The following is a 57,671-nucleotide window of genomic DNA, read 5'->3' on the forward strand; positions in this document are numbered from 1 at the left end:
CCCCGGCAGTGGCGATACCGCGCGAGCCCTCACCCGGTTATCCGGGCACAGGGCAGGGCGGTGCACTTCCACCGGGCGGCTCCGCAGTGCGAGCGATAGAGCACTGAACGTAGCCGTCGCCCTACTCGGGATTCAAGGGTACGGGGAAGATATTCCCCGTATGGGGGATGGGTGGCAGTCGTGGGCCGGGTGACTGGCAAACTGCTGACGACCCGGTGGGGCAATCAGGAGGGTGAAATGGCGACGTCTGCGGGCCGGATGAGCGGTAACCGTGTTTCCACCGTGCTCGGCCGCAAGTTGGGTGGTGAGCTGCACAAGTTGCGTGTCGAGGTCGGGAAGACACAGCAGGAGGCGGCCGTAGCGCTGAGTGCTACGCCGACCAAGGTGGTCAAGATGGAAAGCGGCTGGGTGCCCATGCGGGATCCGGACATCAAGTCGTTGTGCGAGCTGTACGCAGTGGACGCCGAGATTCTTGGCCAGTTGCTGGAACTGGCCAGGAAGGACCGGGAGCGACGCAAGGTGAAGGGGTGGTGGGATGACAGCCAAACCATCGCCACGCAAGTCGAGTACATCTCGACAGAAGACGCGGCCCTGAGTGTCCGGCAGTGGCAAATGGCGCTCGTTCCGGGCCTGTTCCAGACTCCTGAATACACTCGTTCCTTGGGCGTGGCTGACCTGGCCTGGGACGAGATCGACCGGATCGAGGACGTTGTCGCGACGCGAGCGAAGCGACAGGCTCGGTTGCACGATGACAACCCGCTCCGCATCCATGCGGTGATCTGGGAGGCCGCACTACGACAGCTGATGGGCGGGCCACAGGTGATGAGCCGACAACTCGCGCATCTGTGTGAACTGGCGGAGCTTCCCAATATCCGGATTCAGGTGCTGCCCTTCCGCGCGGGCGCTCACCCGTCCATCGGGGGACCCTTCACCATCCTGTCTTTTGGCGAGGATGGCGCGGTGGACGTGGTGCACATGGAGACCGCGCGGTCTATCATCTGGTTCGAAAACGCTGCTGAGAGCGCTGATTTCGCGATCCTCTTCGACCGGGCTGCCGGAGTGAGTCTCTCGCCCTACGACTCGGTCCGGTTCATCGCCAGCGTGAGCAAGGAAATGAGAGATTGATGCTGTTCCAGTTCCGCAAGTCCAGCTACAGCGCTGGAGGCAACGACTGCGTAGAGGTAGCCCTCAACGTCCCCCACACCGTCGCTCTCCGCGACTCCAAGCACCCCACCGGCCCGGTCCTCCGCCTCGCCCCCGCTGCCTGGACACCCTTCGCCATGGCCATCCGGGCAGCGGAGCCGCAGGACTGAGCTACCGCAAGGGCAGCTTCCAGAAGAGGACGTGGCCAGGCAGGCGCTGGGCAGACAGCCGGAGAGGGAGGAAACGCCCCCTCCGGCGGAACGGGCTCAGTCGTCTTGCGCTGCCCGTTGCGACGCGAGCAATAAGCACGCCATGCATCTCCGAACACTCAACCACCCTTCTCTCAGGGCGTCTGACCCGGTCCGCCGACGATGCCGTTCCGCAGGACGGCGGCAGAGGTCACCGTCTCACCGGCCCCCGCCAGGCTTCGAGGCCGGAGCGGGAGGCGCCGTACGTACGCAGGTCGGGGCACCCCGGTAGGCAGACTCAGCGCCGCACCTCCGCCGCGAAGGGCACCCCGGCGGAGGCGCCGGTTGCCGGGGGGCCCGCCGGGTGGGTCCATAGGCCCGCTGCCGCCAGTTTCGGGAGGACGCCCTCGCCGAACCAGTACGCCTCCTCCACATGCGGGTGGCCCGACATGATGAACTCGTCGATTCCCAGGGCGTGGTACTCCCTGATCCGTTCCGCGACCTCCGTGTGGCTGCCTACCAGCGCCGTGCCCGCGCCGCCGCGTACCAGGCCGATGCCGGCCCACAGGTTCGGGGAGATCTCCAGGCCGTCCGTGGATCCGTTGTGCAGCGCGAGCATCCGGCGCTGGCCCTCGGACTCGCTGCGCGCCAGGCCCGCCTGTACGGCGGCGATCGCGTCCGCGTCGAAACCGGCCAGCAGCCGGTGTGCCTCGGCCCATGCCTGGTCGGCGGTGTCGCGGGTGATCACATGGAGCCGGATGCCGAACCGTACGGTCCGGCCCTCCTCGGCCGCCAGTTCGCGTATCCACCGGATCTTCTCCGCGACCTGCGCGGGCGGCTCGCCCCAGGTCAGGTAGACGTCGCTGTGCCGGGCCGCGACCTCGCCCGCCGCCGGTGAGGAGCCGCCGAAGTAGACGGGCGGGACCGGATCGGGGACGCGGGCCAGCCTCGCGCCCTCGACCGGGAGGTGTTCGCCGTGCCGGGTCACGGTCTCGCCGCGCCACAACGCCCTTACGATCTCCAGGAATTCGCCGGTACGGGCGTAACGGGCCTCCTTGTCGAGGAAGTCGCCGTACGCGCGCTGCTCATGGCTCTCCCCGCCCGTCACCACATTGAGCAACAGCCTTCCCGGCGCGTGGCGTTGGAAGGTCGCGGCCATCTGCGCGGCGAGCGTGGGGGCCACGAAGCCGGGCCGGAAGGCGACCAGGAACTTCAGCCGTTCCGTCTCGCGCGCCAGCATCGCCGTGGTCAGCCAGGCGTCCTCGCACCAGGCGCCGGTGGGCGTCAACGCGCCCTCGAAGCCGAGCTGTTCGGCCGCTCTGCCGATCTGGGCGAGGTAGCCGAGATCGGCGGGTCGCTGCCCGCCCGCCGCTCCGGCCGCCCCGGCGGGCACGCCGTGGCCACCGCCGATGACATGGCGGCTGTCGCCGTAGGTGGGCAGGAACCAGTGGAAGGTGAGGCTCACGGAACTCTCCAGGACAGGGGAAAGGATGGGGGCGGTCGGGATCAGGTCAGAGCAGGCCGTGGCGCGGCGGGCGCGTCCCGCTCAGCACGTACCGGCCGATGTGCTGCACCTTCCAGCGGACCGGATCGTGCAGTGTGTGCGTGCGCGCGTCGCGCCAGTACCGGTGCAGGTTGAGGCTGTCCAGGGCCGCGCGTGTCCCCGCCACCTCGAACAGCGCGCTGCCCGTCTCCACCGCCGCGTTCGCCGCGTGCGCCTTCGCGGCGGCGACCGCGATCGACGCCTCGGCCGCGCTGTCGTCGGTCAGTTCCGCGTTCGCCGCGTCGACGGCGGTGGCCGCCGCGACGAGCAGCGCGTCCGACGCCCGTACGAGCAGGCCGAGTTCGCCGAATCGCTGGATCAGCAGCGGGTCCTCGGCCGCCGTGCCGTACCCCTCGCCGACCGCCTCCGCCCATGGTCTGCTCTTCGTACGGACGAACTCCGCCGCCTCCGCCAACGCACCGGACGCGATCCCCGCGTCGATGGCCGCGTGCAGCAACTGCGCTACAGCGCCGTGCAGTTGAGGACCCTCGAAGGTGAGGTGATGCGGTACGACCTGATCCGCGCCCACCGCCACCTCCGCCAGCCGCACCGTCCCGCTGGCGGTGGTGCGCTGGCCCATGCCGTCCCAGTCGTCGACGACGGTGACACCGGGCGCGTCCCGTCGTACGTACGCCACGTGCAGCGGCGCGTCCGGTGTGGCACCGAGCCGGGCCAGCACCGGGATCCAGTCCGCGAAGAGCGCGCCGGTCGAGTAGTGCTTCTCGCCGGTCAGCAGGTACGAGCCGCCCGGAACCGGCACCAGCCGGGTCCGGATGTCCTGCACATGCTTCGTCCCCTTCTCCGACTGCGCGTTGCCGAACCGCCGCCCCGCCAGCACCTCCCCGAAGAAGAACTCCCGCTGCTGATCGGTCCCTTGGCGCCGCAGCACGTTCACGTACACGAAGTGGCTCTGCGGGATCTGCGCCAGGCTCGGATCGCCCGCCGCCAGCAGCCGGAAGATCTCCGCGAGGGTACGGGCGGAGGCTTCGGCACCTCCGTACGCACGCGGTACGGAGACGGCGAGCAGCCCGGAGGCCGACAGCCGGTCGAGTTCGGCCCGTGGCAGCGCGCGCTCGGTGTCCCGGCGCGCGGCCCCCGCCCGGAAGGCGTCGGCCAGTTCGGCGGCGACCGCGAGCGCCTCGGCCTCGTCCGCGATCACATGGGCGCGTTCGGTCGGTTCGGCAGCCATCTCAGGCCGCCACCGCGGACAGTGGCGCCGCGCCCAGCGCCCGCGAGAACTGGTCGACGACCTGGTCCAGCGCGTCCCGCGACGCCGGATCGACCGCGACGCCGCCGTCCTCCCGTACGGTGATGTGCTTGTCCAGCACGAACCAGCCCTGCACGATGTGCGCCGCCCCCATCGACGAGAGCACCGGCCGCAGCGCGTAGTCGATGGCCAGCACATGCGCGGTCGACCCACCGGTCGCCAGCGGCAGCACGGTCTTGCCCGCCAGCGCGTACTGCGGCAGCAGGTCCAGCAGGGACTTCAACAGCCCCGAGTAGGCGGCCTTGTAGACCGGTGTGCCGATCACCACCCCGTCGGCCTCCTCGAACAGCCGCTTCGCCGCGACGATCGCGGGATGCCCGAAGTCGGCCCCGAGCAGGGCCTCCGGTGGCAGTGTGCGTACATCGAACGGAACCACCCGGTGGCCCTGGTCCGCGAGCCGGCCGTCCAGATGCCGGAGCAGCCTGGCCGTACGGGACGTGGGGGACGGACTGCCGGAGACGGAAAGGATCGTGGCCATACGAATCACCTCGGGGCGCGACGGAAACGAACGGGACAGTTGATGTGCGGTGTACGGGAGACCTATGCCGGTACGGAGACGGTGGGCGCGGCCCCTTCCCCGCCCGCGCTCTCCTCGGTCTCCGGCAGCTGCGCCTCCAGCTCGCGCACCAGCGGCAGCACGCGCCTGCCGAAGTACTCGACCTCCTCCAGGTAGTGCAGGAAGCCGAGGAGCAGCAGGTCCACCCCGAGCCGCTTGTACGCGACGATGCGCTCGGCGATCTGCTCGGGCGTCCCGATCAGTCCCGTACGGAAGCCGTCGTTGTACTGGACGAGGTCCTCGAAGGACGAGTCCTGCCACATGCCCTTGCCGTCGGCGGCGGACCGGCCCGCCTGCTTCACCGCGGCGCCGAAGCCGTGCACCGCCTCGGTGTCGGCCTTCGCGACGATCTCCCGCAGCACCTCGCGCGCCTCGGCCTCGGTGTCCCGGGCGATGAGGAAGCCGTTGAGCCCGAACCGGACCCGGCGGCCGGCCGCGTCGGCGGAGGCCCGTACGTCCTGGATCTGCTCGGTGACCCCGTCGAAGTCCTTGCCGTTGGAGAAGTACCAGTCGGAGACCCGGCCGGCCATCGCGCGGGCGGCGGTGGAGTTGCCGCCCTGGAAGATCTCCGGGTGCGGGCGCTCGGGGGTGTTGAGGGGCTTGGGCTTGAGCGAGAAGTCCCTGATCCGGTAGAAGTCCCCGGCCAGTTCGGCGTGGTCCTCGGTCCAGACCGAGCGCAGCGCGCGGATGAACTCCTCCGAGCGCCGGTAGCGCTCGTCGTGCTCCAGCCAGGGTTCGCCGAGTGCGGTGAACTCGTCCTTGAACCAGCCGCTGACGACGTTCACCGCGAAGCGGCCCTTGGACAAGTGGTCGGCGGTGGCGCCGAGTTTGGCCAGTACGCCCGGGTGCCAGAGCCCCGGGTGGACGGCGGCGATGACCTTGAGGCGCTCGGTGGCGAGGAGGAGGGCGAGGCTGAAGCTGGTCGACTCGTGCTGGTACTCGGCGCCGTAGCTGGCCATGTAGCGGACCTGGCTGAGCGCGTAGTCGAAGCCGCTGTTCTCGGCGAGGACGGCGAGTTCGCGGTTGTAGTCGTACCCCCAGTCGGTGCGCTGTTCGATCTTGCTGGTGACCAGGCCGCCGCTGACGTTGGGCACCCAATAGGCGAAGCGGAGAGAGGACATCGGGAACTCCAGATGGAGGCAGGGCGGAGCAGGAAGAATGCGTGAAACCCGGCCGCGGCTCGGGGAAGCCCGGACGGAAATCAGGCCGGAGAATCGATCGGCGGAAAACGGGCCGGGGAAATCAGGCCGGGAAAACAGGCCCCGCGGGCTCGGACCGGAAATAAATCCGGAAACCCGAACCCGGACAGGAAAGGGCGCCGAAAAGGCCCTGCCGTACCAGGAGAATCAGGGGTTTCCGGCGCTCAGGCCGTACGCCGACAGAGGGCGCTGGAGACGCGGACAAGATCGACGTGGCGTCGCCGGGTAAGCCCCTGGAGATCCTGAAGATCCTTGAACGAGCCCCTCATCGGATCCTTCACCGCCATGTCACCCACTCTCCGCGTATTTCGACAGCACCATCGGTGATGAGCGTACCGCCGGGGCGGCGAACGGTCGATTCGGTATCCACGACCCAGTGATAGGGTTTCCCTTTCACCGAGTCCGTCAGCTCAATCCGGCGAGTTCCACGAGTGCCGATCCGGCCGAAAGGCGATAACGCGCATGCGAATAGAGCAGCTCGAATACATCGCGGCCGTGACCCGGCTGGGTTCCCTGCGCCGGGCCGCCGAGGCCCTCCATGTCTCCCAGCCCGCGCTGAGCGAGACCGTCCGCAATCTGGAGCGCGAGCTGGGCGTGGACATCCTGGACCGGCGCCGTTCGGGGGCCAGGATCAGCGCGGCGGGCCGGGAGCTGCTGCCGCACATCATCGGCGTACTCGACGCGGTCGACGTCCTGCGCCGGGCCGCCGACGACCAGCACCTCACCACCCGCATGATCCGGCTGGGCACGGTCAACGCGGCCACGGTGCCGCTGCTGGTCCCGACCATCCAGGCGTTCCGCGCCGCCCACCCCGAGACCCAGATCGAGGTCATCGGAGCCCAGCAGGCGGACATCCACCGCGAGCTGCTGGAGGGCGGCCTCGACCTCGGCCTGGTCAACTACCTCCAGGGCGATGACAAACCCACCGGTTTCCACACCACCGAGCTGCTCCGGGGCCACCCCGTCGTCTGCGTACGCTCCGACAGCCGCCTCGCGTCCCTGCGTACCGTCTCGGTCACCGACCTCCTCGGCGAGCCGCTGATCGTGATGCGCGCGGGCTACGTCATGCACCGCTACGTACACCGGCTCCTGGAGGGCCGCAGCCCCACCTTCTCGTACTCCACGGACGGCGCCGAGATGGGCAAGCTCATGGTCGCCGAGGGGCTCGGCGCCACCGTCCTGCCCGACTTCAGCGTCATCGGCGACCCGCTGGAACGTTCCGGCATGATCACCACCCGCCCCCTCGACTGCGCCACCCCCGCCGTCCTGATGGTGATCCAGCGCCCCTTGTCCGCCGCCATCACCCTGGCGGCCCGCGACCTGCACGCGATGTTCGTACAGAGCGCGGAAACCTACGCCCGCACCACCCACGACACGGACACGGGCACGGGCACCGACACCGACGCCCCGCCGGGCACCGTCTAGGCCACGTCCCCGGCCGGGACCTGAGCGTCCGTGTCCGCGCCCCGCACCGCCATGTCCGCCGCTCCGCCCGCGCCGACCAGGGGGGAAGTGGAGGCGGTGGCGCGGGATTCGAGGGTGGGGAGGAAGCGGGGGGCGTGCTGGGACGTTACGGAGGGGAGCGCGCCGCGGGCGAACTGGGCTGCGCGGAGCCAGGGTTGGGCGTAGATGTGGCGGGAGCGGCGTTGGATGCCGGTGGCCAGGCGGCGGGCGGCGGGGGCCGGCGGGTGGGTGCGCCGGGCGGGCCAGGGCATGTGGGCGCGGAGTTCGCGCAGGACGGGTTCCTGTTGGGCGCCGCGCACCATGTCGGTGTCGGTCCAGCTCAGGTAGCCGATGCCGACACCCACTCCGTGGTGGGCCACCTCGGTGCGCAGGCTGTGGGCGAACGCCTCGACCCCTGATTTCGACGCGCAGTAGGCCGTCATCAGCGGGGTGGGCGCGAGCGCGGCGAGCGAGGCGATCTGGAGGTAGTAGCCGCGGCTCCGCAGCAGGGCCGGGAGGAAGGCGCGGGCGGTGTTGGCGCTGCCGATGATGTTGACCTCGATGACGCGCCGCCACGCGTCGGGGTCGGAGTGCCGGAAGAATCCGCCCGCCGCGACCCCCGCGTTGGCGACGACCGCGTCGATGTCGCCGAAGCGGTCCTCGACGCTCCGTGCCGTACGGGACATCGCGTCGGTGTCGGTGACATCGGTGTGCCAGTGGTCCGCCTCGCCGGGCAACGCGTCGGCTACGCGCGCCAGTTCGGACTGTTCCAGTCCGACGAGGGCGAGCCGGGCGCCGCGCGCCGAGAGCGTACGGGCGAGTTGTTCGCCGAGGCCGCGCGCGGCGCCGGTGATGACGACGGTACGGCCGCGGAGCGGCAGGCTCCGGTCCATGGGGCGTGGCCTCCAGAGAGAGATGGGGAAACGTGTTCCCGGGCTCGGGAACGTTCGCGAACGGTCAGGCGCGTTCCAGCGCCAGCACCGCGTTGTGTCCGCCGAAGCCGAACGAGTGGCTGACGGCCCGGTCCATCGGCTGCCGCAGCGGCTGCTTCGTCACACAGTCGATGTCGAACTCGACGGCGGGCGCGTCCAGATTGGCGATCGGCGGTACGACACCGTGCTGGAGCGTGAGCACGGTCAGCCCCGCCTCGATCGCCCCGGACGCCCCCATGCAGTGCCCCAGCACCCCCTTGGGGGCGGTGACCGGTGGCCGGTGCGGGAAGACGCGGCTGATCAGGGTGGCCTCCGTCGCGTCGTTGAGCGGTGTCGAGGTGCCGTGCGCGTTGACGTGCTGGACGTCGTACGCGCTCCAGCCCGCGTCCCGCAACGCCGCCTCCACCGCCCGCCGCGCCACCGCGCCCGAGGGGTGCGGGCTCGTGGGGTGGTACGCGTCGGTGGTGGCGCCGACGCCCGCGAGCAGCGCCCGGGGCCGCGCCCCGCGCGCCCGCGCGTCGGCGGCGCGCTCCAGCACCATGATCGCGGCGCCCTCGCCCATGACCAGCCCGGCGCGGTCCGCCGCGAAGGGCCGGGACAGGGTCGCCGGGTCGACGCCGGGACCGGCCGTCGCGGCGGCGCCCGAGCGGGCGAACCCGGCCATCACGACCGGGTAGACGATCGCCTCCGTCGCCCCCGCCACCGCGATGTCGCACTGCCCGGTGGCCAGCAGATCGCGCGCCACGTGCAGCGCGGTGGCCCCCGAGGAGCAGGCCGTGCAGGGCGCCAGGCTCGGCCCGGTGGCCCGCATCCGGATGGCGATCTCGGCGGCCGGCATGTTGGGGATCGTCAGCAGGATGGACGAAGGCGAGGTCGCCTCGGCGCCGCGCCGGTCCAGCACGAGGGCCTGTTCCGTCAGGCTCGCCGTGCCCCCGCTGCTGGTCCCGACCACGACGGCGACCCGCGTCCCGTCCCAGCTCTCCGGGTCGAGTCCGGCGTCGGCGACCGCCTCGCACGCGGCGAGCAGGGCGAATTTCACGTACCGGCCCATCCGGAACGCCGCCCGCCCGCCGATCGCCGTGTCCAGGTCGATGCCGTCGACCATGCAGGCGAAGTCGACGGCACAGCCGCTGAGTTCGGGGACGGTACGGGCGGACGAGACCCCGGCGCACACCCCGTCCCAGGTGGAGTCGGTGTCGTTGCCGGCCGGGGTGACCATGCCCAGGCCGGTGATCGCGACGGTGGGTCCGGTCATCGGCCGACGCCCACCGCTGTCTCGTCGAGGTACGCGGTGATCTCGGCCAGCGTCGCGCCCTTGAGGAGCCGGTCGGAGTCGGCGTCGACCCCGAGCGTCTCCTTGATGATCACGGCGAACTCGGCGACGGCCAGCGAGTCCATCTCCAGGCTGTCCATCGTGGCCTCGGGGACGATCTCCTCGGCGGGCACCTTGAAGGTGCCCGCCAGTACCTCGGTGATCTTCGGGTGGATCCGGCTGTCGCTGTGGCTCATGGTCAAGTCCTTTCAGGAGGTACGGCAGGTACGGGCGATACGGCAGGTACGGGCGATACAGCAGGTACAGCAGGTACAGCAGGTACAGCAGGTACGGGCGGTGCGGTGGGCACGGACGGTGCCGGTGGTGCCGAGCGGGACGCCGAGGTCGTACGAACGGCACCACCGGGCCTCGGACACGCGCCGAAGTAGAGCGGGCCGCGCGGGAGCTGTCTTCGGGGCTTGCGCGACGACCCGGACCGCACCCGGCGACGTACAAGAACCGCCGGCACGGAAGTCCGGAGAGCCCCAGGGACCCGGAGAGCCCTAGGGACCCCAAGAGCCCCAGGGACTCCAGCGGCCCGGGAAGCCCCCACGGCCCCGGCGGCCCCCACGGCCCCCGGGAGCCGCCCCCTGCCGAGCCGCCCCAGTCGACCCAGCCGCCCCAGCAACCTCCGCCCCAGCCACTTCCGCCACACCCCGGGCGCCCGCTTCCGCTCCGGGCGCCGGCACTCCGCCCGCCACGGCCCGCGCGGATCGTCGTACGCCTCCAGATACCCCGCCCCGGCGATCGGCGAGTCCGCGAGCAGCTCCTCCGGCAGGGCGAACGCCTCGACCAGCGTGAGGGCGTGACCGGCCAGCTCGGCGACCAACCGCTCGACGGCCTCGGGCAGTTCGTCGAGGTGGCGTGTCTCCAGCCGCCCGCGCGCCAGCAGATCGCCGCTGTTCCGGTCGATCCAGCGCAGCGCGAACAGCCGGTGCAACGAGCCCAGCAGGTCATACGCGGCGGAGCCGGTCTCCAGCCCCTCCACGGCGGTACGGAACGCCGCGTCCGCCTGCCGGTACGCGTGCGCCTCGACCGCCCGGGACGCGGCTCCCGAGGCCGCGTTCCACCGGGCCAGCCGGTCGCCGTGCGGGACGCGGCTCATGCGGCGGCGCGCCCTGCGGATCCACAACTCCTCGATGGAGAAGAGCAGTTCACCGAGATAGCGCGGATCGGCGAGGTCCCGCCCGTGTGCGGGCGGCCCGTAGGGACCGGCCTTCCCCGCGCCCGCCGCCTCCGCCGAGAACAGCAGCTCCGCCGCCGCCTTCGCGTGGATCGCGACATTGTCGCCCTCCGCCGTGATGGCGCCCTCGATCCCGGTCAGCAGCTCGGTCATGCCGTTGTTCTCCAGCAGCCCCTGCGCCCCGCACCGCTCCCGCGACTCCACGATCACCTCGCGCGCCCGCCAGGTGATCCACCCCTTGGCGATCGCCACCAGCCGCTCGGCCCCGGCCTCGTCCCCAGGGGTACGGGACTCCCACGCGTCCAGCGCCGTACGGTGCAGCAGGCTCATCGCGTACACCGTCGCCAACGCCCCCACCAGCGGCCCGTGATGGGTCCGGTGGGCGAACACCGGCACCGGGTCGGCCACGCCCCCGGGCCCCGAGACGATCCGGTGGCCTCCGTACCGTACGGCCAGGGCCAGCGTCAGCCGGGCCGAGCCGACCGCGGACGCGCTCATCGAGAGCTTGCCCGGGGTCACCCGGCCGATGGAGATCAGGAAGCGGCGTCGCCGGTTGCGCTGGCCGCTGCGGAACACACCGTCCGCGCCGATCCGCCCCTGGGCCCCGCCCAGCAGCGCGCCGCGTCCGACGAAGACCCGGTCGAAGGAGGTCACGCAGTGGTCCACCGGGCTGCCGAGCCGCGCGGGGAGCCGCCGTACGCGTACCCCGGGCAGCGCGGCCGAGGCATCGGTCAGTGGCGTCAGGAAGAGGAAGACGCCGTGGTCCACGCCCTCCACCAGCAAACGCGCCGCCACCACACCGGACTTGGGGCCGCCGACCGGGCTGGTGTTGGGCATGAACTTCTGCGCTCCGGCGTGCGGGGTGTGCAGGACGAAGCCGTCCCGCTCCCGGTCGTACGTCGCCGTCGTCTCGACGGCCACCGCGTCGTTGCCGTGCGCCACCTCCGTACAGAGGAAGGTGCCCACGCTCCGCAACGCCAGAAAATCCGCCAGATCCAGGCCGCCGCTGTCCCGGCCGCCGCCGCCCCGGCCGCCGCTGTCACGGCCGTCGCCGTCGCCGGATCCGTGGTCCAGCAGGCTGCCGAGGAACAGGTTGTAGTGGATGCCCGCGACCGTGGTGAAGGCCGGATCGACCGGGCCCAGCCACTCGTGCAGCGCCGCGAGCGCGCGCGGATCGGCGGCCAGCGCCGCGGGGCTGTCGAGCGTGCCGTTGACGAACCGCAGTCGCTCGTACGCCAGGGAGAGCCGCGCCTCGGCCGGGGCGCCGGTCCTGCGGCGGAACGGTTCGGCCGCGGCGAGTGCGCGCCAGGGGCCGTGCTCGCGCTGGAAGTCGGGACCGAACAGCACCCGCGCCAGCCGGCCCGCGGTCGGCTCCCCGGCGCCCGAAGTGCTCGGAGCCGCCGCCGGAGATGACGGGGGAGAGGCCGGGAGGACCGCCGGCGGAACGGCATCGCCGCCGATCCCAACGGCATTCTCAACGGCATCGCTGTCGATCAATACGGTCACGGAGATAGAACGATCAAGCGATGGCGAAGAAACGACTCTGTCGCACGCAGGACCACTAAACATCCATTCGAGGAGCCCCTCGCACCGCCCGCCACCTGCGCGCCACCCATCGCCACCCTCATCCGCCACCCCTCTTCCCCATCTCTCCTCGGTCAACCAGCTGTTGACGTTCGTTGGAACACCAGTGCCACGTTGTGTCCGCCGAAGCCGAAGGAGTGGCTGACCGCCGTCTCCACCACCTGGCTCCTCGGCGTCTTCGTCACGCAGTCGAGGTCGAACTCGACTGCGGGCGCGTCCAGATTGGCGATCGGCGGGATGATCCCGCGCTCCAGCGTCAGCACCGTGGCCACCGCCTCGATCGCCCCCGCCGCCGCCAGCGTGTGCCCCAGCACGCCCTTCGGCGCGGTGACCGGCGGCCGGTGCGGAAAGACCCGCTCGATCAGCGTGGCCTCCATCGCGTCGTTGAGCACCGTCGAGGTGCCGTGCGCGTTGACGTGCTCGATGTCGTACGGACTCCACCCCGCGTCCTCCAACGCCGTCTCCACCGCCGCCTGCGCGTTCCGGCCGCCGGGCGCGGGCGCCGTGGGGTGGTACGCGTCCGTGCTCGACCCCGCCCCGGTCAGCAGGGCGCGCGGTGTCCGCCCCCGGGCGCGCGCGTCCGCGTTCCGCTCCAGTACGAGCATGGCGGCGCCCTCACCGATGACGAACCCGTCGCGGTCCGCCGCGAACGGCCGCGACGCCTCCGCCGGATCGCCGGTACGGGTGGACAGCGCGCCCATCCGCGCGAACGCCGTCAGCACCAGCGGGGTCAGCACCGACTCCGCGCCCCCCGCCACCACCACATCGCACGCCCCGCTGACCAGCAGGTCCCTGGCCAGCGCGATGGCCGTCGCACCGGACGCGCACGCCGTCGCCGGGGCGAGGCTCGGCCCGCGCGCCCCGAGCGCGATGGCCACCTCGCCGGCCGCCGCGTTGGGGATCATCATCGGCACCAGCAGTGGGGAGACCGCCTGCGGCCCCTCCGCGTGCAGCCGCAGCGCGTTGTCGACCAGTACGGAGACCCCGCCGACGCCCACCCCCAGCACCACGCCGACCCGGCCGCCGTCCCAGTCCCCCGGGGAGAGCCCGGCGTCGTCCACCGCCTGGCGGGCGGCGACCAGCGCCAGCTTCACGAACCGCGCCATCCGCCACACCGAGCGCCCGCCCACCGCCTCGTCCAGGTCGAGCCCGGCGGGCGGCCCCTCGACCGCGCAGGCGAAGTCGACCGGCATCCCGGCCAGTTCGGCCCGGCGCCGGGCCACGGACCGCCCGGCGCACAGCCCCTCCCAGAACGTCCGCTCATCGGTGCCCGCGGGGGTCACCACGCCGAGCCCGGTCACCGCGACCGGGTCCACCGCACCGCGCCGGCCGCGCCCGTGCCCGTACCGGCGGCCGGGTCCGTACTCGTAGCCGTGCCCGCGCGCGTGCGCGTGCCCGCGCCCGTGCCTGTTCCCGTGCTCAGCCGTCCGCGTCATGACCGGCATCCCTTCTGTCGAGGTCGAGGTCGAGTGCGCCAAGCGCGCCGAAGGCGGCGGGTCCCTCGAAGGCGGCGGGCCGGTCGCCCCGGCCGGTCTCGGGCCAGCGCAGCGCCGCCGTACCCCAGGTCAGACCGCCGCCGAAGGCCGTCAGCAGCATCCGGTCGCCCGCCCGGAACCGCCCCCGGGCCGCCGCGTCCGCCAGCGCCAGCGGGATGGAGGCCGCGCCCGTGTTGCCCACCCGGTCGAGATGGGTCACACAGCGCTCCGCGCCGATCCCCACCCGCTCGGCGACGGCCCGCATGATCCGGCTGTTGGCCTGGTGCGGTACGAAGTGGTCCACCTGGCCCGGGTCCCAGCCGACCGTCCCCAGCAGGGAGCGGCAGGAGCCCGTCATCCGCTCCACCGCGCGCTGGTAGACGGCCTGCCCGCGCATCCGGAAGAACTCGTCGCCCTCGGAGGCCGGTTGGGGCACCGAGCGGGCCCGCGAACCGCCCCCGGCCACGGTGATCAGGTCGTACCCCTCGCCGTCGCTGCCCAGATCGAAGGCGAGCAGCTCGCCGGGGCCCCCGGTCCGGCCCGCGCCGATCAGCGCGGCCCCGGCGCCGTCGCCGAAGACCACGCCGGTGGAGCGGTCCATCGGATCCAGCCAGGTCGAGTACACGTCCGCGCCCACCAGCAGCACCCGGTCGTACAGCCCCGACACCACCAGCCCCTGGCAGACCGCGAGGCCGTAGACGAACCCGCTGCACACCGCGCCGATATCGAACGCGGGCACCGTTCCCAGCCCCAGCCGCGCGGCCAGCGCGGGGGCGGTCCCCGGGCACGGGTGGTCCGGTGTGGCGGTGGCCAGCACCACGGCCCCGACCTCGCCGGACGCCCCGCCGACCAACTGCCGCGCCGCCTCGTACGCGAGGTCCCCCGTCGACATCCCGGCCGCCGCCCGGTGTCGGCTGCCGATGCCCGTACGCGTACGCACCCACTCGTCGTCGACACCCCACGCGGCGGGCAGCGCCTCATTGCGTACGGGCTCCCCGGGCACCCAGCCCGCGACGGCCTCCAGCATCGCCGACCTGGGATCGGGGGCGCCCGTCGCCGTCTTCCGGGCCCGCTGCGCCCCCACCCGTCCGTACAGCGCGTTTCCGTTCCCCACCCACGGCCCCCGTCCGGTCCGGTCGCGTCACCTTGACCGGATGACAAACGCAGTGGCACACAAGGGGGTTACTGCGTGAGCCGGAGCTACTGCGCCATATGGGGCACAGCCGTCACGGGGAGCGTGGGCGCCCACCCCGGCAGCCGCAGCCGCGCCGCCGAGGTGCCGGGCCCGGAGGGCAGCGGCGGCCGCCAGGCGGCGATCCCCGCGCGGTCCTCCAGCAGCTCGGCCTCCTTGTAACGCTTGCAGCCGTGGTGCCAGTTGAGGATCCCCGAGAGCCAGTTCTCCAGCTCCACCACATAGCCGTCCAGCACCTCGCGCGCCTCCTGACCGAGCCCGAAGTCCTCGTACAGAGCGGGCAGTTCATGGGCGGCGACATGCTGGAACTGCCGCATCCGCGAGGTCATCAGGTCATCGACGATCCGCAGGGCGGTGGGATAGTCGCAGTCGAAGAAGTTCTGCACGACGAGCAGAGCGTTGTGCACCTCCCCCTCGAACTCGATCTCCTTCTGGTACGAGAAGACATCGTTCATCAGACAGGCGTAGTCCTGCGCCGCGTTCTCCAGCGACCGCATCGGGCCGGTGCGGTAGATCTCCGGAGGCACCGTGCGGCCGTGGCCGATCCGGCACAGGCTCATCGTCATATCGGAGCCGAAGGTCCGGCGGCGCATCTCGATGTAGTCGACGGGGTCGGGGATACGGTTCTGCACCTGGTTGGCCAGCTCCCAGATCCAGCTGGCCGTCATGTCCTCGACCGTTTTCCGGAAGGCGCGCCGCCCCTCCGGATCCATCGGTCCCGCCGTACGGACCCACAGATCGGCCAGCCCCCGCTCCAGCCCGGTGGCCGGAACCGGGATCGCGGAGAGGTCGTCGAGCGGCATGAACAGCGCCAGCCGGGCGTTGCACGCCTTGGCGCCCGCCAGATCGCGGGCGTTGCCGTAGACCACCGGGAAGTAGTCGTCGCCGTACGTCCCCCAGGTCAGCCAGTCGGAGGTCAGGTCCAGCTCCTCGGGGGTGGCGTCCGGATGGATCCCGGCGGAGCAGAGCGGCAGGTCGATCCGGCGCAGCCGCGCCTCGTCCCAGACGTCCGAGCCGGGCATCCCGGGCTGCGCCTCCAGGATCCCCATGCGGTGCGACCACTCGACGACGTGCTCGCGCGAGTGGTCGAGGTGCGGGCTGAGCTTCAGCGCGTACGGCATCTCGAACGCGGGCAGCACGGAAGGGCCGACGTGCTGGAACGGGACATGGCTGTGGCTGCGGGCGCGCGCGGGGGCGCCGACGCTCATGGCCCGGACGAGATCGGCGGCGACGGTACCGAGCCCCACGGGCGTCAAGGAGAACGGACTCCCCTCCCCCCGGGCTTCCGCGCCGTTCATGTACCGGCTGGAGCGCATGTGCCACTCGTGGCCGCCCGACTGCCAGTCCTGGAGCCCCTTCACATAGGCGAGCGTGTCGGCGCACTCCTGCGGGCCGAGCCCGTTCTCGGCAAAGAGGGGACCCAGCTCCGTCAACGCGGTGTTCTCGAACTGCTGGATGCGTGACGTCAACAGGTCGTTGACGGAGTCGGCCGCCTCCTGGGTCGTACAGCCGAGGAAGGTCTCCAGGACGAGCACGCCATTGCTCAGCTCGCCCTCCTCCTCGATCTCGCGCTGGTACGAGAAGAGGTCGTTCCGCAGATGGACGGCGTCCGAGAAGGTGTCCTTCAGGACCCGCAGCGGCCGGGAGTCCGCGATGGCCGCCGGGATCTCGGCGCGGGCCGCGTATTCGATCAGCCCCGCCGACCAGGGCGCTCCGCCGACCTTGCGGCGCATCTCGATGTATTCGACGGGGTTGGCCACGCGCTCCGCGTTGATGTTCGAGAGTTCCCAGTCGGATTCGTTGAGCAGATTCTCCGTCGACTCCGCGAATCGTTTCCGCCACCCCAGGGACATGCTCGGCACCGTACGCGCCCAGAGGTCGGCGAGCCCCGCCTCGACCGGATTGGTCGGCTCGGGGAAACCGCCGGCGAGATCCATCGGCATGAAGGCCGCGAGCCGTTCGAGATACGCCTTGCCGCCCGCCCGGTCCTGGGGCCGCTTGTAGACCTCCAGGAAGTGGTCGTCGAAGAAGAACACCCACACATACCAGTCGGTGACCAACGACAACGCAGGTCCGTCACAGTCGGGATGGGTGTACGAGCAGAGCAGCGCGTAGTCGTGCGCGTCCAGATCGCTCTCCTCCCAGACCCCCGACCCCTCCAGCATGCCCATGTCCCTGGCCCACTTCTTGGAGTGCTCCCTGGCCTCCTCCAGGTGAGTGTTGAGTCTGGCCGGATAGGCCATATAAAAATCCGGCAGTACAAACGGCTGCGCCACGATCGAACGGCCTTTCAAGTGTCCTACGGAAGTTTCCTTTTCCGGCGGGGTCTACCCCTCTCCACAGTCCCTCATTCGGACCAGAGATTAGTCATACAAACACACTTCTAAAGAGGTCGCGTGGGATCCATCCGCACGGAATACAGTATGGGGACATTCCGGGAATCGGAGGTTCGCGATGTCACGGGAGTATCCGAGGGACTATACCGATTATCACGAGGCGCAGAAGAGGAAAGCAGAGAGGCCTCCCAAGCACGCCAAGCCCAAGGGCGACAACGGCGGTTCGGACGGAAAGCACTCCCGCCCCAAGAAATAAACGACCAGAAAGGGGCAGCCGTGGCCGATATCGGTGAATCGCTGGCCCAGGAGCAGATGGCCGAGTACCGCTCGGCTTCGGAAACCCGCCGGGACGGCGCCCTGTCGCGGCGGCTCGACTGGGGCGGCACCGCCGGCGTGTGGATGATCGGCGTCGGATCGGCCGTATGGATCGTCTGGACGATAGTGACCCGGTAACGAGCGACCGGGTCCGGCCCAACCCGTCGCAGGCCGCGCGGCGCCTCTGACCGGGTCCGGCCCAACCCGTCGCAGGCCCTCGCGGCATCACCCGTCGGGGGCTTGTGTCACCATCTCTCCCGCCCGCCCATCCGGACCACCATCCAGTCATACAAAAAGACACAGGAACGCGTGGCGCGCTTCTCTCTCCCCGGGGCCCGGGTGATCATCTCCCCATGAGCGCCACCATCTGTCTCGCCCAACAGCCCGAGGCCGACGCCCTGCTCGGCCGCAGTCCGCTCGCCGCCCTGGTCGGCATGTTGCTGGACCAACAGGTGCCGATGGAATGGGCCTTCAGCGGGCCGTACACCATCGCCGTCCGCATGGGCCATGACGACCTCGACGCGCGCGAGATCTCCGCGTACGACCCCGACGCCTTCGCCGCCCTCCTCTCCGACAAGCCCGCCGTGCACCGCTATCCGGCCTCCATGGCCAAGCGCGTACAGCAGCTCTGCCAGTACCTGGTCGAGCACTACGACGGCGACCCGGAGGCCGTCTGGCGCGATGTGGCCACCGGCGCCGAGCTGCGCGACCGGCTGAACGAGCTGCCCGGCTTCGGGAAGCAGAAGGCGCAGATCTTCCTGGCGCTGCTCGGCAAGCAGTACGGAGTACGCCCCAAGGGCTGGCGCGCGGCGGCCGGATCCTACGGGGACGTGGGCGCGTACCGCTCGGCGGCGGACATCACGGGACCCGAATCGCTGGCGAAGGTGCGGGCGTTCAAGCAGGAGGCGAAGCGCGCGGCAAAGGCGGCGAAGGCCGAAAAGCCCTGAGCGGTACGGCGAACCAGGAGACCGGGTGAACCGGGTGAACCGGGTGAACCGGGTGAACCGGGCGAGCCCCGAGGAGCCAGGGCAACCGGGAGAACCTCGGGAGAAGCCGGATAAACCAGGGGAACGGTTTCAGTCGTTCTCTGTCGCAATACAGGACCGTTCTCCACTCCCATCAGCCGAAATGTCCCGTGATCTCCGCCACAGGTGTTCCCAATCGCCGAACCGGTCGCTAGCTTTCCCTGAACTTCGGTCACATTCGTACACACGGAAGGCCCCCTGTGCGCGCAACTCCCCGCAGATTCGTGGCAGTCGCAGCCGCTACCGCGCTCGCCGCCCCCCTTCTGCTCTCCGCCTCCTCATCCGCCGCCGCGCGATCCCACGATCCGGCGAGGGACGCGGCGAAGCTGTCGAAGAAGCTGGTGCGCGAGTCGTCCGCCAAGGACGCCTACAAGCATCTGCGGAAGTTCCAGGCCATCGCGGAGGCCAACGACGGCAACCGGGCCGCGGGCACGCCCGGCTACGACAAGAGCGCCGCGTACGTGTACGGGCTGCTCAAGAAGGCCGGTTACAAGGTCTCGTACCAGGACTTCGAGATCACCTACATCGAGACGCTCGCCGAGAAGCTCGCTGTCACCTCGCCGACGCCGCGCGATGTGGCGATCACCGCCATGTCGTACACCAGGTCCACCCCGGTGGGCGGTGTCGGCGCGCGGATCGCCGCCGTCCCCGTGGACGCGACCACCGGCTGTGAGCCGGCCGACTACGCCTCCGGCGACTACACCGGAAAGATCGCGCTCATCCAGCGCGGTGGCTGCACCTTCGCGGACAAGCAGAAGGCGGCCGGCGCGGCGGGCGCGGTCGGCGCGATCATCTACAACAACACCGACGGCACCCTCAACGGCACCATGGGCGGTCCGGACGCCGGGGTGATCCCCACCGGCGGTGTCACCCGGGCCGACGGCCAGGCCCTCGCCGCCGAGGCCGCGGCGGGCCCGGTGACGGTCTCGCTGGAGATCCGCCAGTTCCAGGAGCAGCGGACCACCCGCAATGTGCTCGCCGAGACCAGGGGCGGCAGGTCCGACCGTACGGTCATGCTCGGCTCCCACCTCGACTCCGTCGCCGACGGCCCCGGCATCAACGACAACGGCTCGGGCTCCGCCGGTCTGCTGGAGGTCGCCCTCAAGCTCGCCAAGACCCACGCGAAGCCCGAGAACAAGGTGCGTTTCGCCTGGTGGTCGGCGGAGGAGCTGGGGCTGCTCGGCGCCGAGCACTACGTCACGAACCTGACGGACAAGCAGCGCTCCGACCTGGCGCTGTACCTGAACTTCGACATGATCGCTTCGCCCAACTACGCCCAGTTCGTCTATGACGGCGACGGCTCCGACAGCGACGACGCCGAGCCCGGCCCGGACGGCTCGGCCCAACTGGAGCACGCCATCGCGAAGTTCCTCGACTCGAAGCGGATCCCGCACGAGGGCACCGCCTTCGACGGCCGCTCCGACTACGGCCCCTTCATCGAGGTCGGCATCCCGGCGGGCGGCACCTTCACCGGCGCCGAGGGCCTCAAGACCGAGGAGCAGGCGAAGAAGTACGGAGGCGAGGCGGGCGTCGCGTACGACAAGTGCTACCACTCGGCGTGCGATGACCTCTCCAACGTCAACATGAAGGCGTTCGACATCAACATCGACGTCATCGCCGACGCGGTGGGGACGTACGCCCACGATGTGAGCGGTGTCAAGAAGCCCACCGCCACTGCCACCACCGCGAAGCGCCAGGCGTCGGCCACCACCGCCGACGCCTCGCACGGCCACACCCCGGCCTCGTAACCCCCGGGTCCCTCCAGGCCCGTCGTGAACGCCCCTCGTGGGCGCTCGCGGCGGGCCTGTCCGCGTACCGGCGCCGGGTGAGGACGACGTGGCGCGAACACTCCCTTCATCCTTCGTCGGGCTCGCTGCCGGGCCGCCCTCACGGATACGTGGATTTGACGGAGAAAGAGAAAAGCAATGTGCGCGACTGTGGATCAAGAGGCGGGAAAGCGTGTGTGAGGTGTGTGCTCCTGCCCTTTTCGTCACTGTGAGCAACTGACGAATCGTTACATCTAGCAAAATTTTGGTCTAATAATTTTGCGGCACTGGAAAATCGAAGACTTCTTGCCGTGTGGATCAAGCCACAGTTATGGTCCTATCCGGCCATAAGAGCACTTCGATCGGCCACCGAAGAGCACGATCCGGCCACCCGATATCTCCGGCAACCCCGCCGGACCGGACCCCCGGTCTGAGTTCCACCCCCCACCTCTCCCCCCCCGCATATCCCCCCACCCCCCACCCCCCACCCCGCAGGCCCGCGCCTGCGGCCCCCTCGGCCTGGCCGCACGTCTTCCCCCTGCCTTCCCCTGCCTTCCCCCCTGTCTTCCCGCATCCCCGGCGCCTGCCCGCGGCGCCGTCCCCCGGTGCGGAGCGGCACCGCACGGGCCGCGCCGTGCCGCCCACCCGCGCCCCAGCACCACCGCCTCCGCCCTCACGTACGCCATTTGGAGGAGCCGATGAGAACCGACTCCCGCATGCTCGCCGTCCCGCCCGTGCCGCCGTCGCGGACACCGGCGGCACCCGAGTCGGCGGCGCTCGACGCGTCCCCGCCGCAAGGCATCGACCTCACCGCCCTACGCCATGACGTGGACCGGGCCCTCACCGTCTTCCTGGACACCAAGGCCCGCGCCGCCGCCGACCGTGAACTCCCCGCCGAAGTCACCGGCATCCTGCGTGAGTTCGTACTCCGGGGCGGTAAACGACTGCGCCCCCTGCTGTGCGTGGTCGGCTGGTACGCGGCCGGTGGCCGGGGCACGCCCCCGGCGGGCGTGGTGCAGGTCGCCGCGTCGCTGGAGATGTTCCACGCGTTCGCGCTGATCCACGACGACGTGATGGACGGCGCCCTCCTGCGCCGCGGTGCCCCGACCGTGCACCGGGCGCTGGCCGCACACCACGCCGGACGTCGCGACGCCGACCGGCTCGGCGAACACGCCGCCATCCTGCTCGGCGACCTGGCGCACGCCTGGTCGGAGGAGCTGCTCCACAGCGCGGAGTTCCCGCCCTCCCGGCTCGCCGCCGTGCGCGAGGTCGCGGACGCCATGCGGTGGGAGGTGATGTTCGGGCAGTACCTGGACCTCGTCGCCACCGGCGATCCCGACAACGACGAGGCGCAGGCGCTGCGTACCGCCCGCTACAAGACCGCGATGTACACCTTCGAACGTCCGCTACACCTCGGGGCCGCCCTCGCCGGGGCCGACCCCGAACTCCGAGCGGCGCTCTCCGCGTACGCGTTGCCGCTCGGCGAGGCATTCCAGCTCCGCGACGACCTGCTGAGCACCTTCGGCGACCCGCGGACCACCGGCAAACCGTGCCTGGACGATCTGCGCGACGGCAAGGGCACCCTGCTGGTCTCCCTCGCGATGCGGCGTGCCGACCCGGCCCAACGGCACACGCTGAACACCTACTTCGGCAGCCCCGGACTCGACGAGCGGCAGGCCGGCCAGGTGCGCGCGGTACTTGAGGACACCGGCGCCCGCGCCGCGATCGAGCACCTCATCAGCACCCGTCACGAGCAGGCCCGACACGCCCTCGACCGGGCCGCACTGCCCCCCGCCGCGACCGACGCCCTGCGCGAGATCTCCTTCGCCAGCACCGAGAGGACATCATGACCATCGAGGCCATTCGCCCGCCCGCCCCACTGCCCGCGACGGTTCCGGACGCCCCCGGCGCCCTGCCTCTGGTCGGCCACATCCCCCAGATGGCCCGCTCCCCGCTGGAGTTCTTCAAGAAGCTGGCCGCACTCGGTCCCGTGGTCCGGATCCGGATCGGTGCCAAGCCGGCGTACGTCGTGTCCAGTCCGGAGCTGGTGCACCGGCTGCACGTCTCCGAGCTGGACTCCTTCGACAAGGGCGGCCCGCTCTTCGAGAAGGTCCGCCACTACGTCGGCAACGGCCTCGCCAGCTGCCCGGCCCACGACCACGCCCGCCAGCGCCCGGCGCTCCAGCCGGCCTTCCAGCGCAGCCGGATCGAGCGCTACGCCGAGGTGATGACGCAGGCCGCGGCGGAGGTCACCGACTCGTGGAAGGCGGGCGAGGAGGTCGACCTCTACCAGCAGATGCACCGGCTCACCACGCTCGTCATCAGCCGCACACTGATCTCGGCGGAGGTGGCGGGCCCCGCCGCCGCGAGCATCGCGGAGTCGGTGCCCGACATCATGAGCGGCGTGTACTGGCGGATGGTCATCCCCGGCCGCTTCTTCCCCAAGCTGCCGATCCCGGTCAACCGCCGTTACGAGGAGGTCGACGCACGGGTCCGCAAGGTCGTGAACGACGTCGTCGACACCTACCGCGCCGACGGCATCGACCACGGCGACCTCATGTCGATGGTGGTCGCGGCCTGCGAGAACGAGCCCGACCCGCACAAGGCGGTCTACGACCAGGTCGTCACCTTCCTCACGGCGGGCCTGGAGTCGGTGGCCTCCTCCCTCGTCTACACACTGCGGCTGCTGGACCAGCACCCGGAGATCACCGCCCGGGTCCTCGCCGAGATCGAGGAGGCGCTGGGCGACGGCGCGGACGGTACGGACGGCGAACTGCGGCTGCCCGGCTACCAGGACATGAACAAGCTGCGCTTCACCCAGAACGTCCTCACCGAAGGGCTGCGGCTGTTCCCGCCGGCCTGGATCGTCAGCCGGGTCGCGACCACCGACGTCACCTGGGAGGAGGGGCACATACCCGAGGGCGCGGGCGTGTTCTTCAGCCCGTACATCGCCCACCGGGACCCCGAGATCTTCCCGGACCCCGAGGCATTCGACCCCGACCGGTGGGGCCCCGACCGGGTCACCACCGCACAGCGGCAGGCCTACTTCAGCCTGGGCGCGGGCCGCCGCAAGTGCATCGGCGACGTCTACGGCACGGTCGAGTCGACCATCGCCCTCGCCACCGTGCTCAGCCGCTGGAAGCTGCACCACCGCCCCGGCTCGGAGAACGACAAGCCGTCCGTGACCGCGCTGCTCATCCCGCCGCGCACCCTGGTACGGGTCGAGAAGGCCGAGCGGAGCAGCTGACCCATGGCAACGGATCAGCTGACCGAGCCGGTTGACATCACAGCCTTCACACGCGCGGTCGAGCCCGCTATAGCGGTCAAGCCCCATATAGCGGGCAAGCCCGATATATGGGACGCCGAGCGCTGCGGGCTGCTCAGCGGCGCCGCGCTCGGCCTGGCCGCCGCCGTCGGCACGGTCACCGACGGCCCCGCCGCCCCCGACGGCGCGACGACGTACCTGGTCGGCACGCCGTCGTACGTCCCCTACGGGACCCTCACGATGCCCTGCCCCGGCGACGGTTACCGGATGGCCGAGCGGGTCATGCGGACGGTGTACGACCCCGAGGTGATCCGCAGCGTCGAGGCGAGCCCGCTCGCCGGGACAGCCCGCCGGATCACCGCCGTACAGGCGGACCGGCTGTGGCGCACGGACGCCACGCCCGCCTCGGCCGGGCTCGCCCGGCTGGCCGGGGTGGCGCCCCGGAAGGGCGGCGAGACACGGGAGTTGTGGGCCGAGTACCAGCGCCGGGTACCGGGCGCGAACGACCCCATCGTGGCCATGCGCGACCTGTGGGGCAGCGTCTACACCTGGCAGTTCATCCGGGGCGACGACGCCCGCCTGCACGACCTGTGCGCGTCGATGCTCTCGCTGACGTCCGCCGTGGACTTCTGCGGCGCCTTCGACGACTCGGGCGCGGGCGGCCACGTCCTCTACATGACCGCCGCCAGCGAGGGGCTGGAGCACCTGTCGGGCGAGGCGGCGGCGCTCGCGGTCCGGGAGATGGTGGCGGTCGGCGGCCTGATGGTGGTGAAGGACGCCATGGCAGCCGAACCGGCCGCCGTCGAAGGCGACCTGGGCCCGGTCAGCCCCGACGAGTACATGGGCGCCCGCTCGTGGGACGGCGCCATCGCCCCGTACTACCGGGTGATGCTCGCCTCCGCGCACTACCGTCATGTGGCCGATGAGCGGGGCGAGTTGACGTCGGCGGCGAAGTGCGACGCGATCCAGCGCGCGATCGACAACATCATGCGGTACAACGATGTCACCGACGCGGTGGCGGACTACTCGGCCCACGAGTGCTTCAACCAGCTCCTGTTGGCGCTGTCCGTACGCGGCGCGGAGACCGCCACCGGGTACGGCGCCGCGCTCGCGGAGGTCACCGACGCCGTACTGGAGTGCGACTGCGGCGAGGCCGGCCACGACGAGGCGGCGGAGCTGTCGATGGGCGCCTGCCTGTGGTACCTGCTGACCCCGCGCTACCAGGTCCGCCGGCAGCTGGCCGCGTTCACCCGTTCCGAGCGTGACGATGTCATGCGGTCGGCGTATGCCCCCGGCGCGACCGGCACGACGTGCAGGCTGCTGCCGGGCGCGGACCTGTACGCCCCGGACTGGACCCCGCTCTGGCACCCGGCGCCCCCGCGCGAGGCGGCGGACCGGGCGGCCCGCATCGCCCGCCGGGCGCTCGCCGCCCCGACCGACCCGCAGCCGTGCGCGACGGCGGCCCTGGCGGTCCTGACCGCGTACGACACGGCGGCCGACCACGACACACTGCTGTCCCTGGCGGCCGGCTGGCAGGCGGTGTTCGACGCGGCACTCGACGGCGGCCCGGCACGGGACACCCCGTACACAGCCCGACTGCGCGAGCTGGTCGGCGACTTCTGGCGCCAGGCGGTCCTGGGCGACGGCGACACCATCGGCATGGACGCCCGGCTGGTCATGGACGTCGACGAAGCCGTCCGCGCCAGCTTCGCCCTCCCCGCCGAAACCGGACTCCGCGTACGCCGGGCCTTCTTCGGCGTGACGAGCGGCTCGGCGGAACTGACGACCGCGAACCCGTTCGGCCGCTTGACGGACGGACTGGGGATCGTCTGCCGCTGACGCGACAGCCCGCCCCCCCCGGACGCGCTCCTGCTCACGGCCTTCCCGCGCCGCCCGTGCTGCTCGTGTCTCCCGTGCTGCCTGTCTCCGGGCAGCACGGGCGGCGGATTCGAGAGGCCTTCGACGTATTGCCCGGTGGGAGCAATGGCAGAGGAATACGAGATTCGAGACACAGGCACTGCTGGGCCCACTCACGCGACGCGGGCCAGTCGCCCAGGTCGCGGTGGCGCACGGCCAGGGCGTACGCGGTCTCGGTGGCGGCCCACCGGTCGGTCGCCAGCTCACGCTGGAAGATCGACTCCAGCTCGTCGGTGGAGGCCAGGCGGGTCTGGTTGGTCATGGTGCCCTCTCGGTTCAAACGGTCGTGCCCCAGTAGTGATCAACGCCCCGGCGTCCCCGCGGTGACGCCGTGACCCGCTGCTAGTACGTGTAGATCTCGGCCAGCGCCTTGTAGTCCTGCAGCTCGTCCTTGTCGAACCACAGCTCCACCTCCTGCTTGGCCTCCTCCGCGTTGCCAGAGGCGTGCACGAGGTTCGCGACCGCCTTGCCCGAGGCGATGCTGGCCGCCGCGCTGTAGTGCGAGAAGTCGCCCCGCACCGTGCCGGCCGGAGCCTGGTTCGGGTACGTGCTGCCGACGATCTTGCGGACGGTGGCGATGGCGTCGAAGCCCTCCAGCACCAGGGCGATGACGGGCCCCTGCTGCATGAACGTCGCCGTGACGTTGTAGACCTCCGACCCCAGTCGCTCTTCCAGGTCGAAGTAGTGCTTGCGGGTGAACTCCTCGTCCATCCAATTCATCTTGGTGCCGACGATCTTCAGCGCGGCGTCTTCGAATCGCGTGATGATCCTTCCTGCCAGGCCACGCGCCAGCGCATCGGGCTTGAGCAGGACGAGCGTGCGCTCGACAGTGTGTGCCTGAACCTCGGCCATTGACTCCCTTTAGCCTTGCTAGCAACCGAACATGACGGACGATCAGCCGTCATCTGCTGAGGTTACCGGCGCTGGCAGGGCGGTTCGGGCGTGCGGGCAATGCCCCGGACGGGCGAATGCCGGCCAAGGTGCGGCCGATCAGCCCATCGAGAGTCCCGATTCGGCCAACTTCTCTGTCTCCTCTATCCGCTGGGGGTACGCACCTAGAATCTCCCTGTGGTCGTCTGGCGCTCTCGCGCCTCTCATACGCCTCCCAGGGACTGAGCCTTTGGCGGGTGATTCCTTGGCCCCTGGTGACTCCGATTCTTCCGGGGCTCTTCCCGCGTGACCATGAAGTGCCAGTGCAGTGGGAGTGCACTTTCGGCGCGCGGATTCCTGCACCGGGGCGGCGACGAGGGGCAGTCTTGTGGACGTGATCGAGCGCTGGAGCGGCCGGTACGCCTGTCTGCTGCAGTCCGCCCTACGGCTCGGCAACGAACAGTTCGCCGCTCAGCTGGGCATCGCAGTGAGGACGGTGGCTGCCTGGCACTCCGACGCATCCGTCGTGCCTCGCAGGGAGATGCAGCAGCTCCTCGACACGGCCTATGAGCGGGCTCCTGAGGCTGCGCGACAGCGACGCGGCCGAGAACATCGACGTCATGTGGGTCCCCAGAAACTCGGTGCCCCGCTTCATCTCCGTCGATACGATCTTCCCACCCATCCTGGCCGTCCTGGAGGAGCAGACGTGACGAACCAGAACACGGACGAGCGCCCCGGCATCGCCGCCGCCATCGTCGTGAACGAGGGGCACGTGCTGATGGTGCGCCGCCGGGTCAGCGAGGGGCAGCTCTCCTGGCAGTTCCCGGCCGGCGAGGTCGAGCCCGGCGAGTCCCGCGAGGACGCTGCCGTGCGGGAGACCCAGGAGGAGACCGGACTGACCGTGGCCGCCGTGAAGCTGCTCGGCGAGCGGGTCCACCCGAAGACGGGCCGACTGGTGTCGTATACCGCGTGCGAGGTACTGGGCGGAACGGCCCACGTCGCGGACACCGAGGAGCTGGCTGAGCTGGCCTGGGTCGCCCATGGCGAGATCCCGGAGTACGTGCCGTACGGGCTCTTCGAGCCGGTGCAGGACTACCTCGACGCGATCCTGCCTTCATGAGTGGCGTTGGCGTCTGCGTCGGCGGCATCGCGGGCGACAGCGGTCACGCCCTGAATGGCCTTGTCGCCGTCGGGTACAGGCTGGTCACATAGGCCGCAAGCCCGGCCGTAGTTTCCGGTCGGGCCTGCGGCCTATGTGGTGGCCCCAGGGGCAACGCTGACGGCGCGGTGTCTGTAGCAAGGTTCGTTGGTACCAGCGCACCAGGTTCATTCGGCTCCGACAGCCGTTCGACCACCGGGCCGGTGGCGAGCTGATGCACAGGCGCAGCCAGCGAGAAGAGGCCGTCAGGGGCGCTGGTGAGCCGTCGACCACCGGTTCGAGCTTGGTACCAAAAGACCTTGGAACCGTGGTGCCCACGGAAGTGCTTACAGACAGTGCTCAGAACCGCACGGACGAAGCTCTCGCCCTTGTCCTGGACGCGGAGGAGCTCGCGCCCGAGCAGGTCCGCCACCACTTCATCTCCCGGCACCTGGTGACCGTTTGGGTCCGGCAAAAGCGCGGCAAGCCGAGCCATCCGCTGGCCGGCGTTGCTCAGCGGCTACGCGTCATCGGGTGATTCGTGCGTGACGACTACAGTCGTTGTCATGAGCGACTCGGGAGACTACGAAACGGTAGCCCAGCCCCGCACCGCCGCCGGGGTGCTGTTCTTCGACGAGGCCGGGGGCGTGCTCCTGGTCAAGCCCACGTACAAGCCCGGCTGGGAGATCCCCGGCGGTTATCTCCACCCGGGTGAGACCCCGAGCGAAGGCGCGGCCCGGGAGGTCAAGGAGGAGATCGGCATCACCCTGCCCATCGGCCGCCTCCTCGTCGCGGACTGGGCACCCCACCCGACCGAGGGCGACAAGTTGCTGTTCGTCTTTGACGGAGGCATTCTCGCGGCTGACCAGCGAGCCCAGATCGTCCTGGACGGGGTGGAAGTCGACCAGTTCGCGTTTCACCAGGGCGACCAGATCGACGGGCTGCTCATCCCCCGGCTGGCCCGCCGTGTCCACGCGGCGATCGGTGCCCGTGCGCGATCAGCGACCACCTACCTTGAGAACGGGGCGGGCCGCGGTGCCGAGGGCTGAGCCCATTCCCGCAGCGTCTGCGAGAGCAGAGCGATCGAGGGCACCAGAAACAGCACTGTGGTGTGTTCGCCCTGGCCGGCCTGGGCGCGCTCGTTCTGCGGCCGTTCGGCGATCTTCAGGCTGGTGAAGGTCTTGCCAGTGCCGCAGGCCATGACCTCGGTTCGGTGCCGTTCGGTATCCTTACGCGCTCGCTCGGTCTCCTGTGCCATCCGGCGGGACTCGGCCTTGATGTCCTTGACGACATCGCGAGCGTCCCGAAGGATCGCGTCTGCCTCTTCGGACGCCTGGGCGCGTATCCCTTCCGCCTCGTCACGCGTTCGCTGTATCAGCCGCGCCACTTCCAGGGCGTCGGCTCCCTGCGTGGCGGAGATCCACTCGCGCAGCTGCTCGACCTCGGACGGCCCGTCCCGCCGAAGCCGTCCCAGCAGCCCACCCCGCCGAGCAGCCGGCACGGGCCCGTTGCCGCCGGTTCCGGAGGATTGCTGCGGTATGCCGCTCGCCGCCGTACCGCTCGAAGCGCCTGCGCCTGCGGGCGCGGAAACAGCTGCGGGGACAGGTACGGAGTCGACCGGTAGCCACAACTGCCAACCCACAGGCGGCGCCGACCAAGACGGCTCGGGCTCCCAACCCGGCGGCGGCACCCACCCCTCCGGTGGCGTCGGCCAGCTAGGCGGCGGATTGAATCGGTAGTGGTTCATTGCCTACCCCCAAGAGGCCCGCGCCCAGACGCCCCCCAATGTGCAGTAACCCTCCCGGCCGTCACCGTCGAGGAAGCGTTGACGTTACATGGTGTAGGGCTGCGAGCACACCCCGAAGTCGAAGCTCCTGGGTATCCCTCCGTGGAGCTACCGGTGTCTCAACTATTGAGGGAGAGTTGTTTCGGGAAAGGGAGAGCCCATGGAGAGGCCGATGATCGACTGGGCTCTGAGGACGAGCGAGGCTGAGCTCGCCGTTGTGCTTCCTCGCCGGTGGGTGCATTCTCAGGAGGTCGCGCGCCGAGCAGTTGATCTTCGATGGGTCCTGGGAGATGACGCTGATCTGCTGGTCGCCGCCGCAGCGCTTCATGACGTGGGCTATGCGCCTCGGCTGGCGGTGACCGGCTTCCACCCGCTGGACGGTGCTCGATTCCTCCGGGACAGCCATGGCGCCGACGCGCGGCTGGTACGGCTCGTCGCGAACCACACGTTCGCGTTGCTGGAGGCCGAGGAGCGCGGATTGAGGCTAGCCCTGGAGGCCGAGTTCCCTTTGCTGGAAGAGCAGTTGCTGGTCTACTGCGACATGACGACCACGCCCGACGGACATCGGACGACTGCCGAGGCGCGGGTGACCGAGATCGTCGGCCGTTACGGGGCCGACAGCGTCGTCGGGCGGTTCATTCGCCGTGCGGCGCCGGAGATCTTCGCCGCCGCGGAACGGGTGGAGGCGGCGCTGGCGGCTCAGCCCAGGTAGGGGTAGGTGCCGGCGAGGTAGTCGCCGATCTGCTGGCGCATGCTGGGGTGGATGTCGTAGCCGTCGAGGTCCGTGGGCTGGATGAAGCGGACGCCGTCGGCCTCGTCGTTGATGGTGGGCTCGCCTCCGACCGGGCGGCCGATGTACGTGTTCTCGTACTGCTGGCGGATCTCACCGTCGGTGTAGGCGACGATGTGGTTGGGGTTCGTGTAGACCCCCAGCAAGCCGGTGACCTCGGCGATGATGCCGGTCTCTTCCAGGCATTCGCGCACCGCGCACTGCGCCGCCGTCTCGCCGATGTCCTGGGCTCCGCCCGGCAGCGCCCACTGGCCTGTGTCGCGGCGGCGCTGGAGGAGGATGGCTCCGCTGTCGTCGACGACAAGCAGGTTGTTGGCGGGGATGAGGGTGTTCGCCTTGGGGGCGTTGGGGTCGTTGTAGTACTCGGTCCTACCCATGTGTGGTGGTGCCCTCCTGGCTTGGCGTCCAGGGCCGCGCGCCGGCCCAGACCGCTTCGAAGCTCTGAGCGTAGTTGTCGAACCAGTCGGTGGCTTCAGGCCGTTTGAGGTGAAGCACGGGATTCGCGCTGGCAGGTTGCCCCCAGATGTGGGGGTTGGCGAGCAGGACGTCGTCGTAGCGGAACATGGAGGTGTAAAGGGTGGTGTCGTGCAGGCGGACTTCGCAGCCCGCCTCGGACAGCAGAGGGCGGTAGTAGGTCAGGGAGGCACGGATCTTGGCGGCGAGGGTGTCGCCACCGATGCCTTCCTCGCGGCCCCGGGTGGCGACGGCCTGGCCGGTCGAGTCGCCGAAGCACAGGCGGACCCGTACGCCGGCGGATGCCCGCTCGGCGAGCATCTTGGCCACGCTCGGATTGGACTGGGCGAAGAAGGTGCCGGAGAAGACGAGCACGCCGATCTGGTCCCGCGCCCCTTGGAGGAGCGAGAGCCAGGTGTCGCGGGGGACGCTGGCGCGGTTCGGGTAGGTGGAGACGAGTTCGGTGTCCAGCCCGGAGCCCGTTCCGGAGCCCGTTCCGGAGCCCGTCCTGTCCGGGCTTGGCTGTGGGGCGGGCCAGAGGAAGGTCTCTTCCACCCGCAGATGCTGTGCGACACGGAAGCGGTGTCGCGGATGGGGTACACGTCCGCCGAGCCAGCGCCCGACGGTCTTGGGGTCCACCTCGCAGACCTCTGCGAGCGACTCGGGCGGGACGCCGCGCTGGGCGAGTACGGAGTGGAGTCGCTCGTTCACGGAAGCCATACAACCCCCGCCGGGGGTCAAGGAGCAAGGACGTTATGGGACGTTCCCCTTCGGAGCTGATGCTGCGGCGGTGTATCTACGCTGGTGTTATGCAGCTCATCGTCCTGTGGGACATCGACCACACGCTCATCGAGAACTCAGGGGTGAGCAAGGAGATATACGCCGCCGCGTTCTCGGCGTTGACGGGGGCCGCTCCAGCCGGACCGGCACGGACCGAGGGCCGTACGGATCGACTGATCATGCGGGACATGTTCGCCTCGGACGGTCATCCCGAGCCGGAGTGGGCAGCTGTTGAGGCCGCTCTTGCCCGTGCCGGGGAGGAACGTATCGAAGATCTCCGCAGGCGCGGGACGGCGCTGCCGGGAGTACGGGAGATCCTCAAGGCGGTCGCCGCCGAGGACGGCTGGGTTTCGTCGGTCCTGACCGGCAATATCGCGGCCAACGCCCATGTGAAGGTGTCCGCCTTCGGCCTCGATCCCCTGCTGGATCTGTCTGTCGGCGCCTTTGGCGCTGATGCCCTCCAGCGGCCGGACCTGGTGGCTGTCGCCCGCGAACGAGCCCACCGCCTGCGCGGCGTTCACCATGACGTCCCTGTCGTACTCGTCGGGGATACGCCGCGTGATGTCGAGGCGGCCCTGGCCACGGGCTCCGGGATCGTCGCGGTCGCTTCGGGCCTCCACAGCCCGGAAGAGCTGGCCGCCGCCGGCGCATCCGAAGTGCTGACGGATCTGACGGACACCACGAGTCTCCTCCGGATCCTGGAGTCCTTCGCAGCAGGCTGAGAACGGCCCAGGTAAAACGTCCCAGGACGTCCTGGACGCGTCCGCATACGCGGTGACGCGGTCCCCGTGCGCTCCGCCACCATCGGGTCTCCCACCAGGCAACTGGCCGAAGGAGGACCACGTGATCGGGGAAATCACCGGGATCCGCAGGATCCGGATGCTGTACCTGCAACTGCTCTACCGCTGCAACTTCGAGTGCCTGCACTGCTTCCACGGCAAGCGACTTCAGCACGCGGACGCGTTCACCGCCGATGAGGCGATCAACCTCATCACCCTCATGCGCGACCAGTACGGTGCTCAAGCCGTCACCCTGCTCGGCGGCGAACCCTTCGTGTACAGGGACCTCGCCCAGGTCGTTCGGCACGCCAAGCAGGAGCTGGGCCTGGGGGTCGAGATCTGCACCAACGGCTACCGGATCGAGCGCCGGCTGACGGAGATCGCTCCGTACCTCGATCTGCTACGGGTCTCGCTGGAGGGCATTGGCTCGACCAACGACCACATCCGCAAAGCGGGCAGCTACCGGAGCGCGCTGAGCGCGCTCGACCTCGCCAGACGGCTCGGGGTCCGTACGGGCGCGACCATGACAGTCACATGCCGCAACATCGACGAGGTGCTTCCGCTGGCCCGCACCCTGGAGCACTTCGACGTAAGGCAGCTGAAGCTCCACTGCCTCCGGCCCGTCGGCAACGCCGCCGCCCATCCGGACCTCCTGGTCACCGACACCGTCGCCTACGCTCGCCTCCGCGAAGAGCTCCAGGCGGCCGAGCTGGCCGTCGAGGTGATCGTGGACGAGGATCTGTCCGAGCACGGTGCCCCCGAGATCTGCGCCCCCGCCGGCGGACCGGTCGAGATCGAGCGGATCGAGGCCGACCCGCGCGGCGCGCTCACCATGTCCTGCAAGGCCGTCGCAAGGATTCGCACGCCTTCTGGTACGACAAGGCCGCCGGCCACATCGTCCACCGGCCGTCGGCCACCGACGAACTCACCCTCGCGGTGCCGGACGTGGTCCACGGCCGTGCCTGACGCTCCGCTGTTCGAGAGCCTCGAAGGTCTCCGCGGCACGGGAAAGTCGACCGTCGCACCGCTGCTGGCGGCATCCCGCAGGGCTCGCCTGGTCCCGACCATGCAGCCCTTCTACGAACCCCTGCGGCGCGAGATGGACGTACGGGCGAACGCGGAAGCCCGCATGTGCTTCTACCTCTCCGCGCTACTGACGGCGGTCGATGAGATACGAAGCAATCTCATCGCGGGCAATCCGGTCGTCGTGGAAAGCTACTTCGCCCGCTGTCTCGCCAACCACCGAGCCTTCGGCGTCGACCTCGACGTCACGCTGCCCTCCGACCTGCCGCAGCCCGTCACGTACCTCTTGGTCTGTACGGAGGACGAGCGCCGGCGCCGCCTCGCTCACCGGGACAAGCCGGTCTCCCGCTGGGACGTCCTCGCGGAGAACGCCGCAGACAGGATCACCCACGCCTACGCCCGGTTCCCGACGCACCACGTCGACACCACAGGGCTCGGGCCCGACGAAGTCTGTCGCGCGATCCTCGCCACCGACACGCAAGGAGCTCACCACCGTGCAGACGCAGACGCAGAGCCTCTGGGAGCACACCCTCACGTTCTTCCCCCAGGTTCCTGGCGGCCGTTGAGGAACGAGCCGCTCCCGGAGCCACCATCGCGATCATCGGCGCGAGCGACGGCAGATTCGTCCTGCCGCTCGCAGCCGCCGGCTACCGCGTCATCGCCGTAGAACGCGACCCGCTCGCCCTGCACGGTGGCAGCGTCCACCTTCCGGGTGACGAGAACGCCCGCACGACGGGACTCATCGACCGCCTCAAGCTCCAAGCGCTCCACGACCGTGTGCAGGTCGTGGAGGAGGACTTCCTCCAGGCCGAGCCCCTGGGCGTGCTCTGCGACGCCGTCTGGACAAGCTGCTCCTGGCATTACAGTGCCAACCACCACAGCCCGCTCGCGGAGTTCGTCACCCGCATGCAGGAGATGGTGCGGCCGGGCGGCCTGTTCGGCGCGGAGTTCATGATGCCCGTCACGCAGCGCCACTACCTGATCGAGCACTACACGTCGCCGGAGAAGCTGAGACGCCACTTCATTGGCGACTGGGATGTTCTGCTGACCCTGCGGAGCAACGAATTCACCGAGCGGGCCCACGTCGGCCGACTCCACGATCACACCCACCGTATGGGCCTGTTCCTCGCGGCTCACACACCCAACTCCGCCCATCAACAGGAGAAGGACTCATGAAGCACGAGTACGAGGCCAAGTTCCTTGCAGTCGACGTAGCCGACCTTCAGGCCCGGCTGGCCACGCTCGGTGCCGTCCAGGCATTCCCTCGCACCCTCCTCACCCGCAAGATCTTCGAGAACGACGCTCTCGACGGCGGTGCCTGGGTACGCCTGCGCGACGAGGGCACGCGCGCGACGCTCACGCTCAAGAAGGTCACTGACGCCACCACGATCGACGGCACCACAGAGATCGAGACCGAGGTCACGGACCCGCACGCCATGGCCGAGATTCTCCGGAACGTCGGCATGCGCGAGGTCCGCTACCAGGAGAACTATCGCGAGGAGTGGCGCCTGGGCGAGGTCGCCTTCGACTTCGACACCTGGCCGGACCTCCCGACGTTCGTCGAGATCGAGGGCCCCGACGAGGCGTCCGTACGGCAGGCCGCCGAGCTGGTCGGACTCGACTACTCCGGGGCGCGGTTCGGCAGCGTCGACGAGATCTACAAGAGCGAGGCCGGCCGCGACATCCTGGCCGAACCCACCCTTCTCTTCGCCGACGGCGAAAAGATTCGATTCGCCCCGGTTTGAGTCTGTCCGGAGCGTTCGTGTGAACGTCGGCGCGGTCACCGCGCTGCGCTCGCCCGCCGACGCCGACGGGACGTCGAATTCGCCCGAGCAGCGGGGGCCTTCGACGTATTGCCCGGTGAGAGCAATGGCGGAGGATACGAGATTCGAACTCGTGAGGGGTTGCCCCCAACACGCTTTCCAAATGTTCGTCTGAGGGTTCGGCGTGGGCCGTCAGTGTCCTGACCTGGGCCGAGAGGGCCTGATGGAAGTGTTCCGGACGCCTCTGAACGGAGGTGAATGCAACCCGAACTGCAACCCTCGGACCGGCTTCCCGGCGGGTGTGCTATGCCGCCCCGTCAACATCCTGAGTCCTTCACGGGATGCAGACATGGGGATCTGCCTGGTCAGGAGACAACTGCGGGCCGATGGGTCCTCGCGGCGGTTGTCCGCAACTGAGGCCGCGACTGCGAGTGGGGCCAACGGCCGGAAGCCCGCTCCGGCCGGTGGCCCCCAGGTAGATCAGTCGGACTGTCCCGGACGTCGGAACAGTGACCGGATCACGGAACCCCTACGGCGCCGTTTGTGCCATTCGCTGCGAATGTCGAAGATCTCTTTTTCCAGCGCCTCGTCTTCCGAGTCGGCGGCCCATTCAACCGCCATCTCCTCGACAAGCTGGGGTGTGTCCTCCTCTGTGGCCCAGAAGTCGTCGGCTTCGAGCTCGTCGGCTTTTCCGGTTCTCGGGTCTTCACTGATGTAGAAGGCCCATGAGTCATTGATCTCCGCAGCGAGGAGCAGGTATGACCCCGCGTACTCGCCTGCGGTGATACGACCGATCCTGCCGTCCTGCGGCCAGGACGAGCGGTCTATCAGTACCGACCCCACCGCGAGATCCTTACGTGGTTGATGTGGAAGTTGAAGTAGTTGTGGTGGTTCTTCGCTCCCCAGGTGAGGTTCGAGGACCGGCCGAACTTACCCTTCCGGGCAGCTGACCGGTAGGAGTACTTGCCCCTCGACCACATCCTGGCGCCATTGTTGGCCACCCCTCGGACGGCGCCACGGCCGGTCCACATTCGGCCCGCGAGCCAGGCGGTGGCACGGGTGGCCCGGATGCTGCCGCGAGCGTAATTAATCTTGTGGGCCAGGCGTGCCACCCGCACCACCCGGTAGGCGCGATAGGCCCAGGCCGCCGCACCCAGCCCCGGGACGAAACTGGCTGCCGTCAACGCGATGTCCCACTTGTACTTCTTGACGAATCGTTTGGTGCTCTTCCATGCCTTGCGCCAGCTCCACTTGCCGTCGAGGTCGAAGCGGTTCAGCGGGTCGGCGTGTACGTAGTCGTAGGCGTTGGCATTTCCGCCGTAGACCGGGTCGGTGGACAGGAAGCGTCCGGTGGTCGGGTTGTACAGGCGCACGCCCATCAGCGTGAGTCCGGTGAGGGTTTCAGCGGATCGCTGTTTGCCGCCGAGCCAGCTGTAGCGGGCAGCGGCCTGTCCGCTGCGCGGGTTGCCGTACTCGTCGCTGTCCAGGGCGATGGGCGCCTTGGAGGTGTCCAGCGGCAGTTGGAGAGCGACATCACCGTGGATGTTGGTGAGCTGCAGGACGACGTCGCCGGTCTTGCTGGTGGTCGCCGCGAGGTCGCCGGCGGCGGAGTCGACGTTACGGGTGAGCGTGCCGGTGGCGGTGTCCTCGACGATCCAGCGGGGGTTGTCGCCGTCGCCGTCGTAGTGGTTGAGCTTGGACCCGGTCTGCGTCCAGGCGGTGCCGCTGCCGGTTTCGGTCTTCCAGGAACGGAAGCGGTGGGTGGCGTCGAGCTGCCAGGTCTGTCGCTTGCCGTTCGCTGTCTGCTGGTAGGCGAGGTCGTTGGCGAAGTAGCCGACGGTCCCGTGTGTGGGCAGAGCGGTGGTGCGTCCGAACGCGTCGTAGGTGTTGCCGGTGTCGGTGAGCCGGTCGGCGCTGTCGTAGGTGGAGGTCTTGGTGGTGCCCGCGGCGGTGGGGCAGTCGGTCCCCGGTGCCGCGGTGGCTGTGCCGAGGGATGTCCGGTTGGTCCGCTGGTCGAAGCCGTAGGTACGGCGGGTGCAGACGGTGTCTGAGGTGTCCCGCACCGTGGTGAGCCGTCCGACCGCGTCGTAGCCGTAGCTCTGGTCGGACCAGCCGGCGTGTGTGGTGACCTGGCCGTGCACGGACTCGGTCACGGTGTCGGAGACCAGGACGGTGCCGTCGCTGTCACGGGTGTAGGTGCGGTCGGTCGCCGACCCTGTGGTGTCCTCGGTCTGGGTGAGGGTGTAGCCGCCGGGCAGTTTCTCGGACGCGACGGATCCGTCGGCGTCATAGGCGGCGGTGAAGACCCCGGCGACGGAGTCGGTGGTCTTCGTCACCAGGCCACGCGGTTCGGCGGCGTGGTCGTAGGTGAAGGTGACGGTCGACGGCGCGTTGTCGGTGCTCTTGACCGGACGGTCGAGCAGGTCGTACTCGGTGGTGGTCACACCGCCGTCGGCATCGGTGTAGGAGATCTGTCGGCCGAGCTTGTCGAACGCCTCTGTGATCGTCCCGCCGGTCGGCGAGGTCGTCCTGGTGATCTTGCCGCTCGCCGGGTCGTACTCGGTGGTGCTGTCGGGCACCGCCTGGCCCAGGCCTCCGGCGACGCTCGCCGTGACCGGACGACCGGCGCTGTCATAGCTGGTGGAAGTGGTCCGGGTGACGCCGTTGGCAACGTCGGTCACCTTGACCGCGTTGCCCCACCAGTCGTACTCCGTGGTGGTGGTCGGCAGCTCGGTGGGATTGGCTCCCCCGCCGGTGATCGTGCCAGCTGGGCCGACGGAACAGACCAGGTCGGCCCATTCAGGCCGTCCGGCGCAGGCGCCGGTACCCGTGGCGGACCAGTAGGTGGTCACGCGAGCGGCGGCGTCAGAACCGGTGGAGCCGGGCGGAACTTCTTTGGTGACCCGGCTCTGGGCGTCGTACTCGGTCGAGGTGGTGATCGCCAGACCTGCCGGGTCCTGGACCGTCTTGGTGGCCACGCCCTTGGCCCAGTCGAATTCTGTCTGGTTTACCCGGGTCTCCCCTTGCACGCCCGGGTGCTCGCGTACCTGGGCCCCGGTCGTGACCTTGGTGACCTGGTCCTTGACTGTGGCGCTGCCGTCGGTCGGGCGTCCGGAATCGTATGCGTTGACCGTCCAGCTACGAGCAGTCACGGGGCTTCCGGCGGTCACCAAGGTGGTGGCGCCGGACTTGAGATCCGCGGTCAGGTCGGTCCGGCGCAACGGGCCGAACTCCTCCAGTTCCCGTGTGCCGTCCTCGTTGTAGACCGAGCGGGTGGACAGCAGCTCGGCTCGTTCGGCCGAGGTCAGCTGCCCGATGCCGAGTTCGGCTTGTGTCGCCTTGTCGGCGGGAGTGGTGCCCAGTGCGATGGAGCGGTTGGCTGCCGACAGTTCACGGACGGTGTTGCCATGGCGGTCGGATTCGCTGGTGGTGACGTGTCCGCCGGGGGTGACGCTGTTGACCTCGCGGCCGGATATGCCCAGGTAGGTGACGCCTGCCCGGGTGTAGGAGCCAGCGCCGAGGCTGTCGCCGGAGTTGCCAGCTGGTGTCGCGTCGGCGGGGAAGACCGCAGTGGCGTCGGTGGGGACGTCTGCCTGCCCCCAGACGGCGACATTCGCGGCGGCCATCTGGTACGGGGCGTTGGCCCCGCTGAGTGGAACGTCGTAGACGACGGTGGTGGCGGCCTCGCCCTCGATGGTGTCGGCGGTGCCCTGCTTCAAGCCGGGGCGGGAGGCCCTGAGCAGCATGCCGTCACCGGCTGAACTGCTGGATCCGGCCTTGCCGTAGACGAAGTTCCACGGCAGTTCGCCGGGAGCCGTGACCTGGGTGACGCGGCCCGCGCTGTCGTAGGCGTACTCCGTCTTGAGTGAGGGAGAGATCTGCGGATGCCACGACTGACGGAGACGTCCCGACTCGTCGTAGAGGTACATCCTGACCGACTTGCTGGTCGCCGCGGCCGCGCCGGGAGCGGTGGACCACAGCCGGATCTCCTTCACCTGTCCGGTGATGTCACCGAAGGCGCTGCTGGTGGAGGTGGTCGAGGTGGCGTAGACGAACTCCAGGGCGCGGCAGCCCTTGGTCGCCGGATCCGCGGTACAGGCGGCGGCAGTAGCGCCGGAACTCGGGGCGATGACCCGCTTGGGGCGGGCCAGCTTCTTGCCCTCGACGGTCACCGTTTCGGAGACGACGGTGGTGGTGGAGTTCGCCAAGCCGTCCAGCAGCGTGGAGGAGACCTGCCAGGTGGAGGCGGCGGCGTCGGGCTTGGTGAAGGCGGTGACCGCCCCGTCAGTATCGGAGAGCGTGAAACTCCCGCTCACACTGCCCTTGAGGCTGAGGTCTTCGGCGCCGGGTTCGGGGATCCACCCGGTCTTGGCAGCGTTGGCAGTGAAGTGCAGCTCACTGTCGTCGGCGGTGATGACTGCGACGGCGGTCGCGGACGTCTGACGCAGGTGGCTGTAGTCCGAGTCGGTCAGCTCCGCCGCTGTGCCGGTCGTCCACTCCTTGCCGAAGATGGAGACCTGTCCCTCCTGCTTCGCCCCGGCGTCGGGGGTCCGGGAGGACGCCGTACGGTTCACGGACAGACCGAGGTAGGAGGCATCGCTCTCGGAGAGGGTGAAGTCACCGGTGAGCAGGTTCAGCGAGCCAGGGCCGATCTCGTCGGACGCCGCGCCGTCCGCGTTGCGGTCGACGACGATCGTCAGCGGCTGGGTGCTGCCTGCGGCGCTGTTGGGACCGGTGAAGTCGGCCTTGATCTGTACGGTGCCGTCGGGGTCGACCGTGTTGGTGGCATTCCAGGCCAGCGCGGCGTTCTTGCCGCCGCTGAGAGCCACCGGCCACGCGGTCAACGCGGTGCCGCTGGAGGTGACATCACCGGCGGGGATCTTCACCCATGGGTCGGCTTCCGAGCGTCGCCAGGAGAAGGAGACGCTGTCGTACTTGGCTGCGTCGGCCTCGGCGACCAGCGGCAGACGGCGGGCAGTTCGCTCGCCCTCGCTCGGCTGGATGAACCCGCCGGGGCCCGCGTGGAAGGTGTACTCGATCGCCTCGGACTTGTTGTCCGCCTTGTCGACGGACCGCACCTGCACGGTGTGGGTGCCGTCACGCGCGGGTGCGATCGAGATCGGCTTGTCCCCGGTGGCACCACTGGTGGCGGTCTTGGTCCAGGTCACGCCGTCGAGGGACCATTCGAGCCAGTTGTGGTCCGACGCCGGCGGGGTGACGGTGAAGGTACCGGCCTGGCCCGCGCCCTTGACCCACGCGCTGCTCGGGTAGTCCGTCGAGACGACCTTTGTCGGGGCGGAGGGGGCAGTGGTGTCGACGGTGAAGGTCTTCCACGCCGACCAGCCGGTGTTGTAGTGCACTCCGTCGTACGGCGAGGTGCGGAACTTGTACGTCTTGCCGTTGGCCAGCACCCCGGCGGGGACCGTCACTGAGGCGGCCTGCCCGGACGGCACGAATGGGGAGACGATGACGTCGCCGACCTGTGTGTCCGTGGCACTGTTGAAGATCTGGAAGGTGCCGTTGACCTTGTCACCGTTGGGGTCGACGAAGGTGTCGCGCAGGGTCGGCGTCACCGTGTTGACGGTGTAGGCACCGCTGTAGGAGAAGTACGGCGGGCCGGCTTCCTGCTTCGTGCCGGTGCGCGGCCGGTAGTTGTAGGTGACGACCAGCTTGGGCGGGTTGGCCGCGTTGTTGGCGGAGTTGACCCGCTTCCACTGGGCGGTCACCGTCTCGCTGGTGGCGCGCAGGCCCATGCCGGAGGTGGCGTTCTTCGCCGAGGCCCACTCCTGTACCAGGGTGGTCACATCGGCGTTGATCCAGCCGTCCGGGGCCGAGGTGCAGGACGGATTGCCCTTGGTCTCGGTGGACGTGGCCTTCTTCGCCGTCCAGGCCGGCTGCGCGGTCCAGCGCGACGCGGTGGACGCCTTGCCGGCGTCCCATACCTCCCAGGGCTGGGCGGCGCAGGTCGTGTCGCCGGAGTGGAAGTTGAACAGACTCAGCTTCGCGCTGGAGACCAGCGCGTCGGAGATCGGCGCGGTGTTCCAGGTGATGAACGACCTGGCGGTGCGCGGGGTGCCGTCACTGTTCGTCGTGCCGGGGTTGCCGAGGTCCAGTTCGGTGTCGGTGGACCAGTCGACGGTCTCGCCCTGCTGGACGTAGGTGTCGAAGACATTGCCCAGCGACGAGGTGGACGGGTCCACGGTCACCGGGAACTCGGTCTCCGGGTCGGCCAGGAACTTCGCGTCCGGTGTGATGACGAGGTCGACCGCGCCCTTGCGCTGGACGACCTTCATACCGACCTTGGCCCGGTTGGTGTGCTCGCCGGAGACCTTGTCGACCTTGGCGTCCCACATCACCGGGGCGGGCATGACGGCCCGCTTCTTGTTCTTCCTGTCGGTGAACGACAGGCTTCCGTCGGCCTGCTGCTTGACCTTCAGGCCCTTGGCCTTCAACGGCAGCGTGTACGTGTAGCCATCCGCTGCCGGGCGCTGCTGAATATCGACGTACTGCTCGTAGCCGGTACGCGTGGCCTCGACCACCACGTTCGCTCCGGGAACCGCATTCACATACGTTGCGCGGGTGCCGTCCAGTTTCGGGGCGGGAAGCCCGCCCTTCCACTGCAGCGTGATCTGCTCATCACCCTCGCCCAGGGTCACCAGGTCACGCGCGGCGGCACTGCCGGTGTCCTTCAGCGAACGGGCCTTGACACCGCCGCCGGGGTTCAGCCGCAGACCGTTGGGGTGCCCCATCGGCTCCACGGTGCCGTCGCTCTGCTCGACCAGGGTCAGGTCGACCGGGCGCCACTGACCGTCTTCATCGAAGCGGATCGGGCCGGCACTGAGCTCTGTGGTGAGTGAGCCGTCCTTGTTCACCCACGTCGTTGACGTCTCTGTGCGCTCGGACAGAGCCTCGACGCGCTTGCCGGAGAGCCTCGCGGCCACCCGGGCTGACAGTAGATCGGCAGCCTGCGTGACTGCGGGCTTCGACTTCTTGCGGGCTTCGACTTCTTGCGGGACTCAGCACTCTCTGCGGCAAACGCCGTACTCGCGCCGTCGATCAGCGAGAACGACAAGGCCAAGGCCATGCCCCCTGCTATGTAGCGGAGACTCCCCTCGGACCATGGCCGTCTGCGCTCCTCTGGCGCGGGCAAATGCACTGTCATGAACCCTCGATCTCTTATGAGTTGCTGTGCCCTACATGTGTGATGTCGACGTCAAGATATCGAGGGAGAAAAGACCATAAATTGGGCAATGATTTACAAAAGTGGCTCGGCTGGTTTCTGAAGGTGACATGATCCCTGTCACTTGTGGGGAGTTTGCGGTGTACTCCACCACCTGCTCTCTCTGGTGCTCAAGCCGACTACGGCTCACCTCGCCCCGTCGGCGTAGCCCAGCCGACGGTGTAGGGCGTGGATGAACCCGCTCCTGAAGGAGACGGCCCACAGTGCGTCCGTGGGGAACTGCCGCAGGTAGGTGTAGGAGTCGTCCAGCACCGCCAGGTACCCGTGATCGCGTGGCCGCCGGGGTGCAGAACCCGCCGCCGCAGCCCGCAGCTCCATACCGATGGCATTCCGTAGCCGTCCCCCGACCTTCTCGTCCTCGATGCCCGGGTCCAGCAGCACCGCACCGGAAGGATCTCGTCCAGCAGAGCCTTGCGGCCTTCCCCAGCTGCGGCCCGCGCAGCCAGCGCGTCGCGCATCTTGGTCCGCGCACTGCTCTCCCGGGCCGAGACGGCCTGGTCGAACAGGCCGATAGCCTCGTCCAGCACGTCGGCTGCCGACTGTGTGAGGACCGTCAAATGGATCGGGAGACGCCGCTGGGGGTTCGCGCCGGTCCAGCGACCGCAGCATCAGCCGGCGCCCTACCGACTCTCCGCCTGAACGAATTGGGCAGCAGAGTCGACTATCCGCTCCTCGTGGCAAATGCCCTCTGAATCCTCGCTCATTTGGTGGTCTCCCAGGACTGCGGCTGTCGTGCAATGACCTGGTGGGTCAAGCCGAGCAAGGGACCAGTGGCGTCAGTCACCACGCCAGCGACCTTCGCACCGCGTCCACCAGCGACGTCGCACGTACATCGTCGGGACCGCCGATGATGTGGTTCATCGCGTAGCCGAAGGCGATGCCGTGCTCCGGGTCGGCGAAGCCGAGGGAGCCGCCGCGGCCGGTGTGGCCGAAGGAGTTCGGGCCGGCCATGGGGTTGGCCTCGGTGGGCTGCATGTATCCGGAGCTGAACCGGCTGGGCACCACCATCACCTGGTCCGCACCGCCGGCCTGTTCCTTGGTCGCCGATGCGAGGGTCCCCGGATCGAGCAGGCGTATGCCGTCCACCTCGCCGATCAGAGCGGCGTACATGCGCGCGAGTCCGCGCGCGGTGCCGATGCCGTTGGAGGCCGAGAGTTCCGCGGCCTGGACCTCGGGTGAGTTGAAGTCGATCTCGGCTGGGTCGGTGACCTGGAACGCCCTGTTGCTGAACGAGTTCGGGTCGCGCCAGGCGGCGACCAGTTCGCGGAGCTCCGGGGGATTTCCTCCGGTGGCACGGCGGTGAGGTCGACCTCGGGCTGCTGGTACACCATCCGGCTGACCCGGTCCTGTTCGCTCGTCGGCAGTCCGATGAAGAAGTCCAGTCCCAGTGGGGCGGCGATCTCGTCGGCGAAGCCCACTCCGTTCCGGTTCAGAGGCACATCTGGCGATTTGGTGGACGGCCGGAGGCCGAACGTACAGAGTCGTAGTTGTGGCTGCTGGGGCGGGCGACGGGCGCAGAGTATCCCGCAAGTCGAAGGTGGGGCATGGACAGCAACGAGTACGACGAGTTCAAGGCCAAGGTCAGGGTTCCGAAGGGTGCCCGTCTTGCGCGGTCGAGGAAGACCGACGGCGCTTACCGCGGCATCACTGACCCCGGCACCGATCAGATGGGTCAAGCCGAGATCTTCCTGATGGAGGAGAACGAGCCGGATCCGGTGGCGACGTACCCACAGGGTTGGCCCGAATCTGACCTCTACGAGTCGGAGGCGCGAGCGCGGGAGCGCCGAGAGAACGCGGAATTTCTCGCCGACGTGCTCGTCCAGGTCGGCCTCAGATTGGCGGAGAAGGCCGCTCCGCATGTCAGGAAGTGGTGGTTTGAACAAGCGCTTCCGGCAGTGAAGTCGAAGTGGAAGGACCAGAAAATCCTGTCCGTCCAGGCGAAATGGAGCAGCGTGGTACGACGTCGCCCGAGTGATTGCCGGTCTGGGGCCGAGGGGGACCCACAGGAAGCCGTCATCGTTCCGGGCGATCAGCGGACGACCATGAGCAGCGCGGAGGCGCGGAAGCGGATCGAGGCGGCTGTGGTGGCCAGGCTGTACAGCGATGGGCAGCTACGGCTGGTACGCGATGCCCGGGTTGTAGAGGAGGGAGAGCACGGTCTGGTGGAGTTGGGGGCGACGAGTGATCTCACGCAGCAGCGCATCGGGGAACAAATTGCGTTGATGCTTGAGGCGAACCCTTCGCTGCTGGGCCAGGACACCCTGGCCGAAATCGGGAAGCTCATCGCGGGAATCCGCGCCAATGGCGATGCTGTTGCTCTTCCTGGAGCAGAAGGCGTGATGTCGCATGACTACGGGAACGACTGACGAGGGCGACCGCGGGTTACCTGAGACTTGCTTGGCGAGTCAGGCTGTCGTAGGTGCCAACGAGCATTGCCACTCATGGTCTCGGGGCTCGTGTGACGTCACGCGTCTCAGCTCTCCTCGTGCTCGTCGCCGTGCAGGATGGCCGCCTTGGCTGCCCAGGCCAGGATGCTCTGCCCGCGCATGGACAGTCCGAGCCGATTCCAGTGGAAGATCACGTGGTAGCTGAGCACTTGCCGCAACCCGCGATCCAGCGACCCGTCCTGGACGCCGTGTGCGAGTGCTTGGCCGGTGCTGCGGAACGCGGTGGCCCACTCGGCTACGGGTTCCAGTGGGCCACCGGAGCACAGCAGGGCGTCGCTGTCGGCGAGAAGCAGGGTGCGGATCTCCTGGGCTCGGGTGTTGAGCCGTTCCCGCGGAACGTCGCTGACAGCCGAACGGTGTTCCGTCGTGATGACGCGGTCCCAGACGTCGCCCTGCTCGTACCACTCCAGCCGGGCGGTGCGCATCATGATCGTGCACAGGAGGACGGACAGTTCCCTAGGCCCGATGGTGAGGCCGCCGCACTGGTGCAACTGCTGGATCTCTCGGCTGTCGGTGATGAACAGGGCGTGCGCGGCCGTCATGCTGGTCGTCCCGCCGAACGCCGGGGTCTCCGGTTCGTAGATGCCGGGCCACCAGCGCTGGAGGTGGCTTTCGGAAACGAGGCGGTTGAAGCCATCTTCGATGGCCAACTTGGCTTCGTGCGCGGGCTGGACCCTTAGGCGCAGGCGCCAGCAGGGGTGCTTTCTGGTGTACCACCAGCCGTCGATGCCGCTGGCTGCCTCCGCCTCGCGCAGGATCGGCAGGACGTGCGTGGTGAAGGTGGCGTCGGCGTTCGACCAGTCGGTGAAGTGGAGGTACGTCTGCCACCAGTCGGTGGTGGCCGCGTGGCGGGACAGGGCTTCGCGGCCAGCTTGGTCGTAGACCGCGACCGCGTCGGAGAGGACCACGGGGTCCATCCGGTACTGCTGCGCCGCGTCGGCGATCGACAAGCCGGTGAGGACGGCGAGGACGGCGTGCTGCGTCGGGCTCGGCTCGGTTGCCTGATTCAGTCGATTAAGAGACATGCGTCCCATCCAGTGCTCGGAGGCTGATGCGAGGCCAGGGTGCTGAGTGCGAGTGCGGTGCCGGCGGCTCCGTTGATCAGGCCGGGAGCGGGCGGGGTGCCAGCTTGATGGGACGCGGTGAGGGCGTCACCAAGACGGTCCGGTAGGGCGTGGAGGCGCGCGTCGAGCGCGTCTGCGGCGGCCCGGTGCGCCGTCTGGTAGATGCCCGCCCATCCGTGGCAGAGGCCGTTGTCGGTGACCTGGGCGAGTTGCGCGGGGTCGGTCAAGGCCCGGTACAGGGCGTCCTCGTAGAACGTCTGGAGTGTCGGTGAGCGCAGGGCGATCCCAGCGAGCTGGCCTGCCCGTGCGATGCCCGTTGTGCCGTAGCACCAGCTTGGACGGGCGGGGGCGTCGTGGTGGGCGCGTCCGTGGTCGAGATCGCGCCGCGAGATGTGCTCGGGCCACCAAGGGCCGGAATCGCCGTGCTGGCACCAGGCGTCGAGGTGGGCGCAGATGGTGAGCATGGCGTCCTGGTGGCCGTCGACGGTGATGCTGCGGCGCAGGGCTTGGGACAGGAGGAGGAGCGGGCCGGTGATGCCGTGCGCGGCGCCGAAGTTGCCGTGCCCGCCGGGGAAGTGGGGAGACTCGCCGCGGGCGGGGTCGTGGCCCACCCACCAGCCGGGCAGCTCGCGGTCGGTAGGGGCGAGCGGCCGGGTCAGGGAAACGAGGTATTGCAAGATCCGTTCCAGGGCTGGGCCCTCGGGCTCGGTGCGCAGGAGGTAAGTGCCGATCCCCGTGAGGCCGTAGAAGAGGTCGTACTCCGCGAACGCTGGCAGGTCGCCCCGGTCGATGCGGACGAGCGCGGCGTCCACGCGGCGGTTGGCGAGGTCGGTGATGTGCTGGTGAAGGGTCGTGCGCGCCGAGGCGTACAAGTGCTGGTAGTCCGGGGGAACGGTGGTGAGGACGAAGCCGACGGCTGGAGCGCCGAGGAACAGGCCCGTCTGGTCGGACGCGCTGATGGGCCCGGAGGCCGCGCTCGTGATCCACCGGTGGGCGGAGCGCCAGGAGCCGCCAGCCCAACGGTGCCTCCTCGATCTTCCTCGGCAAGGACGGCAAGTGGCACGGCTACGTGACCGTCGGCGTCAAGGATGACGGCAAGCCCGACCGGCGCCACGTCAAGCGCAAGACCCGCGCCGACGCCACCAAGGCAGTCCGCGAACTGGAACGTAAGCGCGACTCCGGCACCGTCGGCAAGGCCGGGCAGACCTGGACCGTCACGACCTGGCTGACCCACTGGGTCGAGAACATCGCAGCACCACACGTAGGCGAGAACACCATCGACGGCTACCGCGTCGCCGTCTACCACCACCTCATCCCCGGCCTCGGCGCGCACCGCCTCCCCAAGCTGGAGCCCGAGCACCTGGAGCGCTTCTACGCCAAGATGCGGAAGGCCGGCAGTGCCGCCGGTACCGCGCACCAGGTTCACCGCACCGTACGCACGGCCCTCAACGAGGCGGTGCGCCGAGGTCACCTCACCGTCAACCCCGCCTCCGTCGCCAAGGCGCCACGCCTGGAGGAGGAAGAGGTCGAGCCCTACACGGTCGAGGAAGTGCAGAAGCTCCTCGCCCTGGCCAACAAGAGCCGACACCCGGCGCGTTGGGTCATATCCCTGGCACTCGGACTGCGTCAGGGCGAGGTCCTCGGGCTCAAGTGGACGGACGTCGACTTCGAGCTGCGGGTCATGACGGTCCACCGCAACCGGCTACGGCCCCGGTACCAGCACGGCTGCGGCAACCGCTGCGGGCGCAAGCCCGGCTACTGCCCCCAGAAGGTCAACATCCGACGTGAGACCAAGGACACCAAGTCCCGTGCCGGACGTCGGCCCATCGGCATCCCCGAGCCTCTGGTGCGGCTCCTGCTCCAGCACCGGCGAGAGCAGGAGCGGGACCGCAGGCTGGCCGGCGACCTCTGGACGGAGAAGGGGTACGTCTTCGCCTCCCCGACCGGCGAGCCCCTCAACCCGAACACCGACCACCACGAGTGGAAGGACCTCCTGAAGGCGGCGGGCCTGCGCACAGGCCGTCTCCATGACGCCCGTCACACGGCGGCGACCGTGCTGCTGATCCTCGGCGTCCCGGACACGGTCGTTGACGCGATCATGGGCTGGGAACCCGGCAAGTCCGCCAGGATGCGCCGCCGCTACCAGCACCTCACCAACCGGGTGCTCACGGACACGGCTGACAAGATCGGGGGGCTGCTTTGGCCCCTGCTCGCGGAACCGCCCACAGGCAGGTCGCGGTAACGGGAAAGACGCCAAGCGTGAGGGTGAGACCGCCGGGGACGACGCTCCAGGGTCTCGCCCTCGCGCGGCGCTCACCTCAGCGACTCACGGACCTTCCGCTCCCTGACGATCTTTCGTGCACCGGCTAATCGTTCAAGATCAATGAAGCAGGGAAGTAGCAGCTACCGGTGTCGTTGGCATGTCTCTTCTTGCGGCTGAGAAGCTCGTCGAGCGTGATGTGGCCATCAAGCACAAGGAAGAGATCAACGCCTTCCATCGTGATGAAGCACGTGCCGTCGGCGTAGCGTTCCCTCGCGCCCTTGGTGAAGCCATGGACGCTGATGTACAGCCCGAGTGTGTTCGTCGTCTTGCTGCCGCACCTTCTCGACGAAGCTGCCGAGGTAGTGGACTTCGACTGGTTCTTTCAGCCACTTCGCTTCCACGACGTAGACGTCGGTGTCGTACGTGATGGAGCCGTCGATCTGCTCGTAGGGCAGGCTGTAGGACAGCCGTGGCTCCAGGTCGAACAGGCGGAAGAGCCGGTTGAGAAATGGCTCGAACTCGCGTCCGGCCTTCTGGCGGTTGGGTTCCTTCTCAAGGCGCAGGAACTCGTCCTTCAGCTCGCTCAGCCGCTCGGCGAAGCTGTGTCGGCTGTCCGCGACCGCTCGGTGAGCCGTGAGGTCGCTGGCGAACTGGGCGTCGTCAGCAATCAGGCCACGGTGGCGGTCGACGCAGTTCTTCAGCTCGGAAACGGCTTCCCGTGCCTCAGCTACGAGCGCGTCGGCGTCCGGCAGTCGCCGCAGCTTGGGGAAGCTGGTCATCTCTGAGACTTCGACCATGAGCCGTAGGGCAAGCTCCGTATAGCGCGGCTCATCTGCGTGCAGACGATCCACAAAGTCTTCGGACGTCTGCCACTTGTACCCGGAGAAGTTGATTCCGGCGACCAGTTCTGGGTGACCCTTCGCCCATCGGCGGATGAAGCTTTCCAGGTCGTTCTTGTACCAGAAGATGTGCTTGAGGGCGGCCTCCAGGGCGCCGTACGCGGCCGGACTGATTGGCTTCGTGGACACGGGCTCGGCCACCCCCTTCCTGCCTCTGGCCCTGATTTGCTTGATGACCCGTCATATCAGCCAGATGATGCTACTCCGCGTCGCACCGTCTTCCGTAGCGAACGAGCGCCCTGCACCGTGGCGTGGCCAGACGGGGAAGTGCCAAGGTCCAGGGGTGGTGATTCTCGGGGCGCCATCGAGCGGAGGCAGGTGGTGGCAGCCGCCGGTTGCTCCCGCGGTGATCGTCTACGGAGTGCGTGCGGATGAGATCGGCTCGGCAACTGCAACCCAAACTGCAACCCTCAACGTCGAAGGCCCCCGCTGCGAGCAGCGGGGGCCTTCGACGTATTGCCCGGTGAGAGCAATGGCGGAGGATACGAGATTCGAACTCGTGAGGGGTTGCCCCCAACACGCTTTCCAAGCGTGCGCCCTAGGCCACTAGGCGAATCCTCCGCGGCAAACAATACAAGACGCGGGGGAGTGCTCGCGAACTCGTTCCGGGTCGGTGGGATCGGGTACTGTGTGCGGAGCCCCTCACGTGGCGCTATCTGACTGAACTCCCCCAGGGCCGGAAGGCAGCAAGGGTAGGTTGGCTCTGGCGGGTGCGTGGGGGGCGCTTGCGTTGTGGGGGGGTGGCCGGGCGGTCTTGCGGGCGCGTTGTCCGAGGGGGCCGATATCGTCGTAGGTGTGTCGTCCCTTGCGCTGTACCGCCGTTATCGCCCCGAGTCATTCGCCGAGGTCATCGGTCAGGAGCATGTCACTGACCCGTTGCAGCAGGCCCTGCGCAACAACCGGGTCAACCACGCCTACCTGTTCAGCGGGCCGCGTGGCTGTGGCAAGACGACCAGCGCGCGCATCCTCGCGCGCTGTCTGAACTGCGAACAGGGGCCGACGCCGACGCCGTGCGGTACGTGCCAGTCCTGCAGGGACCTGGCCAGGAACGGGCCGGGGTCGATCGACGTCATCGAGATCGACGCCGCGTCGCACGGTGGCGTGGACGACGCCCGTGATCTCCGGGAGAAGGCGTTCTTCGGGCCCGCGAGCAGTCGTTACAAGATCTATATCATCGACGAGGCGCACATGGTCACCTCGGCGGGGTTCAACGCCCTGCTGAAGGTGGTCGAGGAGCCGCCGGAGCATCTCAAGTTCATCTTCGCGACCACGGAGCCCGAGAAGGTCATCGGCACGATCCGTTCGCGTACGCACCACTACCCGTTCCGGCTGGTCCCGCCCGGGACGCTGCGCGACTACCTCGGCGAGGTGTGCGCGAAGGAGGGGACGGCCGTCGCGGACGGGGTGCTGCCGCTCGTCGTGCGGGCCGGCGGCGGGTCGGTGCGTGACTCGATGTCCGTGATGGACCAGCTGCTCGCCAGCACGGCGGACGAGGGCGTGACGTACGCCATGGCCACGTCCCTGCTCGGTTATACGGACGGCTCGCTGCTCGATTCGGTGGTGGACGCGTTCGCGGCGGGCGACGGGGCGGCCGCGTTCGAGGTCGTGGACGAGGTCATCGAGGGCGGCAACGACCCGCGCCGCTTCGTCGCCGACCTGCTGGAGCGCCTGCGTGACCTGGTCATCCTGGCCGCCGTGCCGGACGCGGGGGAGAAGGGGCTGATCGACGCCCCCGCCGATGTCGTCGAGCGGATGGCGGCCCAGGCGTCGGTCTTCGGGGCGGCGGAGCTGAGCCGGGCCGCCGATCTGGTCAATACCGGGCTGACAGAGATGCGCGGAGCCACCTCGCCCCGGCTTCAGCTGGAGCTGATCTGCGCGCGGGTGCTGCTGCCGGGGGCCTTCGACGACGAGCGTTCGGTGCAGGCGCGGCTCGACCGGCTGGAGCGGGGGGCGGCGGCAGCCGTCTCCACGGCGGGGGCCGCGTTCTCCGCCGGGGGCCCCGGCCCTGCGGTCGGGTACGCGCCGGGCCCCGACCCGCACGCCGCGGCCCGCGCCGCCGCCGCGGCCCAGGCGGCGGCCGAGGCGGCGGCTGTTCAGGCCGCGGCTCAGGTCGCCGCGGTCGCCCCTGCCGTACCTCCGGCGCACATGGCTCCCGTTGCCGCGCCCGCCGCGCCTGTCGCCGCACCGGCCGCGCCCGGCTCCGAGCCGCAGCGGCCCGGTGCGTGGCCCGCCGCCGCGCCGGATGCCGGGCGGCGTCCCGGCGGCTGGCCGACCGCGTCGACCCCCGGGCAGGGAGCGCCGGCGCCCGTCGCGCAGGCACCCGCGCCCGCGCCTGCACCCGCCGCTGCCGCCGCGCCGAGTCCGGGGATGACGCAGGGCGCCGGGCAGGTACGGAACATGTGGCCGGACATCCTGGAGGCCGTGAAGAACCGCCGGCGCTTCACCTGGATCCTGCTCAGCCAGAACGCGCAGGTGGCGGGGTTCGACGGGACGACCCTCCAGATCGGCTTCATCAACGCGGGCGCCCGCGACAACTTCACCAGCAGCGGCAGCGAGGCCGTGCTCAAGCAGGCGCTCTCCGAGCAGTTCAACGTCGAGTGGAAGATCGAGGCGATCGTCGACCCCTCGGGCGGTGCCACACCCCCGCCCGCCACGGGTGGGTACGGAGGCGGCGGGGCCGGAGGCGGATTCGGCGCCCGTCCCCCCGCCCCGGCCGCCCCCCCGGCGTACCCCGGTTCACCGGGCCCCTCGGCGGTCCCGGCGCCCCAGCCCCGTACCGGCTCCGGGCCCGGAGCCGCTCAGGGATCCGGAGCGAGCGAGCCGGGCGGGTCCGGCGGCGGCCCCGGGCGCCCCGAGGCGTCCCGGCCCGGCGGCGGGCCCGCGGCCGCCCCGGTGCACATGGTGGCCCCGGAGGACGACACGGCGGAGGAGGACGACCCGGACCTCGTCGACTCCGCGCTCTCCGGCCACGATCTGATCGTGCGCGAGCTGGGAGCGACCGTGGTGGAGGAATATACGAACGAGTAGGACGACGAGGAGCGGGACGGGCTCGTACGGCCGTCGTCCAGAGGTCCGTGCGAGCCCGTCCCGTGGCGCGCGGAAAGCCCGTCGCGCGGGCCCGTGCAGAGCCGTTGAGCGGGCCGTACGGGCCCGGTTCCGGCAGCTGTACGGGCCCGGTTCCGCCGGCCGGCGGGCCCCGTTCCGCCGACCGTGGAAAGCCCGTTCGGCGGATCGTACGAAGTCCGTCCAACGGACCGTACGCGGAGAGGCGCTCCGTCCGGGCTAGGCTGCCCCCCGTGAAGGTCCTTGTCATCGGCGGCGGCGCCCGCGAACACGCCCTGTGCCGCTCTCTGTCCCTCGACCCCGAGGTCACCGCTCTGCACTGCGCTCCCGGCAACGCCGGGATCGCCGAGGTGGCCGAGCTGCACCCGGTGGACGCGCTGGACGGCGCGGCCGTGGCCGCCCTCGCCACCGCGCTGGAGGCCGGGCTCGTCATCGTCGGCCCCGAGGCGCCGCTGGTGGCGGGGGTCGCCGACGCCGTACGGGCCGTGGGCATCCCCTGCTTCGGCCCGTCCCGCGAAGCGGCCGAGCTGGAAGGCTCCAAGGCGTTCGCCAAGGACGTGATGGCCGCGGCGAACGTCCCGACCGCCCGCAGTTACGTCTGCACCACCCCGCAGCAGATCGACGACGCGCTCGACGCCTTCGGCGCGCCCTACGTGGTCAAGGACGACGGTCTCGCGGCGGGCAAGGGCGTCGTCGTCACCGACGATCTCGCGGCGGCCCGCGCGCACGCGCTCACCTGCGACCGCGTCGTCATCGAGGAGTTCCTCGACGGCCCCGAGGTCTCGCTCTTCGCCATCACGGACGGCGTGACGGTCCTCCCGCTCCAGCCCGCGCAGGACTTCAAGCGCGCACTCGACAACGACGAAGGCCCCAACACGGGCGGCATGGGCGCGTACTCCCCGCTCCCGTGGGCCGATCCGAAGCTGGTGGACGAGGTCCTGGAGACCGTCCTCCAGCCCACCGTCGACGAACTGCGCCGCCGTGGCACGCCCTTCTCCGGGCTGCTGTACGCGGGCCTCGCGATCACCGGCCGAGGCGTGCGGGTCATCGAGTTCAACGCGCGCTTCGGCGACCCCGAGACCCAGGTGGTCCTGGCCCGGCTCAGGACCCCGCTGGCCGGTGTCCTGCTGGCCGCCGCCGAGGGGAACCTCGCGGCCCTGCCCCCGCTGACCTGGCGCGACGACGCCGCGGTCACCGTGGTCGTCGCCTCGCACAACTACCCGGACACCCCGCGTACCGGCGACCCGATCGAGGGCCTCGCGGACGTCGCGGCGCAGGACGCGCCCGACGCGTACGTACTGCACGCCGGGACCCGGCTCGACGACGGCGGTACGGTCGTCAGCGCGGGGGGCCGGGTGCTGTCCGTGACCGCGACCGGCAAGGACCTGACGCAGGCCCGCGAGCGCGCGTACACCGCGCTGGGCCGGATCGGGCTCGCGGGCTCCCAGCACCGTACGGACATCGCGCGGGTGGCCGCGGAGGGCTGATCCTCTTGTCCTCTCATTGGGCTGATCGGGATCATTGGGCTGATCGGGGCCCGAGCCGCCAGGCAACCATGGCGGCTCGGGCCCCGTCCCTTTTCCCGTGACGTGCCGTGAGCGATGTGCCGTGAGCGCGGTGCCGCGGTTGTGTCGTGCGGTGCCGTGTCGTGCGGTGCCGTGTCGTGTCGGTGTACGTGACCAGAGCCATTCCATCGGGTGACGGTTGGGCCATCCGGATGACGCGTCCCCAGGCTCCAACTAGGGTGCGGCGCATGCGTTCCGGCACTTGGCCCACCGGCATTGCGATGTCAGTGGTGGGTGCCACAGTGGGGGAGTGAGCAACGCCGGCCGCACGGCAGAGGGGGTGAGGTCCGACCATGTCCAGTTCCAGTTCCAGTTCCAGTTTCAGCTCCACGTCCGGTCCGGGTTCCGGGTCCAGCCCGGGTTCCGGGTTCGGTATCGGTGATGAGCTGGGTGCCCAGGGCGCCCGGGTCCGGGCTCTCGCCGTGCTGCGTGTGCGCGGTAGGGCGCTGGCCGTGGCCCTGCTGCCCACGGCCGCCGCCGCGGTGCTGCTGACCGGCGGGGTGACGGGCCATATGCGCGGCGCGGGCTGGGACGCCGCGCGCTGGGCGGTGACGGGCTTCGCCGTGGCCGTGCTCCTGGTCGCCGCCGCGGTGGCGGCCGTGGTCGCGCGCGCCAGGCCGGCCCTCAGCCCCACCGTCCCGGTGCCCGAGCAGGCCGCCCCCGATCTCTACCGGCTGGTCCGCGACCTCGCGGAGCGCCTCGACGTGCCCGCCCCCTCCGCGATAGCGCTGACCCCGGACTGCGACAGCTGGCTGGAGGACCGTACGCACCCGGGGCACCCGGACGCCCACGCGCGCCCCCACCTGCCGTCCGGCGCCGGCGGCAGGCGCCGCCGGATACCCGCCGCGCCCGTCCTGGTCATCGGCTCGCCCTTCCTGTGGTGGATGCGGGTCGCCGAGCTGCGCGCCGTACTCGCCCCCGTCGTCGCCGGTACGGGACCCTCGGCGCACCCGGACATAGCCGCGGCCCGCCGCTTCGTGCGCGGGCTCGACGCGGCGGTCGCCGTCGCGACCCGCCCCGGCCAGGGGCTGCCGCGCCGGGCCGGGCTGATGGTCGTCGGCCGGCTCGCGCGCCTGCTGCTGCGCGCCTGCGGCGAGCACGCCTCGCTGATGGAGCGGGGCGTCGCGGCAGCCGCGTCCGAGCGCGCGCAGGCGGTGGACTACGGGCTGCGGATCGCCGCCCAGGAGCAGGTGGGCCTGGCCTACGCGGGCTGGGACCGGCTGCTCACGCGCGTCGCGCTGCCCGCCTGGCGGATGGGCCGCTGGCCCGCCCGGCTGGACGCCGGTGTGGTGTCGGCGCTCACCGAGCTGTCCCGGCGCGACCGGCTGGCCGAGGGCTTCGCCTCCCGGCTCGGCGAGCGCCCGGCCTGCGACCTGCTCGAAGAACCGGGCGCGGTCGACGAGGCCACCTCCCTGCTCGCCGCCCGCCTCTTCCATGGCGGCCCGGCCGAAGCCGGACCCGACTGGTCCCCGGTGGACTGGCAGCAGTATCCGGAAGAGGTCGTGGACCGCAAGTGGCGTACGGAAGCGGCCAGGCTGCACCGAGTCCTGGACGGCATGGGCGTACGGCGCTCCGCCGACCCGGCCGGCTCCGCCCCCGACCCCGGGCCGACCCTGGCCAGGGTCGTGGACCACCTCTCGGGGCCCGACGGCGGAGGCGGCGAGATCGGCGACGCCCTGGCCGCCGGGATCAGCGCCGAGCTGGCCCGCGAGGAGGCCGCGGTCCCGGCCGCCCCGGCCGAGGCCACGGGCGACACCGTCGCGCTCTGGGGCACCGACCCGCTGCCCCTCTTCCCGCTCCAGCCGCCCCGCACCGGCCGTGAGCTGCTCGCCGACCATGTCACGGCGATGGTCTGCTGCTCCGCAGTCGACACCGCGGGCGCCGCCCCCGGTCTGGACTGGCTCGACGGCCCTGCCCTCCTCGTCGACGGCGAACGCCGCGCGGAGCTGGGCGGCCGTGTCCTCAGCCTGGTCGAATCCGGCGACCCCGAGCCCCTCCGGCTCTGGCTGGCCTCCCTGGGCGTCCGGGCGGAGAAGCCGGTACGGCTGGTGTAGCCGCCGCCCCGCCAGTCGCCCCGTCGGCCGGCCCACCAGCCGCCCCGCCAGTCGCCCGGCCGGCCCACCAGCCGGCCCGAGCGGCGCGTCCGGCCCGAGCGGCGCGTCCGGTGCGGCGGCCCGAGCGGTGCGGCGGCCCGAGCGGCGCGTCCGGTGCAGCGGCCGAGCGGCCCGAGCCGACCACCCCCGGCCCGCCCGAGCTGCCCGGCCCGAGCGGCGCGTCCGGTGCAGCGGCCGAGCGGCCCGAGCGGTGCGGCGGCCCGAGCGGCCCGAGCGGCGCGTCCGGTGCGGCGGCCCGAGCGGCCCGAGCCGACCACCCCCGGCCCGCCCGAGCCGCCCGGCCCGCCGCCCCCCCGACCGCCCTTTATCACACCCAACATCCGGATCGTCACATTCCATTTGCTCCGGCTTGCTTCAATTCGCGACGAACGGTGACCGATCGCGCGCTTTCTGTGATGTGCTGGGAGTCGGTGCCGGCAGCAGGCCGTACCGACGGCCGCTCAAACGGTCGTACGGACGGCGCGTCGGCGCGCGAATCGACGGATGGATCAACGTCCGTGCCATCTGGGGGCGCGGGGCTCGGAGGAGGGGCGCACCATGGGGGCGGACCAGATCCGGCGGTGGGAATCGGGCGCTCTCGCCCACGCGGTCAGCGATCCTTTCGGCCAGGGCCCGCTGCCCTGGCTGCGCGGCAGCGAGAACTACTTCGACGACACCGGCCAGCTCATGCCCTGGTACGCGGACCCGACCCTGCTCGCGGGCCGCAGCGGCGGTCCCCGTACCGCCGACGACGTACGCCGTCAGATCAAGGGTTTCTCCTCGACCGGCGCGGTCGCCCCCGGCGAGGCGATCGACTTCCACATCACCGTCGACCCGCCCCAGCAGTTCTCCGTGGACATCTACCGGATCGGCCACTACGGCGGCGAGGGCGCCCGCAAGATCAGCACCGGCCCGCGTCTTTCCGGAATCGTCCAGCCGCCGCCGCTCGCCGCCGACCGTACGGTCTCGTGCCACCACTGGTGGCAGTCCTGGCGGCTCCAGGTCCCCGACCACTGGGCCCTCGGTGCCCATGTCGCCGTCCTCACGACGGTCGACGGCTACCGCTCGCACATCCCCTTCACCGTCCGCGACAGCCGCCCCGCCGATCTGCTCCTGCTGCTCCCCGACATCACCTGGCAGGCGTACAACCTCTATCCCGAGGACGGCCACACCGGCGCCAGTCTCTACCACGCCTGGGACGAGCAGGGCCGGCTCCTCGGCGAGCAGGACGCCGCGACGACGGTCTCCTTCGACCGCCCGTACGCGGGCGCGGGCCTGCCCCTCCATGTCGGCCACGCCTACGATTTCATCCGCTGGGCCGAGCGCTACGGCTACGACCTGGCCTACGCCGACGCCCGCGATCTGCACGCGGGCCGCGTCGACCCCACCCGCTACCGGGGCCTGATCTTCCCCGGCCACGACGAGTACTGGTCCGTCCCCATGCGCCGGACCGTCGAGGACGCCCGGGACAACGGCACCTCGCTCGTCTTCCTCTCCGCCAACACCATGTACTGGCAGGTGGAGCTGGGCCCCTCCGCTTCCGGGGTCCCCGACCGCCTTCTCACCTGCCGCAAACACCGAGCCCCGAAGCGCACCCCCAAACGCGACACCGCGACTCGCGACGCGACAACCCGTGACACCGCGACCCGCGACGCGACAACCCGAGGCATCGCCCCCCGCTCCCACGGCCGCTCCGCCCTCTGGCGCGAGGTGGACAGACCCGAGCAGCAGCTCCTCGGCATCCAGTACGCGGGCCGCGTGCCCGAGCCGCACCCCCTCGTCGTACGGAACGTCGGGCACTGGCTCTGGGAAGCCGCCGGCGTCACCGAGGGCGAGGAGATCGAGAACCTGGTCGCGGGCGAGGCGGACCGTTACTTCCCGCGTACGGCACTGCCCGAGCACCAGGACCGGATCCTGCTCGCCCACTCCCCGTACCGCGACTCCGAGAACACCCGCCGCCACCAGGAGACCTCGCTCTACCGAGCCCCCTCCGGCGCCCTCGTGTTCGCCTCGG

47 protein-coding genes, 1 tRNA gene, 1 other RNA gene and 1 pseudogene (1 of these 50 running past the window's edge) are annotated in these 57,671 nt (G+C 70.0%); 25 read left to right on the forward strand and 25 right to left on the reverse strand.

The genetic code is table 11. The features are described from left to right. Positions 1-171 precede the first annotated feature (171 nt). Positions 172-1,125, forward strand: coding sequence for a helix-turn-helix domain-containing protein (locus ACIP8W_RS26860; RefSeq protein WP_401957170.1), 954 nt, complete (start codon positions 172-174; stop codon positions 1,123-1,125). After that, entirely contained in the window at positions 1,125-1,313 is a 189-nt protein-coding gene (locus ACIP8W_RS26865; RefSeq protein WP_402204947.1) for a DUF397 domain-containing protein, read from the forward strand. The genes ACIP8W_RS26860 and ACIP8W_RS26865 overlap by 1 nt, the downstream gene beginning before the upstream one ends. Before the next feature lie 316 nt (positions 1,314-1,629). On the opposite strand, the gene ACIP8W_RS26870 is transcribed toward ACIP8W_RS26865, so the two are convergent. From ACIP8W_RS26870 to ACIP8W_RS26890, 5 genes are all read right to left on the reverse strand, one after another. Continuing rightward, positions 1,630-2,796, reverse strand: a complete 1,167-nt coding sequence (locus ACIP8W_RS26870; protein ID WP_401957174.1) for an LLM class flavin-dependent oxidoreductase — start codon at positions 2,794-2,796, stop codon at positions 1,630-1,632. A gap of 46 nt (positions 2,797-2,842) precedes the next feature. Next, the gene (locus tag ACIP8W_RS26875) at positions 2,843-4,063 is read right to left on the reverse strand and encodes an SfnB family sulfur acquisition oxidoreductase (protein WP_401957176.1); all 1,221 of its coding nucleotides are present in this window, start codon (positions 4,061-4,063) and stop codon (positions 2,843-2,845) included. Position 4,064: 1 nt separating this feature from the next. Continuing rightward, positions 4,065-4,619 carry an NADPH-dependent FMN reductase gene (ssuE, locus tag ACIP8W_RS26880; RefSeq protein WP_402204949.1) on the reverse strand — a complete coding sequence of 185 codons (555 nt, stop codon included), beginning with the start codon at positions 4,617-4,619 and terminating at the stop codon, positions 4,065-4,067. A 62-nt stretch (positions 4,620-4,681) separates the two neighbouring features. Then, positions 4,682-5,818 (reverse strand): dimethylsulfone monooxygenase SfnG, encoded by a 1,137-nt coding sequence (sfnG, locus tag ACIP8W_RS26885; protein ID WP_401957178.1) that lies wholly within the window; start codon positions 5,816-5,818, stop codon positions 4,682-4,684. A gap of 242 nt (positions 5,819-6,060) precedes the next feature. After that, positions 6,061-6,183, reverse strand: a complete 123-nt coding sequence (locus ACIP8W_RS26890; protein ID WP_401957180.1) for a putative leader peptide — start codon at positions 6,181-6,183, stop codon at positions 6,061-6,063. 175 nt (positions 6,184-6,358) lie between these two features. On the opposite strand from ACIP8W_RS26890, the gene ACIP8W_RS26895 reads away from it, so the two are divergent. After that, a complete protein-coding gene (locus tag ACIP8W_RS26895; RefSeq protein ID WP_401957182.1) occupies positions 6,359-7,321 on the forward strand; it encodes a LysR family transcriptional regulator in 963 nt (320 codons plus the stop codon). Here the strand turns inward: ACIP8W_RS26895 and ACIP8W_RS26900 are convergent. The 7 genes from ACIP8W_RS26900 to ACIP8W_RS26930 all read right to left on the reverse strand — a co-directional run bounded on the left by ACIP8W_RS26900 (position 7,318) and on the right by ACIP8W_RS26930 (position 17,293). Further along, entirely contained in the window at positions 7,318-8,232 is a 915-nt protein-coding gene (locus ACIP8W_RS26900) for an SDR family oxidoreductase (protein WP_401957183.1), read from the reverse strand. The genes ACIP8W_RS26895 and ACIP8W_RS26900 overlap by 4 nt on opposite strands. 64 nt (positions 8,233-8,296) lie before the next feature. Next, a complete protein-coding gene (locus ACIP8W_RS26905; RefSeq protein WP_401957185.1) occupies positions 8,297-9,526 on the reverse strand; it encodes a beta-ketoacyl-[acyl-carrier-protein] synthase family protein in 1,230 nt (409 codons plus the stop codon). Further along, complete coding sequence (locus ACIP8W_RS26910) at positions 9,523-9,780, reverse strand: acyl carrier protein (RefSeq protein WP_401957187.1); 258 nt, start codon at positions 9,778-9,780, stop codon at positions 9,523-9,525. The genes ACIP8W_RS26905 and ACIP8W_RS26910 overlap by 4 nt, the downstream gene beginning before the upstream one ends. Before the next feature lie 2 nt (positions 9,781-9,782). Further along, the gene (locus ACIP8W_RS26915; protein WP_402204953.1) at positions 9,783-12,113 is read right to left on the reverse strand and encodes an acyl-CoA dehydrogenase; all 2,331 of its coding nucleotides are present in this window, start codon (positions 12,111-12,113) and stop codon (positions 9,783-9,785) included. Positions 12,114-12,424: 311 nt separating this feature from the next. Then, complete coding sequence (locus tag ACIP8W_RS26920; RefSeq protein ID WP_402204954.1) at positions 12,425-13,786, reverse strand: beta-ketoacyl-[acyl-carrier-protein] synthase family protein; 1,362 nt, start codon at positions 13,784-13,786, stop codon at positions 12,425-12,427. Then, positions 13,770-14,852 carry a beta-ketoacyl-ACP synthase 3 gene (locus ACIP8W_RS26925; RefSeq protein ID WP_402204987.1) on the reverse strand — a complete coding sequence of 361 codons (1,083 nt, stop codon included), beginning with the start codon at positions 14,850-14,852 and terminating at the stop codon, positions 13,770-13,772. Before ACIP8W_RS26925 ends, ACIP8W_RS26920 begins: the two co-directional genes overlap by 17 nt. A 173-nt stretch (positions 14,853-15,025) precedes the next feature. Next, complete coding sequence (locus ACIP8W_RS26930) at positions 15,026-17,293, reverse strand: family 2 encapsulin nanocompartment cargo protein terpene cyclase (protein WP_401957191.1); 2,268 nt, start codon at positions 17,291-17,293, stop codon at positions 15,026-15,028. Positions 17,294-17,629: 336 nt separating this feature from the next. Here ACIP8W_RS26930 and ACIP8W_RS26935 point away from each other — a divergent pair, with 336 nt between their 5' ends. The 6 genes from ACIP8W_RS26935 (at position 17,630) to ACIP8W_RS26960 (ending at position 25,563) form a co-directional block, all read left to right on the forward strand. Next, on the forward strand, positions 17,630-17,806 hold the full coding sequence (locus ACIP8W_RS26935) for a hypothetical protein (protein ID WP_401957194.1): 177 nt from the start codon (positions 17,630-17,632) through the stop codon (positions 17,804-17,806). A 215-nt stretch (positions 17,807-18,021) separates the two neighbouring features. Next, complete coding sequence (locus ACIP8W_RS26940; protein WP_401957196.1) at positions 18,022-18,615, forward strand: HhH-GPD-type base excision DNA repair protein; 594 nt, start codon at positions 18,022-18,024, stop codon at positions 18,613-18,615. A 302-nt stretch (positions 18,616-18,917) separates the two neighbouring features. After that, a complete protein-coding gene (locus tag ACIP8W_RS26945; RefSeq protein ID WP_401957199.1) occupies positions 18,918-20,441 on the forward strand; it encodes a M28 family metallopeptidase in 1,524 nt (507 codons plus the stop codon). A 716-nt stretch (positions 20,442-21,157) separates the two neighbouring features. After that, complete coding sequence (locus ACIP8W_RS26950) at positions 21,158-22,309, forward strand: polyprenyl synthetase family protein (protein ID WP_401957202.1); 1,152 nt, start codon at positions 21,158-21,160, stop codon at positions 22,307-22,309. After that, positions 22,306-23,706 carry a cytochrome P450 gene (locus tag ACIP8W_RS26955; RefSeq protein ID WP_401957205.1) on the forward strand — a complete coding sequence of 467 codons (1,401 nt, stop codon included), beginning with the start codon at positions 22,306-22,308 and terminating at the stop codon, positions 23,704-23,706. Before ACIP8W_RS26950 ends, ACIP8W_RS26955 begins: the two co-directional genes overlap by 4 nt. A 3-nt stretch (positions 23,707-23,709) precedes the next feature. Then, complete coding sequence (locus ACIP8W_RS26960; RefSeq protein WP_402148074.1) at positions 23,710-25,563, forward strand: hypothetical protein; 1,854 nt, start codon at positions 23,710-23,712, stop codon at positions 25,561-25,563. Positions 25,564-25,597: 34 nt separating this feature from the next. Here the strand turns inward: ACIP8W_RS26960 and ACIP8W_RS26965 are convergent, their stop codons facing one another. Beyond that, entirely contained in the window at positions 25,598-25,903 is a 306-nt protein-coding gene (locus ACIP8W_RS26965) for a hypothetical protein (RefSeq protein ID WP_402204958.1), read from the reverse strand. A gap of 80 nt (positions 25,904-25,983) precedes the next feature. Then, complete coding sequence (locus ACIP8W_RS26970) at positions 25,984-26,493, reverse strand: nucleoside-diphosphate kinase (RefSeq protein WP_401957210.1); 510 nt, start codon at positions 26,491-26,493, stop codon at positions 25,984-25,986. A gap of 584 nt (positions 26,494-27,077) precedes the next feature. On the opposite strand from ACIP8W_RS26970, the gene ACIP8W_RS26975 reads away from it, so the two are divergent. The 4 genes from ACIP8W_RS26975 (at position 27,078) to ACIP8W_RS26990 (ending at position 28,698) form a co-directional block, all read left to right on the forward strand. After that, positions 27,078-27,221, forward strand: coding sequence for a hypothetical protein (locus tag ACIP8W_RS26975; protein WP_401957212.1), 144 nt, complete (start codon positions 27,078-27,080; stop codon positions 27,219-27,221). Continuing rightward, positions 27,218-27,631, forward strand: a complete 414-nt coding sequence (locus ACIP8W_RS26980; protein ID WP_401957213.1) for an NUDIX hydrolase — start codon at positions 27,218-27,220, stop codon at positions 27,629-27,631. Before ACIP8W_RS26975 ends, ACIP8W_RS26980 begins: the two co-directional genes overlap by 4 nt. 361 nt (positions 27,632-27,992) lie before the next feature. Continuing rightward, on the forward strand, positions 27,993-28,187 hold the full coding sequence (locus ACIP8W_RS26985; protein WP_402204961.1) for a hypothetical protein: 195 nt from the start codon (positions 27,993-27,995) through the stop codon (positions 28,185-28,187). Positions 28,188-28,215: 28 nt separating this feature from the next. Continuing rightward, complete coding sequence (locus ACIP8W_RS26990; protein ID WP_401957216.1) at positions 28,216-28,698, forward strand: NUDIX domain-containing protein; 483 nt, start codon at positions 28,216-28,218, stop codon at positions 28,696-28,698. Here ACIP8W_RS26990 and ACIP8W_RS26995 read toward each other — a convergent pair. Continuing rightward, positions 28,659-29,150, reverse strand: a complete 492-nt coding sequence (locus tag ACIP8W_RS26995) for a DEAD/DEAH box helicase family protein (RefSeq protein ID WP_401957218.1) — start codon at positions 29,148-29,150, stop codon at positions 28,659-28,661. The genes ACIP8W_RS26990 and ACIP8W_RS26995 overlap by 40 nt on opposite strands. 457 nt (positions 29,151-29,607) lie before the next feature. Here ACIP8W_RS26995 and ACIP8W_RS27000 point away from each other — a divergent pair, with 457 nt between their 5' ends. Next, on the forward strand, positions 29,608-30,147 hold the full coding sequence (locus ACIP8W_RS27000; RefSeq protein ID WP_401957221.1) for an HD domain-containing protein: 540 nt from the start codon (positions 29,608-29,610) through the stop codon (positions 30,145-30,147). Here the strand turns inward: ACIP8W_RS27000 and ACIP8W_RS27005 are convergent. Next, complete coding sequence (locus tag ACIP8W_RS27005) at positions 30,135-30,602, reverse strand: NUDIX hydrolase (protein WP_401957223.1); 468 nt, start codon at positions 30,600-30,602, stop codon at positions 30,135-30,137. The genes ACIP8W_RS27000 and ACIP8W_RS27005 overlap by 13 nt on opposite strands. After that, a complete protein-coding gene (locus tag ACIP8W_RS27010; protein ID WP_401957225.1) occupies positions 30,595-31,389 on the reverse strand; it encodes an XRE family transcriptional regulator in 795 nt (264 codons plus the stop codon). The genes ACIP8W_RS27005 and ACIP8W_RS27010 overlap by 8 nt, the downstream gene beginning before the upstream one ends. A gap of 98 nt (positions 31,390-31,487) precedes the next feature. On the opposite strand from ACIP8W_RS27010, the gene ACIP8W_RS27015 reads away from it, so the two are divergent. From ACIP8W_RS27015 to ACIP8W_RS27030, 4 genes are all read left to right on the forward strand, one after another. Next, a complete protein-coding gene (locus ACIP8W_RS27015) occupies positions 31,488-32,180 on the forward strand; it encodes an HAD family hydrolase (RefSeq protein ID WP_401957228.1) in 693 nt (230 codons plus the stop codon). Positions 32,181-32,301: 121 nt separating this feature from the next. Continuing rightward, positions 32,302-33,927, forward strand: a complete 1,626-nt coding sequence (locus tag ACIP8W_RS27020) for a radical SAM protein (protein ID WP_402204964.1) — start codon at positions 32,302-32,304, stop codon at positions 33,925-33,927. Between the two features lie 110 nt (positions 33,928-34,037). Then, on the forward strand, positions 34,038-34,436 hold the full coding sequence (locus ACIP8W_RS27025) for a hypothetical protein (RefSeq protein ID WP_402204966.1): 399 nt from the start codon (positions 34,038-34,040) through the stop codon (positions 34,434-34,436). After that, positions 34,433-35,005, forward strand: a complete 573-nt coding sequence (locus ACIP8W_RS27030; RefSeq protein ID WP_401957234.1) for a class IV adenylate cyclase — start codon at positions 34,433-34,435, stop codon at positions 35,003-35,005. The genes ACIP8W_RS27025 and ACIP8W_RS27030 overlap by 4 nt, the downstream gene beginning before the upstream one ends. A 498-nt stretch (positions 35,006-35,503) precedes the next feature. On the opposite strand, the gene ACIP8W_RS27035 is transcribed toward ACIP8W_RS27030, so the two are convergent. The 4 genes and pseudogenes from ACIP8W_RS27035 to ACIP8W_RS27050 form a co-directional block, all read right to left on the reverse strand. Further along, positions 35,504-35,866, reverse strand: a complete 363-nt coding sequence (locus tag ACIP8W_RS27035) for a hypothetical protein (protein WP_401957236.1) — start codon at positions 35,864-35,866, stop codon at positions 35,504-35,506. Next, positions 35,851-41,964 (reverse strand): DNRLRE domain-containing protein, encoded by a 6,114-nt coding sequence (locus tag ACIP8W_RS27040; protein WP_402204968.1) that lies wholly within the window; start codon positions 41,962-41,964, stop codon positions 35,851-35,853. The genes ACIP8W_RS27035 and ACIP8W_RS27040 overlap by 16 nt, the downstream gene beginning before the upstream one ends. Positions 41,965-42,389: 425 nt before the next feature. Further along, the gene (locus ACIP8W_RS27045) at positions 42,390-42,644 is read right to left on the reverse strand and encodes a hypothetical protein (RefSeq protein ID WP_401957240.1); all 255 of its coding nucleotides are present in this window, start codon (positions 42,642-42,644) and stop codon (positions 42,390-42,392) included. A 399-nt stretch (positions 42,645-43,043) separates the two neighbouring features. Continuing rightward, positions 43,044-43,675: pseudogene (locus ACIP8W_RS27050) on the reverse strand (serine hydrolase); the annotation flags it as partial. Between the two features lie 132 nt (positions 43,676-43,807). On the opposite strand from ACIP8W_RS27050, the gene ACIP8W_RS27055 reads away from it, so the two are divergent. Then, positions 43,808-44,629 carry a hypothetical protein gene (locus tag ACIP8W_RS27055; protein WP_401957241.1) on the forward strand — a complete coding sequence of 274 codons (822 nt, stop codon included), beginning with the start codon at positions 43,808-43,810 and terminating at the stop codon, positions 44,627-44,629. Between the two features lie 107 nt (positions 44,630-44,736). On the opposite strand, the gene ACIP8W_RS27060 is transcribed toward ACIP8W_RS27055, so the two are convergent. Both ACIP8W_RS27060 and ACIP8W_RS27065 read right to left on the reverse strand, forming a co-directional pair. Further along, positions 44,737-45,735, reverse strand: a complete 999-nt coding sequence (locus tag ACIP8W_RS27060) for a thiopeptide-type bacteriocin biosynthesis protein (RefSeq protein WP_402204971.1) — start codon at positions 45,733-45,735, stop codon at positions 44,737-44,739. Continuing rightward, a complete protein-coding gene (locus tag ACIP8W_RS27065; protein ID WP_402204989.1) occupies positions 45,717-46,757 on the reverse strand; it encodes a lanthionine synthetase C family protein in 1,041 nt (346 codons plus the stop codon). The genes ACIP8W_RS27060 and ACIP8W_RS27065 overlap by 19 nt, the downstream gene beginning before the upstream one ends. Positions 46,758-46,843: 86 nt before the next feature. On the opposite strand from ACIP8W_RS27065, the gene ACIP8W_RS27070 reads away from it, so the two are divergent. Continuing rightward, positions 46,844-48,016 carry a tyrosine-type recombinase/integrase gene (locus tag ACIP8W_RS27070; protein WP_401957245.1) on the forward strand — a complete coding sequence of 391 codons (1,173 nt, stop codon included), beginning with the start codon at positions 46,844-46,846 and terminating at the stop codon, positions 48,014-48,016. A gap of 242 nt (positions 48,017-48,258) precedes the next feature. Here ACIP8W_RS27070 and ACIP8W_RS27075 read toward each other — a convergent pair whose 3' ends face one another. Further along, positions 48,259-49,077 carry a hypothetical protein gene (locus ACIP8W_RS27075; RefSeq protein ID WP_401957247.1) on the reverse strand — a complete coding sequence of 273 codons (819 nt, stop codon included), beginning with the start codon at positions 49,075-49,077 and terminating at the stop codon, positions 48,259-48,261. A 332-nt stretch (positions 49,078-49,409) separates the two neighbouring features. Next, positions 49,410-49,497 (reverse strand) — tRNA-Ser (locus ACIP8W_RS27080). Between the two features lie 72 nt (positions 49,498-49,569). Here ACIP8W_RS27080 and ffs point away from each other — a divergent pair. The 5 genes from ffs to ACIP8W_RS27105 form a co-directional block, all read left to right on the forward strand. Further along, positions 49,570-49,668, forward strand: an RNA gene (gene ffs, locus ACIP8W_RS27085) — signal recognition particle sRNA small type. Between the two features lie 63 nt (positions 49,669-49,731). Continuing rightward, positions 49,732-51,963, forward strand: a complete 2,232-nt coding sequence (locus ACIP8W_RS27090; RefSeq protein WP_401957249.1) for a DNA polymerase III subunit gamma and tau — start codon at positions 49,732-49,734, stop codon at positions 51,961-51,963. Positions 51,964-52,232: 269 nt separating this feature from the next. Then, complete coding sequence (purD, locus tag ACIP8W_RS27095; RefSeq protein WP_401957252.1) at positions 52,233-53,486, forward strand: phosphoribosylamine--glycine ligase; 1,254 nt, start codon at positions 52,233-52,235, stop codon at positions 53,484-53,486. A 371-nt stretch (positions 53,487-53,857) separates the two neighbouring features. Then, entirely contained in the window at positions 53,858-55,618 is a 1,761-nt protein-coding gene (locus ACIP8W_RS27100; RefSeq protein ID WP_402148091.1) for a hypothetical protein, read from the forward strand. Positions 55,619-56,215: 597 nt separating this feature from the next. Continuing rightward, positions 56,216-57,671, forward strand: partial view of a N,N-dimethylformamidase beta subunit family domain-containing protein gene (locus ACIP8W_RS27105; protein ID WP_402204974.1) — the 5' portion only. 104 nt of this gene lie beyond the right edge of the window; the window shows 1,456 of its 1,560 coding nt (coding positions 1-1,456); its start codon is at positions 56,216-56,218; its stop codon lies beyond the right edge, outside the window.

Source organism: Streptomyces sp. NPDC088554, assembly GCF_044752945.1.
Lineage (GTDB): Bacteria > Actinomycetota > Actinomycetes > Streptomycetales > Streptomycetaceae > Streptomyces.

What these genes read in the sequence shown, in the direction of transcription:
- ACIP8W_RS26965 (WP_402204958.1), bottom strand. Translation starts at nt 25,903, where the DNA reads ATGACCAACCAGACCCGCCTGGCCTCCACCGACGAGCTGGAGTCGATC.
- ACIP8W_RS26910 (WP_401957187.1), bottom strand. Translation starts at nt 9,780, where the DNA reads ATGAGCCACAGCGACAGCCGGATCCACCCGAAGATCACCGAGGTACTG.
- ACIP8W_RS26890 (WP_401957180.1), bottom strand. Translation starts at nt 6,183, where the DNA reads ATGGCGGTGAAGGATCCGATGAGGGGCTCGTTCAAGGATCTTCAGGAT.
- sfnG (WP_401957178.1), bottom strand. Translation starts at nt 5,818, where the DNA reads ATGTCCTCTCTCCGCTTCGCCTATTGGGTGCCCAACGTCAGCGGCGGC.
- ACIP8W_RS27030 (WP_401957234.1), top strand. Translation starts at nt 34,433, where the DNA reads ATGAAGCACGAGTACGAGGCCAAGTTCCTTGCAGTCGACGTAGCCGAC.
- ACIP8W_RS26900 (WP_401957183.1), bottom strand. Translation starts at nt 8,232, where the DNA reads ATGGACCGGAGCCTGCCGCTCCGCGGCCGTACCGTCGTCATCACCGGC.
- ACIP8W_RS26955 (WP_401957205.1), top strand. Translation starts at nt 22,306, where the DNA reads ATGACCATCGAGGCCATTCGCCCGCCCGCCCCACTGCCCGCGACGGTT.
- ACIP8W_RS26865 (WP_402204947.1), top strand. Translation starts at nt 1,125, where the DNA reads ATGCTGTTCCAGTTCCGCAAGTCCAGCTACAGCGCTGGAGGCAACGAC.
- ssuE (WP_402204949.1), bottom strand. Translation starts at nt 4,619, where the DNA reads ATGGCCACGATCCTTTCCGTCTCCGGCAGTCCGTCCCCCACGTCCCGT.
- ACIP8W_RS26940 (WP_401957196.1), top strand. Translation starts at nt 18,022, where the DNA reads ATGAGCGCCACCATCTGTCTCGCCCAACAGCCCGAGGCCGACGCCCTG.
- ACIP8W_RS26895 (WP_401957182.1), top strand. Translation starts at nt 6,359, where the DNA reads ATGCGAATAGAGCAGCTCGAATACATCGCGGCCGTGACCCGGCTGGGT.
- ACIP8W_RS26975 (WP_401957212.1), top strand. Translation starts at nt 27,078, where the DNA reads ATGAGCGGGCTCCTGAGGCTGCGCGACAGCGACGCGGCCGAGAACATC.
- ACIP8W_RS26990 (WP_401957216.1), top strand. Translation starts at nt 28,216, where the DNA reads ATGAGCGACTCGGGAGACTACGAAACGGTAGCCCAGCCCCGCACCGCC.
- ACIP8W_RS26875 (WP_401957176.1), bottom strand. Translation starts at nt 4,063, where the DNA reads ATGGCTGCCGAACCGACCGAACGCGCCCATGTGATCGCGGACGAGGCC.
- ACIP8W_RS27055 (WP_401957241.1), top strand. Translation starts at nt 43,808, where the DNA reads ATGGACAGCAACGAGTACGACGAGTTCAAGGCCAAGGTCAGGGTTCCG.
- ACIP8W_RS26950 (WP_401957202.1), top strand. Translation starts at nt 21,158, where the DNA reads ATGAGAACCGACTCCCGCATGCTCGCCGTCCCGCCCGTGCCGCCGTCG.
- ACIP8W_RS27005 (WP_401957223.1), bottom strand. Translation starts at nt 30,602, where the DNA reads ATGGGTAGGACCGAGTACTACAACGACCCCAACGCCCCCAAGGCGAAC.
- ACIP8W_RS27000 (WP_401957221.1), top strand. Translation starts at nt 29,608, where the DNA reads ATGATCGACTGGGCTCTGAGGACGAGCGAGGCTGAGCTCGCCGTTGTG.
- ACIP8W_RS26970 (WP_401957210.1), bottom strand. Translation starts at nt 26,493, where the DNA reads ATGGCCGAGGTTCAGGCACACACTGTCGAGCGCACGCTCGTCCTGCTC.
- ACIP8W_RS26905 (WP_401957185.1), bottom strand. Translation starts at nt 9,526, where the DNA reads ATGACCGGACCCACCGTCGCGATCACCGGCCTGGGCATGGTCACCCCG.
- ACIP8W_RS27015 (WP_401957228.1), top strand. Translation starts at nt 31,488, where the DNA reads ATGCAGCTCATCGTCCTGTGGGACATCGACCACACGCTCATCGAGAAC.
- ACIP8W_RS26925 (WP_402204987.1), bottom strand. Translation starts at nt 14,852, where the DNA reads ATGCTGGAGGCCGTCGCGGGCTGGGTGCCCGGGGAGCCCGTACGCAAT.
- ACIP8W_RS26960 (WP_402148074.1), top strand. Translation starts at nt 23,710, where the DNA reads ATGGCAACGGATCAGCTGACCGAGCCGGTTGACATCACAGCCTTCACA.
- ACIP8W_RS27060 (WP_402204971.1), bottom strand. Translation starts at nt 45,735, where the DNA reads ATGTCTCTTAATCGACTGAATCAGGCAACCGAGCCGAGCCCGACGCAG.
- ACIP8W_RS26920 (WP_402204954.1), bottom strand. Translation starts at nt 13,786, where the DNA reads ATGACGCGGACGGCTGAGCACGGGAACAGGCACGGGCGCGGGCACGCG.
- ACIP8W_RS27100 (WP_402148091.1), top strand. Translation starts at nt 53,858, where the DNA reads ATGTCCAGTTCCAGTTCCAGTTCCAGTTTCAGCTCCACGTCCGGTCCG.